This window comes from Pinirhizobacter sp., assembly GCF_036499745.1.
In the GTDB taxonomy this organism is placed as follows: domain Bacteria; phylum Pseudomonadota; class Gammaproteobacteria; order Xanthomonadales; family Rhodanobacteraceae; genus Pinirhizobacter.
Map to the genome: position 1 here is coordinate 1 of NZ_DASYDG010000019.1, position 55556 is coordinate 55556.

60 protein-coding genes and 1 other RNA gene (1 of these 61 running past the window's edge) are annotated in these 55556 nt (G+C 64.4%); 35 read left to right on the forward strand and 26 right to left on the reverse strand.

The annotated features are described in order from the left end of the window. The 3 genes from VGM61_RS06800 to VGM61_RS06810 all read left to right on the forward strand — a co-directional run. Positions 1–224, forward strand: a 224-nt coding sequence (locus tag VGM61_RS06800; RefSeq protein ID WP_331521996.1) for a hypothetical protein, incomplete at its 5' end; no start/stop codon positions are given. Between the two features lie 185 nt (positions 225–409). Next, positions 410–1723, forward strand: coding sequence for an ABC transporter permease (locus tag VGM61_RS06805; RefSeq protein ID WP_331521997.1), 1314 nt, complete (start codon positions 410–412; stop codon positions 1721–1723). 8 nt (positions 1724–1731) lie between these two features. After that, complete coding sequence (locus VGM61_RS06810) at positions 1732–2973, forward strand: ABC transporter permease (RefSeq protein WP_331521998.1); 1242 nt, start codon at positions 1732–1734, stop codon at positions 2971–2973. A 1-nt stretch (position 2974) separates the two neighbouring features. On the opposite strand, the gene VGM61_RS06815 is transcribed toward VGM61_RS06810, so the two are convergent. Then, complete coding sequence (locus VGM61_RS06815; RefSeq protein ID WP_331521999.1) at positions 2975–3724, reverse strand: 3-oxoacyl-ACP reductase family protein; 750 nt, start codon at positions 3722–3724, stop codon at positions 2975–2977. A gap of 116 nt (positions 3725–3840) precedes the next feature. On the opposite strand from VGM61_RS06815, the gene VGM61_RS06820 reads away from it, so the two are divergent. The 7 genes from VGM61_RS06820 to VGM61_RS06850 all read left to right on the forward strand — a co-directional run bounded on the left by VGM61_RS06820 (position 3841) and on the right by VGM61_RS06850 (position 10557). Continuing rightward, a complete protein-coding gene (locus tag VGM61_RS06820) occupies positions 3841–4779 on the forward strand; it encodes a LysR family transcriptional regulator (RefSeq protein ID WP_331522000.1) in 939 nt (312 codons plus the stop codon). Positions 4780–4829: 50 nt separating this feature from the next. Then, positions 4830–5099 (forward strand): BrnT family toxin, encoded by a 270-nt coding sequence (locus VGM61_RS06825; protein WP_331522001.1) that lies wholly within the window; start codon positions 4830–4832, stop codon positions 5097–5099. Further along, a complete protein-coding gene (locus VGM61_RS06830) occupies positions 5092–5340 on the forward strand; it encodes a BrnA antitoxin family protein (protein ID WP_331522002.1) in 249 nt (82 codons plus the stop codon). The genes VGM61_RS06825 and VGM61_RS06830 overlap by 8 nt, the downstream gene beginning before the upstream one ends. 89 nt (positions 5341–5429) lie before the next feature. Next, positions 5430–6164: a hypothetical protein gene (locus VGM61_RS06835; protein ID WP_331522003.1), complete on the forward strand. Its 735-nt coding sequence runs from the start codon at positions 5430–5432 to the stop codon at positions 6162–6164. 153 nt (positions 6165–6317) lie between these two features. Continuing rightward, positions 6318–6818: a nuclear transport factor 2 family protein gene (locus VGM61_RS06840; RefSeq protein WP_331522004.1), complete on the forward strand. Its 501-nt coding sequence runs from the start codon at positions 6318–6320 to the stop codon at positions 6816–6818. Further along, entirely contained in the window at positions 6815–8356 is a 1542-nt protein-coding gene (locus VGM61_RS06845) for a hypothetical protein (protein WP_331522005.1), read from the forward strand. The genes VGM61_RS06840 and VGM61_RS06845 overlap by 4 nt, the downstream gene beginning before the upstream one ends. A 119-nt stretch (positions 8357–8475) precedes the next feature. Further along, positions 8476–10557, forward strand: coding sequence for a TonB-dependent siderophore receptor (locus tag VGM61_RS06850; RefSeq protein ID WP_331522007.1), 2082 nt, complete (start codon positions 8476–8478; stop codon positions 10555–10557). Positions 10558–10585: 28 nt separating this feature from the next. Here the strand turns inward: VGM61_RS06850 and rpiA are convergent, their stop codons facing one another. The 6 genes from rpiA to VGM61_RS06880 form a co-directional block, all read right to left on the reverse strand. Then, positions 10586–11227: a ribose-5-phosphate isomerase RpiA gene (gene rpiA / locus VGM61_RS06855; RefSeq protein WP_331522008.1), complete on the reverse strand. Its 642-nt coding sequence runs from the start codon at positions 11225–11227 to the stop codon at positions 10586–10588. A gap of 5 nt (positions 11228–11232) precedes the next feature. After that, positions 11233–11685, reverse strand: coding sequence for an EVE domain-containing protein (locus VGM61_RS06860; protein ID WP_331522010.1), 453 nt, complete (start codon positions 11683–11685; stop codon positions 11233–11235). After that, positions 11682–12284, reverse strand: coding sequence for a 5-formyltetrahydrofolate cyclo-ligase (locus VGM61_RS06865; RefSeq protein ID WP_331522011.1), 603 nt, complete (start codon positions 12282–12284; stop codon positions 11682–11684). The genes VGM61_RS06860 and VGM61_RS06865 overlap by 4 nt, the downstream gene beginning before the upstream one ends. A 34-nt stretch (positions 12285–12318) precedes the next feature. Then, positions 12319–12505, reverse strand: a non-coding RNA gene (ssrS, locus tag VGM61_RS06870) — 6S RNA. 6 nt (positions 12506–12511) lie between these two features. Beyond that, positions 12512–12814 (reverse strand): cell division protein ZapA, encoded by a 303-nt coding sequence (locus VGM61_RS06875; RefSeq protein WP_331522012.1) that lies wholly within the window; start codon positions 12812–12814, stop codon positions 12512–12514. A 14-nt stretch (positions 12815–12828) separates the two neighbouring features. After that, the gene (locus tag VGM61_RS06880; protein ID WP_250624847.1) at positions 12829–13053 is read right to left on the reverse strand and encodes a TIGR02449 family protein; all 225 of its coding nucleotides are present in this window, start codon (positions 13051–13053) and stop codon (positions 12829–12831) included. 76 nt (positions 13054–13129) lie between these two features. Between VGM61_RS06880 and VGM61_RS06885 the strand changes: the two genes are divergently transcribed. From VGM61_RS06885 to pepQ, 4 genes are all read left to right on the forward strand, one after another. Then, entirely contained in the window at positions 13130–13690 is a 561-nt protein-coding gene (locus VGM61_RS06885; RefSeq protein ID WP_331522013.1) for a UPF0149 family protein, read from the forward strand. Then, positions 13687–15000, forward strand: coding sequence for an aminopeptidase P N-terminal domain-containing protein (locus tag VGM61_RS06890; protein ID WP_331522014.1), 1314 nt, complete (start codon positions 13687–13689; stop codon positions 14998–15000). The genes VGM61_RS06885 and VGM61_RS06890 overlap by 4 nt, the downstream gene beginning before the upstream one ends. Next, on the forward strand, positions 14997–15656 hold the full coding sequence (locus tag VGM61_RS06895; RefSeq protein ID WP_331522015.1) for a hypothetical protein: 660 nt from the start codon (positions 14997–14999) through the stop codon (positions 15654–15656). The genes VGM61_RS06890 and VGM61_RS06895 overlap by 4 nt, the downstream gene beginning before the upstream one ends. A 78-nt stretch (positions 15657–15734) precedes the next feature. Beyond that, positions 15735–17060, forward strand: a complete 1326-nt coding sequence (gene pepQ, locus VGM61_RS06900; RefSeq protein WP_331522016.1) for a Xaa-Pro dipeptidase — start codon at positions 15735–15737, stop codon at positions 17058–17060. Here the strand turns inward: pepQ and VGM61_RS06905 are convergent. The 5 genes from VGM61_RS06905 to rph all read right to left on the reverse strand — a co-directional run bounded on the left by VGM61_RS06905 (position 17057) and on the right by rph (position 22183). Further along, the gene (locus VGM61_RS06905) at positions 17057–17404 is read right to left on the reverse strand and encodes a PilZ domain-containing protein (protein ID WP_331522017.1); all 348 of its coding nucleotides are present in this window, start codon (positions 17402–17404) and stop codon (positions 17057–17059) included. The genes pepQ and VGM61_RS06905 overlap by 4 nt on opposite strands. A gap of 1 nt (position 17405) precedes the next feature. Continuing rightward, positions 17406–19598: a DUF1631 family protein gene (locus VGM61_RS06910; protein WP_331522018.1), complete on the reverse strand. Its 2193-nt coding sequence runs from the start codon at positions 19596–19598 to the stop codon at positions 17406–17408. Between the two features lie 94 nt (positions 19599–19692). Beyond that, positions 19693–20847 (reverse strand): radical SAM family heme chaperone HemW, encoded by a 1155-nt coding sequence (gene hemW, locus VGM61_RS06915; protein ID WP_331522019.1) that lies wholly within the window; start codon positions 20845–20847, stop codon positions 19693–19695. Further along, positions 20847–21449, reverse strand: coding sequence for an RdgB/HAM1 family non-canonical purine NTP pyrophosphatase (gene rdgB / locus VGM61_RS06920; protein ID WP_331522020.1), 603 nt, complete (start codon positions 21447–21449; stop codon positions 20847–20849). Before rdgB ends, hemW begins: the two co-directional genes overlap by 1 nt. A 2-nt stretch (positions 21450–21451) precedes the next feature. After that, positions 21452–22183 carry a ribonuclease PH gene (gene rph, locus VGM61_RS06925; RefSeq protein ID WP_331522021.1) on the reverse strand — a complete coding sequence of 244 codons (732 nt, stop codon included), beginning with the start codon at positions 22181–22183 and terminating at the stop codon, positions 21452–21454. A 71-nt stretch (positions 22184–22254) separates the two neighbouring features. On the opposite strand from rph, the gene VGM61_RS06930 reads away from it, so the two are divergent. The 7 genes from VGM61_RS06930 to VGM61_RS06960 all read left to right on the forward strand — a co-directional run bounded on the left by VGM61_RS06930 (position 22255) and on the right by VGM61_RS06960 (position 27395). Next, the gene (locus tag VGM61_RS06930; protein ID WP_331522022.1) at positions 22255–23121 is read left to right on the forward strand and encodes a YicC/YloC family endoribonuclease; all 867 of its coding nucleotides are present in this window, start codon (positions 22255–22257) and stop codon (positions 23119–23121) included. Beyond that, positions 23118–23759 carry a guanylate kinase gene (gene gmk, locus VGM61_RS06935; RefSeq protein WP_331522023.1) on the forward strand — a complete coding sequence of 214 codons (642 nt, stop codon included), beginning with the start codon at positions 23118–23120 and terminating at the stop codon, positions 23757–23759. Before VGM61_RS06930 ends, gmk begins: the two co-directional genes overlap by 4 nt. 82 nt (positions 23760–23841) lie before the next feature. Continuing rightward, positions 23842–24675, forward strand: a complete 834-nt coding sequence (locus VGM61_RS06940; RefSeq protein ID WP_331522024.1) for an ABC transporter ATP-binding protein — start codon at positions 23842–23844, stop codon at positions 24673–24675. Beyond that, positions 24672–25445 (forward strand): lipid asymmetry maintenance ABC transporter permease subunit MlaE, encoded by a 774-nt coding sequence (gene mlaE, locus VGM61_RS06945; RefSeq protein WP_331522025.1) that lies wholly within the window; start codon positions 24672–24674, stop codon positions 25443–25445. The genes VGM61_RS06940 and mlaE overlap by 4 nt, the downstream gene beginning before the upstream one ends. A gap of 43 nt (positions 25446–25488) precedes the next feature. Next, positions 25489–26388 (forward strand): outer membrane lipid asymmetry maintenance protein MlaD, encoded by a 900-nt coding sequence (mlaD, locus tag VGM61_RS06950; protein ID WP_331522026.1) that lies wholly within the window; start codon positions 25489–25491, stop codon positions 26386–26388. Between the two features lie 37 nt (positions 26389–26425). Then, positions 26426–27094, forward strand: coding sequence for an ABC transporter substrate-binding protein (locus VGM61_RS06955; protein WP_331522027.1), 669 nt, complete (start codon positions 26426–26428; stop codon positions 27092–27094). Then, positions 27084–27395: an STAS domain-containing protein gene (locus VGM61_RS06960; RefSeq protein ID WP_331522028.1), complete on the forward strand. Its 312-nt coding sequence runs from the start codon at positions 27084–27086 to the stop codon at positions 27393–27395. The genes VGM61_RS06955 and VGM61_RS06960 overlap by 11 nt, the downstream gene beginning before the upstream one ends. 619 nt (positions 27396–28014) lie before the next feature. On the opposite strand, the gene VGM61_RS06965 is transcribed toward VGM61_RS06960, so the two are convergent. Further along, positions 28015–28830 carry a VacJ family lipoprotein gene (locus VGM61_RS06965; RefSeq protein WP_331522029.1) on the reverse strand — a complete coding sequence of 272 codons (816 nt, stop codon included), beginning with the start codon at positions 28828–28830 and terminating at the stop codon, positions 28015–28017. Between the two features lie 184 nt (positions 28831–29014). Here VGM61_RS06965 and rpoZ point away from each other — a divergent pair, with 184 nt between their 5' ends. The 7 genes from rpoZ to VGM61_RS07000 all read left to right on the forward strand — a co-directional run bounded on the left by rpoZ (position 29015) and on the right by VGM61_RS07000 (position 37019). Next, positions 29015–29305, forward strand: coding sequence for a DNA-directed RNA polymerase subunit omega (gene rpoZ / locus VGM61_RS06970; RefSeq protein WP_331522030.1), 291 nt, complete (start codon positions 29015–29017; stop codon positions 29303–29305). Positions 29306–29417: 112 nt separating this feature from the next. Next, a complete protein-coding gene (locus VGM61_RS06975; protein ID WP_331522032.1) occupies positions 29418–31586 on the forward strand; it encodes a bifunctional (p)ppGpp synthetase/guanosine-3',5'-bis(diphosphate) 3'-pyrophosphohydrolase in 2169 nt (722 codons plus the stop codon). Between the two features lie 67 nt (positions 31587–31653). Further along, on the forward strand, positions 31654–32037 hold the full coding sequence (locus VGM61_RS06980; RefSeq protein WP_331522033.1) for a RidA family protein: 384 nt from the start codon (positions 31654–31656) through the stop codon (positions 32035–32037). 3 nt (positions 32038–32040) lie between these two features. Then, a complete protein-coding gene (gene recG / locus VGM61_RS06985) occupies positions 32041–34140 on the forward strand; it encodes an ATP-dependent DNA helicase RecG (RefSeq protein ID WP_414694813.1) in 2100 nt (699 codons plus the stop codon). 84 nt (positions 34141–34224) lie between these two features. Continuing rightward, positions 34225–35154: a nucleoside hydrolase gene (locus VGM61_RS06990; RefSeq protein WP_331522035.1), complete on the forward strand. Its 930-nt coding sequence runs from the start codon at positions 34225–34227 to the stop codon at positions 35152–35154. Positions 35155–35220: 66 nt separating this feature from the next. Then, on the forward strand, positions 35221–35478 hold the full coding sequence (locus VGM61_RS06995) for a type B 50S ribosomal protein L31 (protein WP_331522036.1): 258 nt from the start codon (positions 35221–35223) through the stop codon (positions 35476–35478). 248 nt (positions 35479–35726) lie between these two features. Beyond that, the gene (locus VGM61_RS07000; protein WP_331522037.1) at positions 35727–37019 is read left to right on the forward strand and encodes a citrate synthase; all 1293 of its coding nucleotides are present in this window, start codon (positions 35727–35729) and stop codon (positions 37017–37019) included. A gap of 58 nt (positions 37020–37077) precedes the next feature. Here the strand turns inward: VGM61_RS07000 and VGM61_RS07005 are convergent, their stop codons facing one another. From VGM61_RS07005 to VGM61_RS07030, 6 genes are all read right to left on the reverse strand, one after another. Beyond that, positions 37078–38889, reverse strand: a complete 1812-nt coding sequence (locus VGM61_RS07005; protein ID WP_331522038.1) for a DUF3300 domain-containing protein — start codon at positions 38887–38889, stop codon at positions 37078–37080. Positions 38890–39012: 123 nt separating this feature from the next. After that, on the reverse strand, positions 39013–39675 hold the full coding sequence (alkB, locus tag VGM61_RS07010) for a DNA oxidative demethylase AlkB (RefSeq protein ID WP_331522039.1): 663 nt from the start codon (positions 39673–39675) through the stop codon (positions 39013–39015). Continuing rightward, positions 39672–40733 carry a bifunctional DNA-binding transcriptional regulator/O6-methylguanine-DNA methyltransferase Ada gene (gene ada, locus VGM61_RS07015; RefSeq protein WP_331522040.1) on the reverse strand — a complete coding sequence of 354 codons (1062 nt, stop codon included), beginning with the start codon at positions 40731–40733 and terminating at the stop codon, positions 39672–39674. The genes alkB and ada overlap by 4 nt, the downstream gene beginning before the upstream one ends. Positions 40734–40826: 93 nt before the next feature. After that, positions 40827–42056: an ABC transporter permease gene (locus tag VGM61_RS07020; RefSeq protein WP_331522041.1), complete on the reverse strand. Its 1230-nt coding sequence runs from the start codon at positions 42054–42056 to the stop codon at positions 40827–40829. Positions 42057–42066: 10 nt separating this feature from the next. After that, the gene (locus VGM61_RS07025; protein ID WP_331522042.1) at positions 42067–43374 is read right to left on the reverse strand and encodes an ABC transporter permease; all 1308 of its coding nucleotides are present in this window, start codon (positions 43372–43374) and stop codon (positions 42067–42069) included. 132 nt (positions 43375–43506) lie between these two features. After that, a complete protein-coding gene (locus tag VGM61_RS07030) occupies positions 43507–44397 on the reverse strand; it encodes a LysR substrate-binding domain-containing protein (RefSeq protein ID WP_331522043.1) in 891 nt (296 codons plus the stop codon). Between the two features lie 103 nt (positions 44398–44500). On the opposite strand from VGM61_RS07030, the gene VGM61_RS07035 reads away from it, so the two are divergent. The 4 genes from VGM61_RS07035 to VGM61_RS07050 all read left to right on the forward strand — a co-directional run bounded on the left by VGM61_RS07035 (position 44501) and on the right by VGM61_RS07050 (position 46935). Further along, a complete protein-coding gene (locus VGM61_RS07035) occupies positions 44501–44734 on the forward strand; it encodes a hypothetical protein (RefSeq protein WP_331522044.1) in 234 nt (77 codons plus the stop codon). Between the two features lie 116 nt (positions 44735–44850). Next, a complete protein-coding gene (locus tag VGM61_RS07040) occupies positions 44851–44991 on the forward strand; it encodes a hypothetical protein (protein WP_331522045.1) in 141 nt (46 codons plus the stop codon). Between the two features lie 75 nt (positions 44992–45066). Further along, a complete protein-coding gene (locus VGM61_RS07045; protein WP_331522046.1) occupies positions 45067–46239 on the forward strand; it encodes a serine hydrolase in 1173 nt (390 codons plus the stop codon). 9 nt (positions 46240–46248) lie between these two features. Continuing rightward, positions 46249–46935, forward strand: coding sequence for an HAD family hydrolase (locus tag VGM61_RS07050; RefSeq protein ID WP_331522047.1), 687 nt, complete (start codon positions 46249–46251; stop codon positions 46933–46935). On the opposite strand, the gene VGM61_RS07055 is transcribed toward VGM61_RS07050, so the two are convergent. Together VGM61_RS07055 and VGM61_RS07060 are read right to left on the reverse strand one after the other, a co-directional pair. Beyond that, positions 46928–47530 carry a TetR/AcrR family transcriptional regulator gene (locus tag VGM61_RS07055; protein WP_331522048.1) on the reverse strand — a complete coding sequence of 201 codons (603 nt, stop codon included), beginning with the start codon at positions 47528–47530 and terminating at the stop codon, positions 46928–46930. The two genes, VGM61_RS07050 and VGM61_RS07055, sit on opposite strands and share 8 nt — an antisense overlap. A 182-nt stretch (positions 47531–47712) precedes the next feature. After that, positions 47713–48609 (reverse strand): LytTR family DNA-binding domain-containing protein, encoded by an 897-nt coding sequence (locus VGM61_RS07060; protein ID WP_331522049.1) that lies wholly within the window; start codon positions 48607–48609, stop codon positions 47713–47715. A 145-nt stretch (positions 48610–48754) separates the two neighbouring features. Here VGM61_RS07060 and VGM61_RS07065 point away from each other — a divergent pair, with 145 nt between their 5' ends. Together VGM61_RS07065 and VGM61_RS07070 are read left to right on the forward strand one after the other, a co-directional pair. Continuing rightward, a complete protein-coding gene (locus VGM61_RS07065) occupies positions 48755–50815 on the forward strand; it encodes a pyrroloquinoline quinone-dependent dehydrogenase (RefSeq protein ID WP_331522050.1) in 2061 nt (686 codons plus the stop codon). A gap of 14 nt (positions 50816–50829) precedes the next feature. Next, positions 50830–51081, forward strand: a complete 252-nt coding sequence (locus VGM61_RS07070) for a GIY-YIG nuclease family protein (protein WP_331522051.1) — start codon at positions 50830–50832, stop codon at positions 51079–51081. 9 nt (positions 51082–51090) lie between these two features. Here VGM61_RS07070 and VGM61_RS07075 read toward each other — a convergent pair whose 3' ends face one another. Both VGM61_RS07075 and VGM61_RS07080 read right to left on the reverse strand, forming a co-directional pair. Further along, positions 51091–51846, reverse strand: a complete 756-nt coding sequence (locus tag VGM61_RS07075) for a molybdopterin-binding protein (protein ID WP_331522052.1) — start codon at positions 51844–51846, stop codon at positions 51091–51093. Further along, entirely contained in the window at positions 51843–52685 is an 843-nt protein-coding gene (locus VGM61_RS07080; RefSeq protein ID WP_331522137.1) for a cytochrome b/b6 domain-containing protein, read from the reverse strand. Before VGM61_RS07080 ends, VGM61_RS07075 begins: the two co-directional genes overlap by 4 nt. 504 nt (positions 52686–53189) lie before the next feature. Here VGM61_RS07080 and VGM61_RS07085 point away from each other — a divergent pair. Beyond that, a complete protein-coding gene (locus tag VGM61_RS07085; RefSeq protein WP_331522053.1) occupies positions 53190–53726 on the forward strand; it encodes a hypothetical protein in 537 nt (178 codons plus the stop codon). A 9-nt stretch (positions 53727–53735) separates the two neighbouring features. Here VGM61_RS07085 and VGM61_RS07090 read toward each other — a convergent pair whose 3' ends face one another. The 3 genes from VGM61_RS07090 to VGM61_RS07100 form a co-directional block, all read right to left on the reverse strand. Continuing rightward, positions 53736–54242 carry a hypothetical protein gene (locus VGM61_RS07090; RefSeq protein ID WP_331522054.1) on the reverse strand — a complete coding sequence of 169 codons (507 nt, stop codon included), beginning with the start codon at positions 54240–54242 and terminating at the stop codon, positions 53736–53738. Between the two features lie 53 nt (positions 54243–54295). Next, a complete protein-coding gene (locus VGM61_RS07095) occupies positions 54296–55060 on the reverse strand; it encodes a YdcF family protein (protein ID WP_331522055.1) in 765 nt (254 codons plus the stop codon). A gap of 65 nt (positions 55061–55125) precedes the next feature. After that, on the reverse strand, positions 55126–55556 hold the 3' portion of the coding sequence (locus tag VGM61_RS07100; RefSeq protein ID WP_331522056.1) for a response regulator transcription factor. Its footprint extends 247 nt past the window's final position; the window shows 431 of its 678 coding nt (coding positions 248–678); the start codon falls outside the window, past its right edge; it ends in the stop codon at positions 55126–55128.

Genomic DNA, 55556 nt, shown 5'->3' on the forward strand with positions numbered 1-55556 from the left:
CGAGTCGTTCGATAGCCACCAAGCCGATCCTGATCGCCGCTTGGCGCGGTGCCGACTGGGCGGTTGCATTCTATGAGCGGCATGGCTTTGAGAAGGTTCCTCCTTTGCTCAAGGCTGCACTGCACGCGAAGTACTGGAACATGTCCAGTGTCGCCACCGAGGCTTCGGTGATCCTGGCGCCTGCCACTATGGACGAGGCAGCCCTGCGAGCATTGATCGAGTAATCCCCGGTCTATTGACGGCCCAGTCTGTCAAGGAGCTTGTCCTCACTGTCCGTCGTTTGTCCGCGGACAGTGGCAAGCTTCCGACTGTCGTTGCAAATGTTTGAAGTGTTTGCGGTTTCTTAATTGGCGTGGCTGTTGCTTACTTCGTTCCAAGGCATAGATGTCAGTGGAACGGAGGAAGGCCCTTGTTCGCGTATTACTTCAAACTCGGTTTACGCAGTTTGTCGCGTCACCGGGTGCTTACGGCTTTGATGGTGCTGACCATCGGCTTTGGCGTGGCGTCGTCCATGGTGACCTATGCGGTGTACCGCGCTACCGCGCGTAATCCCATACCGTGGAAGTCGTCGCAACTGTTCGTGGCTCAGGTGGACAACTGGGGGCCGAACAACAACGAGAGCCCTCCAGGTGAGCCTCCCGAGCAGCTCAGTTACATCGATGCCATGGCCCTGCAACGTGCGCATTGGGCACCCAGGCAGACGGCGCTTTATCCGTTGGGCATCTCCGTGATTCCCGACGAGGCCAATCGCCAGCCTGAAGGTGTCAATTCGTATGCCGTTTACGCCGACGCCTTTGCCATGTTCGACATCCCCTTCCTCTATGGAAGCGCATGGACGGCAAATGATGATGAAGGCCGCGCGGCTGTCGTCGTCATCAGCCGGGACTTGAACGACCGGCTGTTCCACGGTGAAAACAGCGTTGGACGGGAAGTCAACCTGGAAGGCCATCTCTATCGGGTGGTCGGCGTGATCGATACCTGGGATCCGCAGCCCCTGTTCTTCGACGTCGTCAATACCAAGGGCTTCACCGAGCCGGTCGAAGTGTTCATCCCGTTCACTCATGCCATCGATGAACGTTTCGTCACCTCTGGCGACACCAACTGCGTGAAGGACCCCGGTGTGGGCTGGGAACCCTGGCTCCGTTCGGAGTGCGTCTGGATCACCTTCTGGGCGGAATTGCCCACATCCAAAGCAGTGGCCACCTATCGTGATCGCCTGCGCGGCTACGCTGCCGAGCAGCAGCGTGCCGGACGCTTCCGCTGGGCGCCCAACGTGCGCCTGCACGATGTCCCCGACTGGCTCGATTACCGGAAGGTGGTGCCGCAAGGTGCCAAGGTGTCACTGGTGGTGTCGGTGAGTTTCCTCGGCGTATGCCTGGTCAACACCATCGGGCTCTTGCTGGCCAAGTTCATGCGCCGTGCGCGGGAGATCGGCGTGCGTCGGGCCCTGGGCGCGTCGCGACGGGAAATCTACGCGCAATTCCTGATCGAGGCGGCAACCGTGGGCCTTACCGGCGGTGTGCTTGGCTTGTTGCTGACGGCCATCGGCATGCATGGCATCGGCATGGTCTTCAGTGCCCAGATTGCCCGGCTTGCCTATCTGGATCCCTCCCTGATGGGCCTGACGCTTGCCGTTTCAGTGGTCGCGGCCTTGCTGGCCTCGTTGTATCCGACGTGGCGTGCCGCGCAGGTGCAGCCAGCCTGGCAGCTGAAGTCGAACTAGGAGCAGTCATGGATATCCAGCCCATTATCAGCGCACTGCGGCGGCACAAAGCCGGCACGATTCTGATCGTGCTTCAGATCGCACTTACCCTCGCCATCGTCTGCAACGCATTGTCGATCATACGGTCCAACATGGAGCGCATGGCGCGCCCCACGGGCATCGTGGAAGAGAACCTGCTCACCGTGATGAACAGTTGGGTGGGAAGCACCGATGGCAACGTGCTCGCACCCTTGATCCGCACCGACCTTGAAACCCTGCGCTCCCTTCCCGGGGTGGAAGACGCCGCCGTCATGAATTCGTTTCCGTTGCGCGGCGGCGGCTGGTCCACCGGTGTTCGCCTGGATAACACCAAGGACCACTGGTTGTTCGTGGCTGGCATGTATGCCAGCGACGACCACGCCCTGGCCACGCTAGGCGTGCATCTGGTGGCGGGGCGCAACTTCCGGCCCGAGGAAATCGTCGATGGCAGTGATTTCAATAGCCTGGTGATGCCGCCGGTAGCGATCATCACCAAAGCCATGGCCGACCGCCTGTTTCCAGACGTGTCGGCGCTGGGCAAGACGGTGTATCTGAACACGGGCAAGAATGCGCCACCCACCACCATCATCGGCATCATCGATCACTTGCAGGTGCCATGGTCTTCGTCATTTGCCGACACGTGGGCGCAGGACGTCGCCATCGTTCCTGCCCGGTTGACCAATCGCTACAGCGACTATCTCATCCGCACCCGACCCGGCATGCTCGACCGCATAGTGAGGGAGGCGCCCGCGGCCCTGGTCAAGGCACATCGCGAACGCGTCTTTCCACCGCACACCGGCGTGCGCACTTTCGACCAGGTGCGGCAGGATGCCTACCGGACCGATCGCGGCATGGCGGTCATCATGGGCGTGGTAAGCGTGGCTCTGTTGCTGATCACCGGAGCAGGCATCGTAGGCCTCACCAGTTTCTGGGTAGGCCAGCGTCGCGCGCAGATCGGCGTACGTCGCGCGCTCGGTGCCACCCGGCGCGACATCCTGCTGTATTTCCTTACCGAGAATTTCCTCATCACGCTGGCCGGCGTGGCGATCGGTATCGCGCTATGCGGCATGCTCAATATCTGGATGGCGGTGAACTTCGAGGTCAGTCACGTGCCGCTGGCATACATGGGTGTCGGCATTGTGCTGCTACTGGCACTCGGGCAGGCGGCCACGCTTAACCCGGCGATGCGCGCTACGCGCGTTTCGCCGGTGGAGGCGACCCGCCCGGGCTGACCTAGGCTGCGAAGCCGCCATCGATCATCAGGTTGGCTCCAGTGATGTAAGCGGCCTCCGGGCCGGCAAGGTACGCCACGAAGCTGGCGATCTCGTCCGGGCGGCCATACCTGCCCGAGGCAAGCATCGGCACCAGGTTGGCGGCCATCGGGCCGTCGGCTGGGTTCATGTCGGTGTCCACCGGGCCTGGTTGCACCGTGTTCACGGTGATGCCGCGCGGGCCCAAGTCGCGTGCCAGGCCCTGGGTCAAGCCCTGCAGCGCCGACTTGCTCATCGCATATACCGCGCCACCGGCGAAGGGCATGCGATTGGCGTTGGTACTACCGATGTGGATGATACGGCCTCCCGTGCCCATCGCCCTCGCCGCTGCGCGGCTGGCGATCACGGCTGAGCGCACGTTGATGGCGATGGTGCGGTCGATCTCCTCGGTAGTGAATTCCTCGATGGGAGCGATGGCCAGCACGCCGGCGCTGTTGACGAGGATGTCGAAGTTGCCGAAGGTCGCCTTGGTCTTCTCCACCGCCGCTTCGATCGCACTGTCGCTGGCGCTGTCGGCCTGGATGGCGATGGCCTTGCCGCCGGCCTTGTTGATCTCTTCGACCAGTGCCTGGGCGGGGGCGGCGCCCTGTACGTAGGTGACGGCCACCGATGCGCCGCCGGCCGCGAGGCGCCGGGCAATGGCGGCACCGATGCCGCGCGAACCGCCGAGGACCAGGGCGCTCTTGCCCTGGATGGAATTGAGGTTGTCCATGATGGATCTCCGCTGGAAGGGGTTTGGGTCAACCAACAATGTACGGCGTAGCTTTCCCAACCAGTAGAGCCATTTGGGTATTTTTATTCGATCCTATCGGTTTAGAATCGAAGCCCATGGATACCCTCAACGGTATTGTTTGCTTTCTGCGCAGTGCGGAGTCCGGGAGCTTCGCTCATGCGGCACGGCGTTTAGGCCTTACACCTGCCGCCGTCGGGAAGAATGTCGCGCGGCTTGAGGCAGAACTGGGTGTGCGTCTGTTCCAGCGCAGCACGCGCCGGTTGTCCCTGACCGAAGCTGGCGAAGCTTTCCGCCAGGAAGTGGAAGGCGGCCTGGAACACTTGCAGGGTGCGCTGGCCAATGCGCGGGCGCGTACAGCCGGCCCGGCGGGCGTATTGCGCATCAGCCTGCCCAATGCCTTCGGTCGTGACTACATCGTGCCGATGCTTGGCGATTTCCTTCGTGCCTATCCTGGGGTGCGGCCGGACTGGCACTTCGACAACCGGGCAGGCGACCTGATTGCCGACGGTTTCGACGTGGCGCTCGGCGGTGGTTTTGACCTTCGCCCCGGTGTCGTCGCACGCGCCCTGGCGCCGGCGCACCGTATCCTGGTGGCGTCGCCTGCTTATCTGGCTTCCATGCAGGCACCTCAGACACCTGCCGATCTCGCCGGTCGGGATGGCATCCTGATCCGCTCGCCGCAGACAGGGCGCATCCGCGACTGGTTGCTGACCCATCGCAAGGGCGCCCAGGTGTCGATCGAACTAGGCCCGCGCATCGTCTTCGACGATCCAGATGCGACCTGCCAGGCCGCGGCGATGGGCATGGGCATCGCACTGCTCGCCGTGCAGTCGGCACTTCCGTGGATCGAGCGCGGCGCATTGCAACGCGTACTTCCCGACTGGTGGGTGGACGGCGGCAACCTGTCCATCTACTACTCCGCGCAAAAAATGCTGCCGCAGAAAACGCGCGTATTCATCGACCACGTCGTGGAAACATTCAAGCGCCAGGACCTCGCGGCTCGCTTCTCAGCGATGCACCCGAAAGTTATCTGAGAAATAGCGCCATACTTGCAGTATGCATATAAAGTATGCATACTGCAAGTATGGACGATGTGGAGTTCGACCGGGCGAAGGATCGCCTGAACAAGTTGCGCCATGGCGTCGAATTCGCCGATGCAGAACAGGTATTGCGTGATCCTTATGCCCTCACGATCGAGGATCCGGACGCAGTCGAAGAAGTTCGTTGCGTCACGCTTGGGATGGACTCGCGATGCCGTTTGCTCGTGGTCGTGCATACATCCCGCGGGAAACGGTCCCGCATTATTTCGGCCCGCAAGGCCAGTCGCGGAGAATCAAGGACCTACCATGCGTAATGAGTACGATTTCAGTAAAGCCAAGCGCGGTGCGGTGATCCAGTCGCATGGAAAGACACGAATCACGATCATGCTGGATGCACACGTCATCGAGGAATTTCGCAAGCGTGCCGGCGCTAGTGGAACCGGCTACCAGACAGAGATCAATCGTGCATTGCGCGACTACCTTGCGCATGGCGATCAGCCCTTTACCCTGGAAGCGCTACGTCAGGTCATTCGTGAAGAGCTGCACGCTGCATGATGTGCTGACGATCGCACGTGACTTCCAGCTCATGCCCCGGGCGTGGGCGAGCGGTTTCAATGATTGAAACAACCATCGGAGGGCAGGGCATGAAGTCAAGTTTTGGACAGCGATTCCTCGTGGTCTATTCAGGCGTGCTTACCGCGGTCTTCGCAGTAACGGTGCTTTCCGGCTTCGTCGGCACGACCACGAAGAAAACAACGCTCGACGAGCTCACCGTGCAGCGCATCAACGTGGTGGAGCCCGATGGTACCTTGCGCATGGTGATCTCGAACAAGGCGACGGAGCCGGGCCTCATCATCAAGTCCAAGGAGCACCCCCATCCCACGCGATCGAGCGCCGGCATCCTCTTCTACAACGACGAGGGCACGGAGAACGGCGGCCTTATGTTCGACGGGAAAGTGGGCAAGGATGGCCAGGGTGAATCCTCAGGGCACCTGAGTTTCGATGAGTACGAACAGGACCAGGCATTCGTTGCCGAGTACGGCCAGAAGGGGGGCAAGCGGTACGCCAGGCTGGTCTTTGCCGACAATCCCGACATGCCGATGTCGAAAGTGGTCGACTTCACCAATTCCATCAGCCAGCTGCCGGCGGATGAGCAAAGCAAACGCAAGGCAGAGTTCATGGCCCGCAACCACTACAAGGTGAAGCCGAGGATGGTCATCAGCCGTCTGCCGGACGAGTCGGTCATGCTTGGCCTGAACGATACCGAAGGAAGGCCGCGGATCCGCATGCAGGTGGCTCCGGACGGTACGCCGTCGCTGCAGATGCTTGATGACAAGGGCAAGGTCATCAGCCAGATGCCGACGTCCAGCGCGAGATAGGCCCCGGCGCACACCAGGCCGCTCGTCCGCTGGACGGGCGGTTTTCTCCGCCCGACCCTTCGGCGGACCCGCTCGTCCCATCGTCGATGCGGCCGGTTGTCTATCGCCCTAACGTCCCTCCACCCTGGCCAAGCCACGATGGAGTGAATGCACATGTCGGTCTTCAGTACAAAGCCCACGTTCATTCTTCGAACGATAATCGCCCTGGCGCCTGTGGCCGCCTTCCCCGCCCACGCATGGGATCTTGCACCGCCCGGTGCCAACGAGCACGAACAGAGCGAAGCCGGCGTCCGCGCCACGGAAGACCACTGGAGCCTGGCTGAGGTAACCGGCCAGACCGAATGGCTCGAGTCGATGCTGATGCCCGGCTATCGCTCTGTCGGCACCGACGGCGTGGCGCATTCGAAGGAACGCATCGTCGCCGGTGCGGCGAAGAACAAGGGTTCGACGGACGGCAAGGCGAAACTCGATGCGTACCTGAAGGAACACCCCTCGGGAACCTCGGTGGTGGTCCACGGCACGATCGCGGTGGTGTCGTTCTACGACCTCAGCCTTGGGCCTGACAACGGCGTGAAGTCGTCGGATATCTTCGTGTATGAGGGTGGTGCCTGGCACGCGGCGTATTCGCAGCATGGCAAGGTGGGCAAGGCATGAGGCTGGCATGGGCGGCAGCCGGAGCGTGTGCGCTGATCGCCATGGGCGTCCCGGCGCCTGGTCGTGCGGAAGATGCCCACGCGCTCGTAGCCAAGGCGCTTTCTGCCATGGGGCAGGGGCGTGACCTGCACACTGTGGCGCAACTTAAGCGCACGACGACCAGCGTGAACTTTGACATCGTCGAGTTCGACCACGCCGACGCGCCTTACGTATTCTCCGGCGCAAGGCGCCAGACCATCGTCGATGACCTGCATGGACAACGGCGCATGAGCGATGAGGCCCAGCTCGCGGCCAGTGCCGGGCCGCCGCCGTACGTCATGCGCACCCTTGAAGGGAAAGATGGCGAAGTGGGTGAAATGGTCGTGGCTGACAAGGCCGCCCGTTCCTGGCACATGGAAGCCCCCATGGCGTGGCAGACGGACGAGCCCATCGCAGCGCTGTTGCTTGCCGAGCAAGCCGGTGACCTGAAACAGGAAAGCGATTCACCACTTCATGGCATCGCCCAGCATGTCGTCTCCTTCCACCAGGAAAAGAGTCCCGTGCGGATCTACCTTGACGCGCATACGAACCTGCCTTCCGCCATCGAAACCACGCGTAGCTGGCACCGTGCCACCAGCGGCGACCTGGCCTGGAATGCCTGGGGCGATATCACCGACCGCGTGGAACTGATGAACTACGCGCTGGGCGAGGGCGTGCGCTACCCGGGGCAGTCGGACACATTCCGCAACGGCGTACACCTGCGCGCCGCCGTGATCGATGAAGTACATTTCGACAACGCGGTGGATGACAAGGCATTCGCGATGAAATCCACACCGCCGCCGATGTCCGCGCACAACGTGGACGACCTGGCACTGGGCGAGGCGATTGGCATGGCGCCGGATCCGAAGCGGCCGATCAGGGAGATCGCCCCTGGCGTAGTGCAGATTCCGGGCTCGTGGTACAGCACCATCGTGCGTCAGGACGATGGCCTGGTGATCATCGATGCACCGATTTCCGCCGGCTATTCGCGCCGCGTGCTGGACGAGGCGGCGCGCCGCTTTCCTGGAATGAAGGTCAAGGCGCTGATCACGTCCACGGCGTTCTACTGGCATATTGCCGGTGTGCGCGAATACGTGGCACGGGGCATTCCCATCTATGTCCGTGATCGTAATGTGGCGGTCATCCGCGCGCTGGCCGCGGCGCCGCATAGCCTGCTTCCGGATGCACTCGCACGTGCGCCGCGAACGCCGGACATCCGCCCGGTGTCAGGTCCCGTGACCCTGGGCAAGGGCGTCAACGCCATCACCGTGATGCCCGTGCCCGATGGCGAGCAGCCCATGTTGATGTCGTCGATCCCGGGTGCACACTTGCTGCATACCGGTGAAATGGTCCAGCCGTTGGGACCGGGCGGCTCGTTGCTCTATCCTGAGTCCCTGCTGGAGCTGACGCACTCCGTCCAGGCAGCGGGCATCGACACGCATGGCTTGTCCATGATCGGCATGCATATGAGCCCGACCCCCTGGACCACCCTGGAATCGACGCTCCAGTCGTCGCGCTAAGGGCGATCGGAGCGAGTTCTGGCTGTCATTGCTCTTCCAGACTGTAATAAGAACCGTTATCATTCGTGATAATCCGGCCGCAGCACCCCGCGCGGCCGACTTATCCGGATGGAAACCCCGTGTCCAAGCCCCTTTCCCGGCCGGCGTTGTTCGCTGCCGTTGCCCTCGCCCTGGCAGCGCAGGCCGCTGCCGCCCAGGACACCACATCCAGCGCCCCGGTCGATGCAAAGACCATGGAGGCGGTGAACGTGGTTTATTCCACCACCAAGACCGAAACGCCGGTGGTGAAGATCCCGCAATCGGTGTCGGTGATAACGCCTGATCGCATGCAGGCCTACGGCGTGCAGGGGCTGGATGAGTCGGTGCGTTACCTGGCCGGCGTGGTCGGAGGCAGCTACGGCATGGATCCGCGCAGCGACTGGATCCTCGTCCGCGGCTACGATCCGGCGCGCTTCCTCGACGGTCTGGCGCTGCCCACCGGGTCCTGGACGTCTGATTCGCGCATCGAGCCGTATGGCCTTGAGCGCGTGGAGGTGAACAAGGGGCCATCGTCCGCGGTGTACGGCCAGTTGCCGCCGGGCGGCATGATCAGCATGACCAGCAAGCGTCCAAGCCTGGAGGCGCCGCGCGAAGTGGAAGCCACGGTGGGCAGCTTCGGCGAGAAACAACTTGCCGGCGATGTCGGCGGGCAGATCGATAACGACGGCCACTGGCTTTATCGCTTGGTGGCGCTGGCGCGCCAGGGCGATTCGCCGTTGAAGCATTCACAGGACGACCGCTACTACTTCGCGCCAAGCCTCACCTGGAAGCCCGACGACGATACGTCATTCACCTTGCTGGCCCGCTACCAGCGCGCGCTTTCCAATGGCGTGGGTGGTTTCCTGCCCGAGCAGGGCACGTTGCTTCCCAATCCCAACGGACGTATTCCCCGCGACGTGAATCCCGGCGAGCCAGGTTACGATTTCTACCACAAGACCGACAAGTCGATCGGCTGGGACTTCAGTCATAAATTCAACGACACGTGGTCGGTTAGGCAGGACCTGCGCGTGGAAGATGCGATGGTGGACCACCGGTCCATCGGCAGCCTTGGCCTGCAGGAGGACCTCCGCACGCTCAACCGCTACAATTTCCCCGTATACGACCGCACGCACCTGTTCGCGGTGGATAACCAGGCCCAGGCGAAGTTCACCACCGGCAGCGTCGAGCACACCTTGCTCATGGGCGTGGATTATCTGCGTAATAGCGACGACAGCCGTTCGGCCTTCGGTAGCGCACCGACGATTGATATCTACAATCCGGTGTATGGCGCGCCGATAGAGCGCATCCCCTACACCTCGCGTACCGAATCCGTCCTGCGACAGACCGGTGCCTACGCGCAGGACCAGGTCAACTGGGGCAAGTTCGGCATCGTCGCCAGCGGCCGCAACGACTGGGTCACCAACGATGTGGACGACATCATCGCCGGCACCCATCGCAAGCAGACGGACAACGCGTTCTCCGGTCGCTTGGGCGTGAACTACCATTTCGATTCTGGCGTGGTGCCGTACGTCGCTTATTCCCATTCCTTCAAGACCACGGTGGGCACGACCTTCGCCGGGCAGTCCTTCAAGCCGATCACCGGCGACCAGTACGAGGGTGGCGTGAAGTACGCCTCGCCCGATGGCCGCACGCTGCTTACGGCGGCGGTATACCAGCTGACGCAGAAGAACGCGCTGACGGTGGATCCGGACCACATCCTGTTCTCGATCCAGCAAGGCCGTACTCGCACGCGTGGCGCGGAGCTCGAAGCGAATGTCGCGATCACCGAAGACCTCAGCATGACCGCGGCCTGGGCCCGGACGGATGCCCGCGTCACCGAGGCCACCGATGCCACCCTCGGCAAGCGCGTGGCGCTGGTGCCCAACCGGCAGGGTTCGGTGTCGGCGGATTATTCCCTTCGCGAAGGTGCATTGGCCGGGCTGGGCTTTGGCGGCGGCGTGCGCTACATCGGACGCCACTACGGTGATGCCAACAACGACTTCCCGACCGGCGGTTATGCCCTGTTCGACGCCAACGTGCATTACGACTTCAACCAGTGGCGCGTGCAGCTGGCGGGATCGAACCTCACCGACCGCAACTACATCACAGCCTGCAACAGTGCGATCTGGTGCTACTACGGCTATCCGCGCACGGTGACCGCGTCGGTGCGCTACCGCTGGTAAGCGGCAGCAGGGAAGGCCCGGGTGCCAGCTAGCCGAGCACCCTGTCGCCGACCAGTACGACATCGGCCGGCCGCGAGGCGAACAGGCCGCAGGTGACCACGCCGACGATCTGGTTGAGCTTGTTTTCCATGCCGACGGGATCGACGATGCGCCAGCCGTGGACGTCGAGGATCCAGTTGCCGTTATCGGTAACCACGCCATCACGCCACACCGGGTTGCCGCCCATGGCGGAAATCTCCCGGGCCACGTGGCTGCGAGCCATGGGGATCACTTCCACCGGCAATGGGAATGCGCCGAGTATGTCCACCTGTTTGGACGAATCCATGATGCAGACGAAGGTCTTCGATGCCGAGGCGATGATCTTTTCACGGGTGAGTGCCGCGCCACCGCCCTTGATCAGCCGCTTGTGCGGATCGCACTCGTCGGCTCCGTCGATGTAGACGTCCAGAGGCCCCACGGCGTTGAGGTCGAGCACGTCGATGCCGTGCGACTTCAGTTGCCGGGTGGACTGCTCGGAACTGGATACAGCGCCTTTGATGTCGTTCTTCATCGAAGCCAGTGCGTCGATGAAGAAGGCCACCGTGGAGCCGGTACCGACGCCAATCACGGCGCCCCGCTCGACATAGCGAAGGGCGGCTTCGCCGGCGAGGCGCTTTTCGTTCTGGCTCATGGCCATCACTCCAGGGTAAGGATGTAGTCCCAATGCGGCTTGGAAACCGGCATCACCGAAAGCCGGTTACCCTTGCGCACGAGCGCCATGTCGGTGAGTTCCTCGATGCCCTTGAGTTCGTCCAGCGAGATGTTGCGCTTGAGCTTGCGGACGAATTTAACGTCCACCAGCATCCAGCGTGGATCCTCGCGTTTCGCGCCGGCATCGAAGTAATCGCTCTTCGGGTCGAACTGGGAAGGATCGGGGTAGGCGGCGGTGGCGACCGCGGCGATGCCGACGATGCCGGGCACGGCACAGTTGGAATGGTAGAAGAACACCTTGTCGCCCACCCGCATGCCATCGCGCATGTAGTTGCGCGCCTGGTAGTTGCGGACGCCATCCCAGGCCTCCTTGCCCTTGCGCTTGAGGTCGTCGATCGAAAACGTGTCCGGCTCGGACTTCATCAGCCAGTAGTTCATTTCCCGCCCGTGCAGTCGATGAGCTCTTTTTCCGTAGCGATGTAGTCGAGCGGGATGTCCCAGTGGGCCGTTTCGATCGACTTCACTTCCTGGAAGGAATAACCCACGCCCACCAGCAGCGGCTGCGCGGGCCGCTCGGCGCCATTCAAGAAGTCGAAGCTGCGGTCGTAGTAGCCACCGCCGAAGCCAAGGCGGTTGCCCTTCCGGTCGAACCCGAGCAGCGGCACCAGCACGAGGTCCATCTGGTTGGGCGCGGTGATGTGGTCCTGTTTGACGGGCTCGGGGATACCGAGTCGGTTCGGAGCCACTTCATCGCCGGTACGCCATGGCACGAAGCAAAGGCGCCGGTTGCTGTCGATCACCGGCAGGTAGAAATGCTGGCCGCGCTCGGCGAAGCCGGCGATGGCGAGGTTCAGTGGCAGCTCGCCGCCGGTGGCCCAGTAGCCGGCCACTTTCGCATCGGTGAGGAATTCAGGAAGCGACTCAAGGCTATGGCGCAGGCCCTGGGCCGCGCCGATGCGTTCGGCGGGCCCGAGCTCGCGACGTCGCTGGGCGAGGTCGCCACGCAGTTCGCGTCGCTGGCTGGGACTTGTTGGCATAAGACTGACAGGCCCAGTCAAAGGAGAATAAGTGGCGTTAACCGCGATGCCGTTGCACACCGAACGACCTTGATCCACGAGGATCAGGTGGGAGGACCATCACGGCTCTAAGGCTTTCCGCACGCGGCGGACATGCACACAATCCGTGAACTGGCCGACCCGGGGCCGTTTATAGGAACAAGGCAAATGTAAGGATGCGCTATCGAACACCGCAGAAAACGCCGTGCCTATTTTATGTGGCCGTCGAGCACACCTTCAAGCTTCTTGCGCAAATTGCCCAAACCTTCGGTCAGCGCCAGTTCCTGAGCCGCGTGCTCCACCTTCAGTCCCAGGAGCTCGTGGGCGATCGAGACCGCCGCCAATACAGCCACCCGGTCGAAGCCGGGCGCGCGCGTATTTGCCTTTAGTTCCCGCATCTTGCCGTCGAGGTACTGCGCCGCGGCCACCAGGCCGGCGCGCTCTTCCGGGGCGCAGGCGATGTGGAACTCGCGGTCCAGCAGTCGCAGGGCGACCGGTTCGGCGGTGGACATGGCGGGATAGGTCCTTAAGGGGTGCTTTCCAGCGCCTTGAGACGCTGGATCATCGCCTCGACCCGCTGGCGCGCCTGTTCATTGCGCGCTACCAGGCCTGCGCGCTCACTGGCCAGTTGTTCCTGGCTGTGGCGCAGGCTGCGGTTTTCCTCGGTCAGCCGCCGGACCGTCTCGGCGAGCTGGTCCAGGCTGTGCCCCAGGGCGTCGATTTCGGCGGAAACATCAGAGGGTGTCGGCATGGGCGGACTATAGCAAACCGCCACCGGATGACAGCAAGAGCTGCGTTAGACTTAGGCTCTTTGCAGGAGGCGAACCATGGGCACCGGCCAGAGTGTCACCTTCGACGACCTCGACCAGCTCGTCGTACGCCTGGAACTGGGCACCGAGGCCAGCGAGTTGCATGGCTCGCTGTGCGGTTTCCTCAGTGGTGGCGGCCACTTCGGTGGACAGGGCGTATTGCAGGCATTGCACCTGGAGGAAGGGAAGTCTCCCACGGGCCCGGACCTCTCCGTGCTGTCGCGGTTGCGCCAGGAAAGTGCAGAAGCCCTGTCCGATCCAGAGTTTGCCTTCCAGTTATTGCTGCCCGACGACGACACACCCGTGGGTGATCGCGCCGACGCCCTGGTGGAATGGTGCCGGGGCTTCCTGGGCGGCCTGGGGCTGGCCGGTTCCCGTGGCCATGGCGATCTTTCCGAGGAAGCGCGCGAAGTGTTGCGCGACCTGGGTGTGATCGCCTCGTCCGACCTTGATCGCGGCGACGAAGAGGAAGACGAAGCTTCCTATACGGAGCTGGAGGAATTTGTCCGCGTGGGCGTGTTGCTGTTGCATGCGGAACTGGCGGCCGGCGAACCACCGGCTGGCGATACCCTGCATTGATCGCGGCAACCGAGTACGCGCGCCGCCGACGCCAGCTGATGCGGATGGCCGGCGAGGACGCTGCCATCATCGTCGCCGCAGCACCCGAGCGCATGCGCAACGCCGATGCACCCTGGCCCTATCGCCAGCATTCGGATTTCCATTATTTATCGGGTTTTGGCGAGCCGGACAGCATCCTGGCCCTGCTGCCCGGCCGCAGCCACGGCGAGGCGCTGCTGTTCTGCCGCGAGCGCGACGCTGAGCGCGAGCGCTGGGACGGCGAGCGGCTTGGCACCGAGCGCGCCGCCGAACAGCTGAAACTGGACGACGCCTTTCCGATCGAGGATATCGACGACATCCTGCCGGGCATGATCGAGGGCAGGGCGCGGCTGTACTGTCATTTTGGCGCCGAACCTGAATTCGATGCGCGCCTGCTCAGCTGGATGCGCCGCCTGCGCTCGGCGCGGGGCGGCGGCGTGGTACCCAAGGAATTCGTGGCCCTGGGCCATTTGTTACACGACCTGCGGTTATACAAGTCGAAGGCGGAACTGGCGCTGATGAAACAATCAGCCACCATTGCCGCAAAGGCCCACCTGGCCGCGATGCAGGTGGCGCGGCCGGGCGTTGCGGAATACGAGGTGGAAGGCGAGCTGTTGCGCGTGATGCGCGGCAGCGGGGCGGTACCGGCGTTTCCTCCCACCGTCGCCGGTGGGGCGAATGCCTGCGTCATGCACTACCAGGCCAACCGTGCGCGCCTGCGCGATGGCGACCTGCTGCTGGTGGACGCCGGTGCGGAAGTGGACTGCTACGCCTCGGACATCACCCGCACGTATCCGGTGGGCGGGAAATTTTCGCCCGAGCAACGGGCGCTCTATGACATCGTGTTGAACGCGCAAGCCGTTGCCATCGACGAAGTGCGCCCGGGCCAGGTATTCAGCGCCGCACACGACGCCGCGGTCGAAGTGATCACCGAAGGCCTGTGCGCCCTGGGCCTGCTCAAGGGCAGCCCGGCGAAAGCCATCGCCTCGGGTGCCTACAGGAAGTTCTTCCCCAGCAAGACCGGGCACTGGCTGGGGCTGGACGTGCACGATGTCGGCGACTATCGCGTGGATGGCGAACCAAGGCTGCTGGAACCGGGGATGGTGGTGACGGTGGAGCCAGGCGTGTACATCGATCCGGATGAGCGTTCCGTGCCTGAGCGATGGCGCGGGATCGGCATTCGCATCGAGGACGACGTGGCGGTGGGCCGCGATGGTCCCCAGGTGCTCACCAGCGACGTGCCCAAAGGCATCGAGGAACTGGAATACCTGCTGGGGAGTCGCGCGTCGTGACGGTCCTTTCGCCGATGCTCATGCCCTGGACAGCGCTGGTTGACTATCGCCTCCCCGCCATCGGGGCGGTGGCGACTGCCACGGCCCTGCACCGACGGCTGGTTTCACTGGCGGCCATTGACCGTGCCCCGGGCTTGTGGAGCCAGGATGGCGGTTCGAGCCTGCTAAGGGCGGCTCTGTTCGCCGTGCGCGGCGATCATGCGTCGCTTCCGCTCGACCGGCGCATCGTCGCCATCGGCATCCACGTGCGCGCCCATCGCTGGCTCGCCGATGTGCATGACGGCGCGCATCTTGTCGAAGGTGGCAGTGAGATGGGCCTGTTCGCTGCCGATGAAGTGGATCTGGCCTGCCCCGAATGCGGGCACCTGGTGGCGATGGGCGGCGAGGAGGGCGCATCTGTCGAGGAGGCGCTGAGCGTCTGGACCGAAGGCTCGGAGATGGCGCCCCTGGTGTGCCCGGCCTGCGGTGGCTGGACGCCGCTGCCGCACTGGCGCTCGGCTGGGCATGGCTTTGCCTGCGGCGAATTGGCCGTGACGCTCTGGGGCGCGCACCTGCGCGAACTCATCGATCCGGCGCCCGATACCCCGGCGCGCCTGCTGCGCACGGCCCTGGGCGACGCGCAGGGCCGCTTCGCGGCGGTGTTCGGGCGCGGTTAGCCCTCACGCCCATACTTGGCTCGCCGGGCGGCAAGGCGCACCATGGGTGTTTGCCCCCATCAGGATCGGAGCCCAAAGATGTCCAGCGCCCTAGCCGCCCTCTATCCCCAGCATCTGGCCACGGTGCGCGAACGCACCGACAAGGCGTTGGCGCTGGGCGGTTTCGACCACCTGGTGGTGGCCGCCGGGCGGCCGATCGTCCGTTTCCTCGACGACAACTACTACCCCTTTGTGGTGAGCCCGCATTTCAAACACTGGTTGCCGCTCACAGACGCGCCGGGCAGCTGGATCGTCTATACCCCGGGCAAGAAGCCGAAGCTGGTTTTCCTTCAGCCGCGCGATTACTGGCACGTGGTGCCTGAGGCGCCGTCGGGCTATTGGGTGGAGCACTTCGATATCGTGGTGATCCGCGAGCCGGCCGAGGCCGCCACGCACCTGCCCTCTGCCGCGCGCTGCGCGATCATCGCCGACGACAACGTGCGCCTGGACGGCTTTGCCCCCAGCGCCACGGCCTCGGTCATGGATTACCTGCACTTCCACCGCGCCTTCAAGACACCCTACGAACTGGCGCTGATGCGCATCGCCAGCGAGCGTGGCGCGCGCGGCCACCGTGCCGCGGAAGCTGCCTTCCGCGCCGGCAAGAGCGAATTCGGCATCCACATGGATTACCTCGCCGCCGTCGGCCAGATCGACGCTGAGTTGCCCTATGCGTCCATCGTGGGCCTGAACCAGCATGGCTCGGTGCTGCACTACACCAACTTCGACCGCGAGGCGCCCAAGCCCAGCCTTTCGTTTCTGATCGATGCCGGCGCTAGCGCGTCGGGCTATGCCAGTGACATCACGCGCACCTATGCCTCGCCCCAGGCGTCTGAATTCCAGGCCCTGATCGATTCGGTCGAGACGGCGCAGCAGTCGTTTTGTTCACAGGTGAAAGCGGGCCTGGACTACGCCAGGCTTCACGTCCACGCGCACCACGTATTGGCTGACGTGCTGCGCGAACATGGCTTCATCCGCATGAGCGCCGAAAGCGCCGTGGCTTCGGGTGTGTCGGCGGTGTTCTTCCCGCATGGCCTGGGCCATGGCATCGGCATGCAGGTGCATGAAGTGGCTGGGTTCCAGGAAGGCGAGACAGGCGGTTTCATCAAGCGCCCCGATGGCCATCCCTACCTGCGCCTGACGCGCACCCTGGCGCCGGGCATGGTGGTGACCATCGAGCCGGGCCTCTACTTCATCGACATGCTGCTGGCGGAACTGAAAGAAAAACCCGAGGCAAAGGATATCGACTGGGCGCGCGTGGATGCCTTCCGCAAGTACGGCGGCATCCGCATCGAGGACGACGTGGTTTGCACGGCGGCCGAGCCTGAAAACCTCACCCGCGATGCCTTCGGCCAGGTGGCGGCCTAATACTCGCTGGTCGCGGCGTGCTCCAGCCAGCGGTCAAGCTGCGCCGCGTCGCGGTCGTTGATGGCCACGATGCGGTAGCCCGACCATGTCTGGCCGAGTGTCGTTGCCGGTTCGTTCCATTGCTCCTGGATGCCCACCAGCACCATCGCGCCGTCGGCACCGGGTAGCGCCACGGACACCTGGTACACCGCCGCGCTGTTGGGCGCGCGGCTGCCGATCAGCATCATGCCGGTGGCCGACAGATTGCCCAGCTGGCCCAGGATCTGGTCGGTCATGGTGTCGATGACCGGGATCGGAAGGCGGGTTCGGCGGCGTGGGGCGCCACGCTGTTCGATCGTGCCCATGTCAGCTGGCCCTCGCGGCGGACAGGCGCAGGCTACCGGCGATGGCATGCCATGCGCGGTCGAGCAGGGATGACGGCGGCGGCACGTATTCACGCGCGCTGCCTTCGATCAAAGCGGTGGCCAGCTGTGGCAGGGTGAGGTCCTCGGCGCGGATGCCATTGGCATTTACCAGCAGGCAACGGCCGGACGACGCACTGAACCATGCAAGCTTGCGGCGGGCCAGCGTACCGTCAGCCTGCATGAATTCGTACCAGGAACCGGCCTCGCGATGGCGCAGCACTTCAAGCTCGGCGCGGATGCGCGGGGTGAGGCGGTTTTCATCATCGGGCGGCGGGGCAGGTTCGCTGGCGGCCAGCACGTCCTCGCCGAAGCGCGGACGCTGCCTCAGGCGCATGGCCATGTCGGTATTGGTGGGAGCGGTGTCGTCTTCCTGTTGCTGGCGAAGCAGGCGGCGAGCCACTTCGGCGGCCTCGTCGGCGTGCATGCCTACATGCTGCAGGCGCGTTTCCACTTCGGCCTGCAAGTGCGCCACGTTGGTGACGGGCGTGCGGCCCAGCAACTGGTCGGTGATGTCCAGGCTTGCCTGGAAAGCAGGGCTTTTCTCGTCGTTGCGCAAGAGGTTCAACGCCAGCACGTCGGACCATGTGCGCTCAAGCAGGATGCGCAGCACGCCGCGGGGCGAGCGCTCGTTCATGCGCGCGGCCATCAGCTCAGCGGCGCGCTTGCGCGCTGTCGCCAGGCGTTCGCGGCCTTCCATCGCCTCGGCCAGGCGGCGCTCGGCCACCTGCGCCTTGCGGCTGAGGGTGGCGACGTGGTTTTCGATATCGCTGACCCAACGTGGATCGATCGTGGAGGCCACGGCCACTTCACCCACCACGCGCTCGAGCTTCTCGGCGAGCGCTGGATCGGCATCGGCGTGATCGAGCCAGTCGTTGGCGGCCTCGGCCACCGTGTTGACCAGCTTGCGTGCTGGATGGTCGCGCTGTTCGAAGAAGCTTTTGTCGGTCACGGCCGTGCGCAGTACTGGCCACTGAAGGCCACCGAGCAGCGAACGGGCGGCACCCTGCTTGGTGAGCTCCTGCGCCAGGGTCTCGAACAGCATGGCGGTGAGTTCCACCGTGTCGCTGTGTTCGGGGCTCAGCGATACCGGTGGCGAGCCTGGCGGGCGGTTGATCGACAGTTGGGCCACCAGTTCGTCGCGCAGCCGCTGGGCGCTGCGGATTTCGCGCGAGGCGTGGTCGGCCACTTCAGAAAGGTGTCCCTGCAGCGCGGTCAGGGCGATCTGCAGTTCGTCGGCGCTGGCCAGGCGTGCTGCGCCGTGGGCCACGGCCGGCTCCCGGGTGCGCCGGGAAAGAAGGTCACGCAGGCTTTCCAGCACCGTGATGCTTTCGCTGCGCGCCGCTTCATTGGCAGGTGTAGGCACCACGGCCGGTTCACGCACGGGTGCTTCGGCGCGGGCATTGACGGCGGCCCGCGTGGACGCGGTGGTGCGGGCGTACGACACCACGCGCAACTGCGGCAGGATACCGTTGTCGCGCAGGTGGTCGTTGAGCGAGGCGTACAGTGATTCCACGCTGGCCATCAGGCGCGCGTCGAAACACTGGAACATCAGCAGGCGATGGGCCAGGGAAAGCGGCATGGGCGCTGCGGCTTCGCGCAACACCTGCGCCAGTGCACGCGGGCCGGCTGGCTGGCCGTCCCCATCGAGCGGCGCGCTGGCCGCAAGCACCGCCAACCGGAAGCCCAGCTCATGCAGCACGCCGGCATGCCGCGCCTCGGCGCGCGATGAGAGCACCGCAAGCGCGTCGTTCTCTTCCTGTTCGGTGGTATCGACCAGACTCAGTTCGAGTCGTTCCGGTTGCAGGCGTTTTTGTTCACCGGCGTCACCCAGGCGGATGAACCGCTCGCGCAGGCCGTTGGCGAAACGCTCGCGGAAGGCGGCCGTCCCTCGTTCGAGCGCGTGGCGGCTTTCGAAGCACGCCTGCTGCTCGACATGGTTGCGCGCGCGGTCGGCCATCTGGAATAGGCGCTGGTCGAATTCCGAGAGCGATGCCTGCAGGGGTGCCTCGAGCCAGGCCATGCAAGTGGCCAGGCTGTGGGCAACATGTTGTCGTGCACGCGGCGACAGCTCCGCGCGCCAGGCGGCGGCAGACGCCTCAGACGTATGCGTTCGTGAGGGTGAATCGAGCGACATGTTACGAGTGCCTCCCCTGCCTCGTGAGGGCTAGTGTAGGGAAGGCCCTGGCTGGACGCCACCGGCCGAAAGCACTGTGCCCGCACCCGCTGGGTCAGGTCATGAAGCTTTCGATCACGTCGTTGAGGAAGCGCTGGCCCAGGGGGGTGGTATGCAGGCGCCCGGGCTCATCGCGCAACCAGCCCCGCCGAATGCCATTGGCCAGGGGTGCGGCGATGGCCTGCAAGGGCAGCCCCGTGGTCTGGGCAAAGCCGGCAAGGTCCACGCCGTCCACCAGGCGCAGCGCATTGAGCATGTATTCGAAGGGAAGATCGGCCGCGGCCACGACGGTGTCGCCACCGATCCGCGCCGGCGTTCCGGCAGCCGTCAAATAAGCGGCAGGAAGACGGGTCTTCCAGCGGCGGCGGACATCCTGGCCGCTGACCTTGCCGTGGGCGCCTGCGCCGATCCCAAGGTAATCGCCGAAGCGCCAGTAATTGAGGTTGTGCCGGCACGGCTCGCCAGGCCGGGCGTAGGCGGAAATTTCGTACTGGACAAATCCCGCGGCAGCCAGATGCTCCTCGCAGGCCTCCTGCATCGCCCAGGCGTCGTCGTCGGCGGGCAGTGGGGGAGGATTCGCGGCAAAGGCGGTATTCGGTTCCAGGGTGAGCTGGTAGTGCGAGACATGACTCGGCGCCAGGGCGACGGCCCGGTCGATGTCGGCGATGGCACCGGCCAGGTCCTGGCCGGGCAGGGCGTACATCAGATCAAGGTTGATGCGTTCGACGCCGGCGTCCTGCGCCAGCTTCACTGCATCGGATGCTTCGTTGGCTGAGTGGATGCGACCCAGGCGCCGCAGCTTGTCGTCATCGAAGCTCTGGATGCCGAAGGAGAGCCGGTTGACCCCCGCGGCCAGGTAGCCATCGAAGCGACCGTGCTCGACGGTGCCGGGGTTGGTCTCCAGCGTGACCTCCGCATTTTCGGCAAAATCGATGCGCGCGCGGGCGCCGTCAAGGAAGCGCGCTACCTGGGGGGCTGAAAACAGGCTGGGCGTACCGCCGCCGAAAAATACCGTTTCAATGCGTCGCCCGGCGATCGTCTCGCCGAAGTCGAGAAGGTCTGCATCGAGGTCTGCCAGCAGCGCGTCGATATAAGCCTCGTAAGGCGGCTCGCCGCGCAGGCCATGCGAATTGAAATCGCAATATGGACACTTCTTCACGCACCAGGGCATATGTACGTAGAGCGACAGGGGCGGTGACAGCGTGGACATCAGCGGGCGGCCAGTCGATCCCGCAGTGCAGTCACGGCCTGGCCGCGGTGGCTAAGGCGGTTCTTCAGTGCCGGATCAAGTTCGGCGGCACTTTGTTCGAAGCCTTCGGGCAGGAACAACGGGTCGTAGCCGAAGCCGCCGTTGCCGCGCTCGGTGGTGAGAATGCGTCCGGACCAGCGGCCTTCGACGATGATCGGGGCAGGGTCGTCGGCATGGCGGAGCAGCACGATCACGGCGATGAAATACGCGCTGCGTTCGTTCGCAGGCTTGCCGTCGAGTTCGCGCAGGAGCTTTGCACGATTAGCCGCGGCGTCGCCGTGCACGCCGGCGTAGCGCGCCGCATACAACCCGGGAGCGCCATCGAGCGCGTCAACGCAGATGCCCGAATCGTCGGCCAGCGCCGGCAGGCCGGTGACCGTGCTGGCGTGGCGGGCCTTGATCAGCGCGTTCTCGACGAAGCTGAGGCCGGTCTCGTCGGCATCGTCCACGCCAAGGCTGGCTTGCGAGATGAACTCGATGCCCAGGCCCGCCAGCAGCTGGTTGAACTCCGCCAGCTTCCCCGCGTTGGACGACGCCAGCACCACGCGCGCGACGTCGGCCATGGTCAGCCCGCCGCCAGCGCAGCGCGCTGAGCGGCGACGAGTTCGGCGATGCCCTTGCCGGCAAGGCCGAGCAGGGCATCGAGTTCGTCGCGACGGAAGGCGTGGCCTTCGGCCGTGCCCTGCACTTCGATGAAACCGCCGCCGTCGTTCATCACCACGTTCATGTCGGTGTCGCAGGCGGAGTCCTCGGCGTAGTCGAGATCGAGAACGGGCACGCCGTTGACGATGCCCACCGAAACCGCTGCCACCGCACCGACGACCGGGTTGCGCTTGAGCGCGGTACGCTTCATCAATACCGTCACGGCATCGACCAGCGCCACATAAGCACCGGTGATAGCCGCCGTGCGGGTACCGCCATCGGCCTGGATCACATCGCAATCGAGGGTGATCACCCGCTCGCCCAGGGCCGCGCGGTCGACGCAGGCGCGCAGGGAGCGACCGATCAGGCGTTGGATTTCCATCGTGCGGCCGCCCTGGCCGCCGCGGGCGGCTTCGCGCTGCATGCGTTCATTGGTGGCGCGCGGCAACATGCCGTATTCGGCGGTGATCCAGCCTTCACCCTTGCCGCGAAGCCAGGCCGGGGTGCGTTCCTCGATGCTGGCGTTGCATAGCACCCGGGTGTCGCCAAAACTCACCAGCACCGAGCCTTCGGCGTGGCGGGTGTAGTGGCGTTCGATGCTGACGGTGCGCAGCTGGTCAGCGAGTCGGCCGCTGGGTCGGGAAAAGGCTGTCATGGGGACTTTGGCGTTGGCGGGCGGGAAAGTTTACCATTGCCGGCCCCCAAGGCTCGCCCGCAGGACGTCCCATGATTCGCAGTATGACCGCCTACGCGTCGGCCGAGACGTTAAGTCCCGCGGGCAACCTCGCCTGCGAACTGCGCACGGTGAACCACCGTTACCTGGAAATCTCCCCACGCATGCCCGATGAACTCCGGGCCCACGAGGGCATCCTGCGCGAGAGGGTCGCCGCGCGGCTATCGCGTGGAAAGGTCGATGCCACCGTGCGCCTGCGCAGCGAGGCGCGCCTGGCAGGCGACGGCTTGCAGCTGGACAACACCCTGCTGGCGCAACTGGAAGAACTTGCCGGTAGCCTGGGCAGCCGCTTTCCCGGCATGACCATCCAGTTCACCGAGCTGCTTCGCTTCCCCGGCGTGCTGCAGCAGGCCGATGTCGATCCCGAAGCCATGCAGGCCTCGCTGATGCAGGTGCTCGACGATGCGCTACAAGGCCTCACCGCCACCCGCGAACGCGAGGGCGAGAAGCTCGGGCAGATCATCGCCAGCCGGCTTGATGCCATCGACACCATCGTCGCCGACGTCCGCCAGTGGGTGCCGGAGATCCGTGCCGCCCTGCGCGCCCGCCTGGAGGGCCGTTTGGCCGATATGCGCCAACCGATGGAGCCGGGACGGCTCGAGCAGGAACTGGTACTGCAGGTGACCCGCATCGACGTCGACGAAGAACTCGACCGCCTGGCCACCCATGTGGCCGAGGCGCGCCGCGTGCTGAAGCTTGCCGAACCGGTGGGCCGCCGGCTGGATTTCCTCATGCAGGAATTCAACCGCGAAGCCAATACACTGGGCTCGAAGTCCGTCGATGCACGGACCACCAACGCCGCCGTGGAGTTGAAGGTGCTGATCGAGCAGATGCGCGAACAGGTGCAGAACATCGAATGAGCGACCCGCGCGCCCCGGCCACGGTACCCGGCACGCTCTTCGTGGTGGCCGCGCCTTCCGGCGCGGGCAAGTCCACGCTGGTCAATGCGCTGCTCGAGCGTGAACCCACGATATCCCTTTCCATTTCGCACACCACGCGGCCGCCGCGGCTGGGCGAGGAATACGGCCGGCACTACTACTTCGTCGAGCGTGGGGATTTCGCCCGCGAGATCGAACAGGGCATCTTCCTCGAGCACGCCGAGGTCCATGGGAATTTCTATGGCACCTCGCGCCGCACGGTAGAGGAGAAACTTGGGCAGGGTAGCGACGTACTGCTGGAAATCGACTGGCAGGGCGCACGCCAGGTGCGACAGGGCATGGGCGACTGCGTCAGCGTGTTTATCCTGCCGCCGTCCCGGATCGAGCTCGAACGCCGCCTGCGCGGCCGCGGCTCCGACGCCCCGGACGTGATCGAGCGCCGCCTGTTCAATTCGCGCGAAGAAATTGCCCACGCCCACGAATTCGACTACATCATCGTCAATGATCGTTTCGAAGATGCCCTGGGCGACCTGGCAGCCATCGTGCGGGCGGTGCGCCAGCGCAGCGGTATCGCGCGCAAGCGCCACGAAAGCCTGATCGCGGAATTATTGGCGGTCTGAGCGTTCCAAATCGCTTGTGGTTCCGGCGACCGGCCCCTATTTCCGGTAACTTGTCCCTCTTTCCAAGCCCCGGCGTGTCCTGATGACCGAAATCCCGTCCGCGCCACCTCAGTCCGAACCCATGGTCAAGGTGCGCGGCCTCACCACGGTTTTGAATGGCAAGAAGATCTTCGATTCACTGGACCTGGATATCCCGCGTGGCAAGGTCACCGCCATCATGGGCCCCAGCGGCACCGGCAAGACCACCCTGCTCAAGCACATCACCGGGCAGATGCGCGGCGATGCCGGCCAGGTGATCGTGGATGGCGAAGACGTTCGAAGCCTAAGCCGCGAGCGTCTTTTTGAGCTGCGCGAGCGCATCGGTTATCTGTTCCAGAATTCAGCCCTTCTCACGGACTTCGATGTCTTCGAGAACGTGGCCTTCCCGCTGCGCCAGCACACTACGTTGCCTGAAGTGCTGGTGCGCAACATTGTGCTGACCAAGCTGCAAGCGGTGGGTTTGCGTGGTGCAGCGGCGCTCACGCCGGCGGAGCTTTCCGGCGGTATGGCGCGGCGCGTGGCGCTGGCCCGGGCGATCGTCTTCGATCCGATGTTGATCCTCTACGACGAACCCTTCGTGGGCCTGGATCCCATTTCACTGAACCAGGTGTTGAAGCTGATCCGTACCCTCAATGAAACCTTAGGGATTACCAGCGTGCTGGTGGCGCACGAACTGGCCGCCGTGCAGCAGGTGGCCGACCACGTGTATCTGATCGCCAACGGCAAGGTAGTAGCCCAGGGAGCGCCGTCGACGCTCGCCAACGATGGCTCGCCATGGACGAAGCAGTTCTTCGGCGGTTCGGCCGACGGCCCGGTGCCCTTCCAGTATCCCGCCGGCGACTACGCCACGGCACTGGGCCTGCGGAGGAATGCATGAACGCGCGCATCGAACGCAACGGCGTGGTGTCCAATGCGCTGGCACAGATCGGCGCCTGCGCCCTGTTCGGACTTACCCTGCTCGGCGCCGTGCCGGGCTCGTTCCGGCACTTCCGCGAAACACTTCGCCAGGTGTGGTTCGTCGGCGCGATGAGCCTCACCATCATCATGACCTGCGGTCTGTTCGTAGGCATGGTGCTGGCGCTGCAGCTCTACGACGTGCTGTCGATTTTCGGCGGCACGTCGGCCACGGGTACGGTGGTGGCCATCGCCATCTACCGCGAGCTTGGCCCGGTGGTCACCGCGTTGCTGTTCGCTGGCCGTGCTGGCACTTCCATCACGGCGGAGATCGGCCTGATGCGTGCCACCGACCAGATCGATGCCATGGAAATGATGGCAGTCGATCCCCTGGCCTATGTCGCAGCGCCACGTTTCCTTGCCGGTATCGTTGCCGTGCCACTGCTCACCGTGATGTTCTGCACCATGGGCGTGCTTGGCGGGCACCTGGTGGGCGTGTCGTGGCTGGGCATCGACAACGGTACGTTCTGGTCGAACATGACGGCCACCGTTGATGTCTGGAAGGACATCGTGCATGGCGTCATCGTCAAGAGCTTCGTCTTCGGCATTGTTGTCACCCTGATCGCCGTGTTCCAGGGTTACACCACGCCACCCACCAGCGAAGGTGTGGCCTATGCCACCACCCGCACGGTGGTCGCCTCATCCATCGCCATCCTGGCGCTCGACTTCGTACTGACGGCCTTCCTGGTATGACCGCGCGCAACTTTTCCCTTTCTTTCTTCCTGAGGACCGCCCCGTGACCCAGAGACGTTCCTATGCCGTGGGCACTGGCCTGTTCATCGTGCTCGGCTTTGCTGCCCTGGTATACCTGGCCACGCAAACGACATCGGTAGCCAATACCGGGCAGGGTGCCAGCTATACCGTCGATGCCCAGTTCGCCAATGTCGGCCAGTTGAAGCCGCGTGCCCCGGTGAAGGTGGCCGGCGTGCGCATCGGCCAGGTCAAATCCATCGAACTCACCCCCGGTCACGAAGAAGCCACGGTGAAGCTCGCCATCGACGAGAAATACAAGGGCATTCCGGACGACTCGGTAGCCACCATTTTCACCAGCGGCCTGCTGGGTGACCAGTACGTGGGGTTGTCGTTCGGCAGCTCGAAGAAGTCCCTGGATGAAGGCGGCCACATCGCCCTCACCAAGCCCGCGCAGCAGCTCGAAGACATGCTCGGCCGCTTCTTCGGTGGCGGTTCGGCGCCTGACCGCATCGGCGGTACGTACCATGTGACGGGCCACTTCACGAACATTGGCTCGCTAACCCCCGGCGCCACGGTGAAGCTTGCCGGCGTGCCCATCGGCAGCGTCGGAAAGGTGATGCTCACCAACGACAAGCTCGACGCCGTGGTCACGCTCGATATCGACAAGCGCTACGACCAGATCCCGGACGATTCCGCCGCGGCCGTGTTCACCAGCGGTTTGATCGGTAGCCAGTATGTTGCGATCCAGCCCGGCGGCAGCCCGGATATGCTCAAGGACGGCGACCAGGTCGTCCTGACGCAATCGGCGCTGCAGCTGGAAGACCTTATCGGCAAGTTCCTGGTCAATGGTTCGCCCAGCGACAACAAGAACAACGCCGGCAATGGGCAGCAGTCGCCGTCCAACCCGCAGCAGTCGAACCCACCGGCCCCGGGCAAGAAATAAGCCCGCGGCCGGACCCACACCCCCCAAGGAGATTCCCATGTTGCGTTCCCTGGCTTTTGCCGTCGCCATCGGGCTTGCAGGCGTCGCCGCGCCCGCCGTGGCGCAGGACGCCCCCGCCGCTGCCGGCGCCCAGCAGCAGTCCCCGCAGGCCGTGGTGCAGACCATCGCCGACCAGCTTGGCCAGGCCATCGACGGCCACCAGGCGGAACTGCAGAAAGACCACGAAAAACTCATCGCCGTGATCGACGATGTGTTCCTGCCGCATTTCGACATCGATTACGCGTCGATCCTGGTATTGGGCCAGCACGCCCGCGAAGCCACACCCGAGCAGCGCGAGCGCTTCGCCAAGGCGTTCTACAACTCCATTACCCACCGCTACGCGGAAGGGTTGTTGAACTACACCCGTGGCAAGGTCAAGGTGCTGCCGTTCACCGGCGACCTGGACAACAAGCGCAGCGTGGTGCGCACCCAGGTGGTGCTGGACGATGGCAAGACATTGAGCGTCGACTACGCCTTCCGCAAGTCGAAGACAGGCGACTGGAAAGCCTATGACGTGATCATCGAAGGCATTTCCTACGTCACCAATTACCGCAACCAGGTGGACGCGGAGATCCGCAAGGACGGCGTCGACAAGCTCATCACAAGCCTGGAAACGCAGGGCGACAAGGCCCTGGACACCATGAAGCAGGATGCCGGTGGCAAGTAAGGTCGCTCCCTCGGCAAACGTCGCAGTCACCCGCGACACGCCCGACACCATCTCGGTGTCGGGCGAGCTGACCTTCGCCACGGCACAAAAAGCCCTGGCGGATGTCCGCGCTGCCATTGGCCAGGCGAACGCCACCACCCTGGACCTGGGCGGCGTCAGCCGTGCCGACAGCGCCGGCCTCGCCTGCGTACTGGCCATCCTGGCCGAAACTCCCGACCTTGCCGTCGCCCGAATGCCGGACGGCATGCGCGCCCTGGCACGCGTAAGCGACGTGGAGCCGATGCTGGCGGGTAGTCGCTAGTTCTTTCGGGCGTGGCCGGCAGTGGGGGCGGGGCGCCGGCGGGTGGCGGCGCTCCGGGCTGCAGCGACCCTCGGGAAGGGGAGGCCGCTACGCGGCTGTATTTGATGGCTGCGCCCCCATCGGGATGGGCTTCGCACGGAGCGCCGCCACCCGCCGGCGCCCCGCCCCCACTGCCCGTCACGCCCGAGCGGTGAGGTCCACAGGGGAAAGCATTGAGGCCCAGTGCGTATTGGAATTGGAGGGCTTGCTCGCTGCGATCGGCCAGAGTCGTTCTGCATGTGGCACCTTTCCAGCACCAGCGCCCACCGATGTTCTTGCCGCACGTCGCTCGGGCGTGTCCATCGGAGCCGGGGGCGATCAGCCTCGTCGGCGACTTGTGGAACCGAGCGCAGTGGGCGGAAAAGGCCCGAAGGGGGCCGGCATAAGCCGGCCGTTTTCGCGAAGGCCGCAGGCCGCCTCGAAAACCCCCGCCCGCGGCGCGGGCGCGCCGGGGCGCAGCCATAAGAAAAAGCCGCACAGCGGCCTCTTCTCCCAAGCGCCGGTGTAACCGGAGCGATGAGGCTGATCGCCCCCGGCTCCTGCGACCACGCCCGAGCGCCGCGCAACCCTAAGCAAAACCTTACTGGTTGTCAGGCTTCTTCTGCTGGTTTTCCCACTTGTGCTGTTCGTCCAGGAGTTCGTCCGGGTCGAAACCCTTTTCGTTCAGGCCCTGCATCTGCTGGATGATCTCTGCTGGCGGGTTGCCGTCGTAAAGGGTGTACAGGCGCTGCTGGCGGTAGGCATCGCGGATGAACACGTAGGGGTCGTAGGCCGACTGCAGGAAGCTCTCCGCATCGATGCCACGCGAGCGCAGGGTTACCAGGTACATCACCTGAGGCAGGTAGTACTGGCCGTCCTTGAAGTCGTGGTTGCGCGAGTAGATGCTCAGCGGATCAAAGAAATAGCTGTCCACCGGCAGGCGCCAGACGTCGCGGGCAGTCGTGGGGCCGACCAGCGGGATCACCAGGTACGGGCCTTCCGGCACGCCCCAGCGGGCCAGGGTGATGCCGAAATCGGTTTCGTCCAGCGGGAGGCCCAGCTGGCTGGCCGGGTCGAAGAAGCCGCCCACGCCCAGGGTGAGATTGACCAGGAAGCGGCCGGTACCTTCCGCGGCAGCCTTCGGCTTGGCCTGCAGCAGGTCGTTGGCGACCGTGATGGGCATGCGGATATTGGTGAAGAAGTCACTGAACGCGCGGCGCACCGGCGGGTTGGTGACCTTCCGGTAGCCTACGGCCACCGGACGGATGAATGTCTTGTCCAGGGCGTCGTTCACCGCGTAGCTTTTGCGGTTGAAGCTCTCGTAGGGGTCGTCGGTGCGGGGCGGCGCGATCTTGCAGCCGGCAAGCAGTGCCAAAGCTAAAACCGGCAAGGCACGGCGAAGGAATCGGGCGTTCAAGGAGGGGGCCTTGGGTGAGGGCAACGGGGAAATCCTTGTTTAGTGTACCGCGTAGTTTGCTAATCTGCCAACACCCGCCCCCACGGGACCGGGCATCATACCCCCGGCCATCATTGCCAGCCAAGCGTCTCGGCCAGTACACTGCTTCGTCAGAAGTGTCTTTAATGTCAAGGACTTTGAGAAAATGGCCCGTATCACCGTCGAAGACTGCCTCGAGGTAGTCGACAACCGCTTTGAGCTCGTGCTCATGGCGACCAAGCGCGCACGTCAGCTGGAAAAGGGTGCCGAGCCCACCATCGACGCCCATAACGACAAGCCGACCGTGCTCGCCCTGCGTGAAATCGCCGGCAATCGCGTCAACATGACGATGATCGACGAAATCGACCGCGTCGAGAAAGAACGCGCTGAGCGCGAAGCCCTGGAGTGGGCCGCCACGGAAGTGGACGATGACCTCTCCAAGGGTGGGGATGACTGATGGACCCGGGCTGTAGCCAGCCCACCCCTGAAACACGCGTGGCAGGCGCGAGAGTCGATCCTGCACGCCAACTGCACGGAGACGGTCGTCCGACGAGGCGACCGTAGCGAACATGGAAGTCGCTCCGCTTACACCTCTGGGCGCCGTCGCCGACGTGCCGCCTTACGTCCTTGCCCTCGAAGACAAGGTATCCACCTACCTGCCGGCCGAGCAGGTGGCAAGGATTCGCCGTGCCTTCATCGTCGGCGCCGAGGCGCACGAAGGGCAGACGCGTAAATCCGGCGAGCCGTATATCACCCACCCGGTGGCCGTGGCTACCATCCTGGCGGACCTGGGCCTGGATGCCGAAACCATCATCGCGGCCATCCTGCACGACACGCTCGAAGACACCCGGCTGGCGCGCGCGGAGCTTGAAGCCGAATTCGGCGCTACCGTGGCTGAACTCGTCGATGGCGTCACCAAGCTCGACAAGATGCGCTTCACCAGCCGCGCCGAAGCCGATGCGGAAAGCTTTCGCAAGATGCTGCTGGCGATGGCACGCGACCTGCGCGTGATCCTGATCAAGCTGTCCGACCGCCTGCACAACATGCGCACGCTCGGCGCGAAGGACGCCGAATCCCGCCGGCGCATCGCCCGCGAAACGCTGGAGATCTACGCGCCCATCGCCCAGCGCCTGGGCATGAACAAGTTCAAGGCTGAACTGCAGGACCTGGGTTTCCGTGCAATGTATCCAGATCGCCACCGGGTGATCTCCGAGCGCATCCGCGCCGCGCTGGGTAACCGGCGTGAGGCCATGGCGCGCATCGAAACGGCCCTCGAAGGACGCCTGGCCGCTGACCACATACCCGGCCGCGCCATCAGTCGCATCAAGTCGCCGTGGAGCATCTATTCGAAGATGCGCAACGAGCACAAATCGTTCGCGCAGTTGATGGACGTTTACGGTTTCCGGGTGGTAACGGACTCCGCGATGCACTGCTACCAGGCGTTGGGTGCCGTGCACGGCCTGTACAAGCCGGTCGACAGCCGATTCAAGGATTTCATTGCCATTCCGAAGGCGAACGGTTACCAGTCGCTGCACACGGTGTTGCTCGGGCCCTTCGGCGCACCCATCGAGATCCAGATTCGTACCGCGGAAATGGATTCCGTCGCCGAACGCGGCGTGGCCGCCCACTGGGCGTACAAGACGGGGTCGTCCTCGTCCAACAGTGCGCAGGCGCGTGCTCGTGAGTGGCTCTCTGCGCTGGCCGACAGCCAGGCCAATACGCCATCGGCCGCGGAGTTCCTCGAGAACGTCAAGATCGACCTCTTCCCCGACGAGGTTTATCTGTTCACTCCGCGCGGGGAGATATTCTCCCTGCCGCGGCACGCCACCGCGCTCGACTTCGCCTATGCCGTGCATACGGATGTCGGCGATCACGCCGTGGCGGCGCGCGTGGATAAAAAACTGGTGCCGCTGCGCACGCGGCTGGTGTCCGGCCAACAGGTGGAGATCATCACCGCACCGTCGGCGGTGCCCAACCCTGCCTGGCTGGAATCGGTGGTCACCGGCAAGGCGCGAACGGCTATCCGCCAGTACCTCAAGCACTTGCAGCACGAGGATGCCGTCGACTTCGGCCACCGCATGCTCGACCGCGCGCTCGACGCGCGCGGCACCAGCCTGGACGCCGTTCCAGCCGCGACACTGCAGCGTTACCTGGACGACGCCAAGCTCAAGCGGCTGGAAGAACTTCTGGCCGACATCGCCCTGGGTAATCGCATGCCCGACCAGGTGGCGACCCAACTGGTCGCCGCACTGGGCGGGCGCGGGGCAGCGGTGGTTGCCGATGCCGGTCCCGCCGAGAAGATACGCATCACCGGCGCCGAGCGCGGCGTACTCACCTTTGGCAACTGCTGCCATCCGCTACCGGGTGATGACATCGTCGGCTACCTCTCGTCGGGCAAGGGCATCGTGGTGCACCGGGTGGAATGCCCGAACATGGTGGAGTTCCGGAAATCTCCCGAGCGTTGCGTCGCCATCGAATGGGATCGCGATGTCAGTGGCGATTACCGTGCACAGTTGCGCATCGAGGTATTGAACCGCCCAGGTGTGCTGGCCACGGTGGCAGCCGCTATCGCCGCGGCCGAATCGAACATCGAGAACGTCGAGTACATCGAGCGCGACACCAGCGCCGCCACCTTGCTGTTCGCCATTGAGGTACGCAGCCGCACCCATCTTGCCGAGGTCATGCGCCGGGTGCGTCGCACCGGCGTGGTCAGCGGCGTGTATCGGCATCCGCTGTAGGGGCACCGACTCGCTTGCCGGGCGTGGCCATGCGATCCTTGGTGTTCCCCCAAGGCAGGTTTTTCCCATGGCCAAAGAAATTATCGCCACCACCGACGCGCCGGGCGCCATCGGTCCTTATTCGCAGGCCGTGAAGGCCGGTAACACGGTGTACTTCTCCGGACAGATTCCACTTGACCCTGCCACCGGCGATCTGGTCACCGGTGACATCACCGCGCAGACGCGTCGCGTCTTCGACAACCTCGCCGCGGTGGCGAAGGCTGCCGGCGGCTCGCTGGCCGATATCGTGCGTGTGGGCATCTACGTCACGGACCTCGGCAACTTCGCGGCAGTGAACGCCGTGATGGCCCAGTACATGGCGCAGCCGTACCCGGCCCGGTCAACCATCGAGGTCTCGGGCCTGCCCAAAGGCGCCCAGGTCGAGGTGGATGCGGTGATGGTGTTGTCCTGACCCTTGCGTGTGACGGCGACCCCTGCCACGGATTCCGCGCAGCTGCCGGTGACGGCACTGCCGGGTGTCGGGCCGGCGCTCGCCGACACCCTGGGGCGCATCGGCCTCAATACCGTGCAGGACCTCTGGTTCCACCTGCCGCTGCGTTACGAAGATCGCACCACCATCGCCGCCATCGGCGACCTGCGCCACGGTGAGCAGGCACAGTTCGAAGGCACGGTGACCAACGTCGAGCGCGGCTTCCGCTTCAGGCCCCAACTGAAGGTGATGGTGGCCGACGACAACGGTGATGCCATCGTGCTGCGCTTCTTCCACTTTCATCGCAGCCAGGTAGAACAGCTTAAAGTGGGTACGCGCCTGCTTTGCTTTGGCGAGGTGCGTCAGGTGGGTTTTGGCCTGGAGGTGATCCATCCTCAATACACGCGGGTGGAGGCCGATGTCGAACTGGCGGTAGAAGAACGGCTGACGCCGGTCTATCCCACCGGCGAAGGGCTTGGCCCCAAACGCCTGGCCAGCGTGATCGGCAAGGCGCTGGCATTGTTGCCCGACGACGACAGCATTGAACTGTTGCCGCGCGTCTTGCTCGAGCCCTTGCACATGGCTCCCTTGCGCGATGCACTGATGTACGTGCACCGTCCGCCGCCGGATACGGATTTGCTCCGGCTCGAACAGGGTCGCCACCCGATGCAGCGCCGCCTGGCCTTCGAGGAATTGCTCACCCAGCACCTCACCCTGCGCCGTATGCGTGCGCAGGTGAAGGCACGCCGTGCGCCGAAGCTGGGGCGCGGTCACGTGCTGGCCGATCGTTTGCTCGCTTCATTGCCCTTCAGCCTGACCGGCGCCCAGCAGCGCGTGGCTGGCGAGATCGCCGACGACCTCAAGCGCGGCCATCCCATGCTGCGCCTGGTGCAGGGTGATGTGGGCAGCGGCAAGACGATCGTGGCGGCGCTTGCTGCGCTCGCCGCGGTGGAGAGTGGTTATCAGGTGGCGCTGATGGCGCCCACCGAGCTTCTGGCCGAGCAACACCTGCGCAACTTCCGCGCCTGGCTGGAGCCCCTGGGCCTGGAAGTGCAATGGCTTGCCGGCAAGGTGCAGGGCAGGGCGCGCAAGGCGGCGCTCGAGCGCACTGCCGGCGGTGCGCACGTGGTGGTGGGCACGCATGCGCTGATGCAGGAGGGCGTGGTGTTCGACAAGCTTGGCCTGGTGATCGTGGACGAACAACACCGCTTCGGCGTTCACCAGCGCCTGGCCCTGCGCGACAAGGGCGCCGAAGGCGACATGGTGCCTCACCAACTGGTGCTCACCGCTACGCCGATCCCGCGTACCCTGGCCATGAGCGCCTATGCAGACCTCGACGTTTCTTCCATCGATGAATTGCCGCCGGGCCGCACGCCGGTGGTGACGGTAGCGGTGTCCAGTGCACGCCGCGAAGAAGTGGTGGAACGCATCCGGGTGGCCTGCGCGGAAGGGCGGCAGGTGTATTGGGTGTGCACCCTGATCGAAGAATCCGAACAGCTCGATGCGCAAGCCGCCGAAGTGGCGCACGCGGAACTGAGTGCGGCCCTGGTGGGCGTGCCGGTCGCGCTGATCCACGGACGCATGAAGCCGAAGGACAAGCTGGCCACGATGGACGCTTTCAAGGCCGGCGGCATCGCCGTGCTGGTGGCCACCACGGTGATCGAGGTAGGCGTGGATGTGCCCAATGCCAGCCTGATGGTGATCGAGAACGCCGAGCGCCTGGGTCTGGCCCAGTTGCACCAGCTGCGCGGCCGCGTCGGCCGTGGCAGCGTGGTGTCCAATTGCGTGCTGTTGTACCGCACGCCGTTGTCGCTGTTGGCCAAGGAACGGCTGCAGGTGATGCGTCAGACCAACGACGGCTTTCGCATTGCCGAAAAAGACCTGGAACTGCGCGGTCCCGGCGAGGTGCTCGGGACGCGGCAGACCGGCCAATTGCAGTTTCGCATCGCCGACCTTGCGCGCGATGCCGACATGCTGCCCGCCGTGCACGAGGTGGGTGAGCAACTACTCGAAGGCTATCCTGCGCTGGCTGCGCGCCTGGTCGCCCGTTGGGTCGGCGAAGCCGCGCGCTATGTCCATGCGTGAATTCGGCCGGCCGGGAATGGCCGTTCAATGCCGACCCGGCGCGCGGTATCCTGCGAGGTCATTTCGCCGCCACCGGAAGTCCCGATGACCCAGCCGCAGCTCCTGATCGACACCGACCCCGGTGTCGATGATGCCCTGGCGATCCTCATGGCCCATGCACACGCCGATGTGGCCGCGCTCACCGTCGCCGCGGGTAATGTCGGCCTGGAGCACACGGTGCGCAACGCCTGCCGGCTGGTGGACGTGCTCAGGTCGGACACACCGGTGTTCCCCGGATGCGCTACGCCATTGGTGCGCATGCCCGACGAAGACGCCGCCTTCGTCCATGGCAAGGATGGTTTCGGCGATGTCGGATACCCGGAGCCCGCTACGCGGGCAAAAGACGAACATGCGGCGCTGGCCCTGTTGCGGCTGACCCGCGAACGCCCCGGTCAACTCACGCTGGTGGCCCTTGGCCCGCTCACCAACCTCGCCCTGGCCGTGCGGCTGGATCCGACTCTGCCTGAAAGGGTCAAGCGCCTTGTGATCATGGGGGGCGCCGTTACCGGCCAGGGCAATACCGGTCGTGTGCCGGCAGAGTTCAACATCGGTTTCGACCCCGAGGCTGCCCACGTGGTGTTCGAAGCCTTCGGCATGTTCGACCTGGTCGATTGGGAAGCCACTGTGCGGCACGCCTTCGACGACCACCTGCTCGAGGCCTGGCTCGCTGCCGGTGATGCCCGGGCAGAGCTATTTGGCAAGATCTTCCAGGTGGCCAGGGCATACAACTCGCGCCACGAGCGCCGCGGCTTCATCGCCGCCGACGCGCTGGCCATGGCCGTGGCGCTGGACCCGGCCATCATTACCCGGGCGGAAACCCGTCATGTCGCCATCGAACTGGATGGGCGCCTTACCCGGGGCGCGACCGTGGTCGATTGGCACCGCCGGCTTGGCCATGCCCCGAATGCGCGGATCGTGCTGGACGTGGACCAGGACCGATTCGGGGCCATGATCGCCCGGGCGCTGGGGGCCTGAAAGTTGCGGCACCAGGGGCAGGGCGGTACAATGCCGCTCTTTTCGCCCCGCATTCGAGTCAATATCATGAAACAAGACGCCCATCCCAAGTACCACCCGGTGGTTTTCCAGGATCTTTCCTCGGAATTCTCCTTCCTTACCCGTTCCACGATGTCCTCCAAGGAAACCGTGAAGTGGGAAGACGGTAACGAATACCCGCTGATCAAGGTCGATATCTCCAGCCATTCGCACCCGTTCTACACGGGCAAGCAGAAGACGCTCGACGTCGGCGGTCGTGTGGATAAGTTCCGTCAGCGCCTGGCTGCGGCCGGCAAGAAAAGCTAAGACACCACGCGCCGCCTGCGGGGCGGCGGACATGGTGTACCAACGCGGGGCGGGCCATGGGCCTGCCCCGTGTTTTTTTGCGCCTGGCTGCGACCATGCGCCAACGCATGTTCCCTGGGTCGATATGCGATAATGCCTCGATGCATTGCCCCCGGGCATGCGCGGCCGCCCCTCCCCAGGCGGCTTCCCACATACCAACACCGGTAGCGGGGCCTTGCCTTCGTTCCCGGCGAACCAAGGAGCACGCCGTGTCCGACGCCAAGATCGTGAACCTCGTCGACGAGTCCAACAAGCGCTCAAGCCAGCTGCCGCTGGTGGGCGGTACGCTCGGGCCCGAGTGCATCGACATCGCCACGCTGTACAAGGACACCGGCCACTTCACCTACGACCCGGGTTACGGCAGCACCGCCAGCACCAAGAGCGCCATTACCTACATTGATGGCGACGCCGGCATCCTGCTCTACCGCGGTTACCCGATCGAGCAGCTGGCTGAGAAGTCCACCTTCCTGGAAACGTCCTATCTACTGCTCAACGGCGAATTGCCGAACAAGGAGCAGTTCTCCAGCTTCGAGCACGACATCACGCATCACACGATGATGCACGAGTCCCTGAAGGACTTCTTCAAGGGCTTCCACCACGACGCGCACCCGATGGCCATCCTGGCCGCTTCCGTCGCTTCGCTGTCGGCCTTCTATCACGACGACCTCAACGTTGACGATCCGGCCGATCGCAAGCTCGCCGCCGTGCGTCTGATCGCCAAGATGCCGACCATCGCAGCGGCGTGCTTCCGGTATTCGGTGGGTTGGCCACTGCGTTATCCGCGCAACAACCTCGAGTACGTCGAGCGCTTCCTGCACATGATGTTCGAAGTTCCCAGCGAGCCGCTGGAGCTGAACCCGGTGGCCGCCAAGGCGCTGGATCTGCTGTTCATCCTGCACGCCGACCACGAGCAGAATGCCTCCACCTCCACGGTGCGCCTGGTGGGCTCCACCGGTGCCAATCCCTACGCGTCGATCGCCGCCGGCATCACCGCGCTGTGGGGTCCGGCCCATGGCGGTGCCAACGAGGCGGTGCTCAAGCAGCTCAACGAGATTGGCTCGCCCGATAACGTCGAGACGGCCGTCAAGCGTGCCAAGGACAAGAACGACAGCTTCCGCCTGATGGGCTTCGGTCACCGCGTATACAAGAATTTCGACCCGCGCGCCAAGATCATCCGCGAGATGTGCCACAAGGTGCTCAATGAGCTCGGTGTCAACGATCCGCTGCTCGATGTTGCCCTGAAGCTCGAAGAAGCCGCGCTCAAGGACGACTACTTCGTTGAGCGCAAGCTGTACCCGAACGTCGATTTCTATTCCGGCCTGATCTACAAGGCGCTGGGCATTCCCACCGAGATGTTCACCGTGATGTTCGCCATCGCGCGCACGTCCGGCTGGATCGCCCACTGGATCGAGCAGCACGAAACCCCCGGGTCGCGCATCGGCCGTCCGCGTCAGATCTACATCGGCGCCGATACACGCGATTACCCGGCGGGCAAGCGCTAAGTTTCGCCGCCAGGCACTGTAAAAAAGAAACCCGCCTCAAGGCGGGTTTCTTTTTGCGTCAGTGATTATCTTTTTTCTTGTCGTTGTGGGGCGGCGGATGGCCGCCATTGCTTCGCGGGGCCTCGTGGCGCTGCTGCTGTGGTCGCGGTGCTGCGTGCTGTTCCACGCGCGGTTGCTGGACGTTGGCGCGGGGTGCCTGGTGTTGTTCGAAGGACGTCCGTGACGGAGCGGCGATATTCGGTCGTGCCGCTTGGTGCCTTGCCGGTTCCGCGCGTGGCTGGAGGCCCTGGCTGCCGGGCTGCGCATGTGGCGTCGGATCCACGTGCCGGGGCTGGGGCTGCGGCCGGTCGGTGAAACGCTGCTGTGGCGACGCATGGGGCGTCGGCGCGATGCCGTTGCCCGGCGTATGTGGTTGTTGGCCGGCCACGTTGGCCGGCTGGCCGAAGCTGCGATCGCGATGCGAATCCTGCATCGTGTTGTGAATGGGATTCGCCGGGCCGATCGGTGGCGGTGCATGTCCCTGGGCGACGTTCGGCCGGCCCGGACGTCCCGCAGCCGGCGCCGTGCCCGGTCGTCCACGGTCGGCCGGCTGGGCGTGCTGTTGGATCATCTGCGACGTGAAATTTGGCCGCTGCATGTGGGCGAAGTCGGGATGGCCGTTGGGAGCACCCGGGCGATGGCCTGTAGCGGGTACGACATGCGGATTATTCGCGCCGGCATTCGGCAAGCCCGGCCGTGCGCCCGCTTGCGGCGCAAACCGGTTGGCCTGGCCGTTATGATCCTGGCGGCCGCGATTGTCGATGGTGTTGTTGCTATTGCGGTTGATGGTGACGTTGTTGACGTGATTGTTGATCACCGTACGGCGGGTGACATAGGTATGGTTGTTGTAGACCACCGCCGGACGCGGTCCACGGTAACCACCGCCCGGGCCGGGGCCGCCGTGACGGGCGCCCCAGTTCACGTTCCAGGCGTGCCAGCCGTAATCGCGGCGATCATGGTGATGATCAAAGGCACTGGCGATCAGCACGCCGGCCGTGAAGGCGATGGCGCCGGTGGCAATGATCTCGCCAGTAGTGAAGCGCGGCGCCGGACGCCAGGCATAACCGGGGTAAACGTAGTCGGTTTCGCCGTACACCACGGCAGGATCGTAGCTGGGCACGTACACCACGTCTTCTTCCGCCGGCTCGATCACGATGGTCTGCGGTGGCGGCCCGATGATGGTGGTGCTGCTTTCCTCATAGACCGTGCCATCGTCGGCGTACTGCGGCGGCTGGTAGCTGGAACTGTCTACCACTTCCACCTTCTGTTGCGGCGTGGACTTCAGGTTTCCCTTCGCCTGGGCGCGCTGGCGCATCACCTGGATCGCGTTGAGCACGTCGTTGGGATCGTTTGCATAGGCCTGGCCCAGCGACGTGGTCCAGTCGATGTTGCGCGCCAGCTGGTCGAGCACGGCGGGGAAAGCGGTCAATGACTTGACGCTCGGGTCCCAGGGCTGCTGGCTGGCTTCATCCTGCAGGGCATCGGGTTTCTCGCCGTTGTGTTCGGCCATCCAGGAATTGGCGGAACTTACCTGGTCGGGGTACGTGGATGCGGCCAGCGTCTGCGCTACGAGTTTGTCGGGGAACAATGCGATGGGTGACACCAGCTGGTAGAGCTCATCGGCAGTGGGTTGTCCACCCTGGTCCTGATTCTGCGGGGCATTGTCCTGGGCCGGTGGCGGCTGCACCACGGGCGTCGACGCCGCGGTGCCGGCCTGCGGATCCGTGGCGGCCATGGCGCTGTCGCCATCGGAATGACACGCCGTAACGGCGGCGATGGCCACGTAAAGCGTGGTCCAGCGAAGGAAACCCAGCCGACTTGCCTTGCCCATCGAAGTCACTCCCTTTATTCCCCTGGGGGAAAACACCATCACGGTTTGGATGCGTGCCCAAGCTTGATAGCAAGAAAGTGACTGCACGCTTGCTCGGACCGCGGCCGCCAAGCCGGCGTTTGGTCAGCCTTCAGCCTTCCAGCGTGCCGCACGGAAGGTAATGTTGAAGCGATAATTCCCGGTAAGGGGATGTAATGCTTCCTTCAAGGGTCCGACGCCGTGGTACGCCAGGCGCGAAGGACCGCCCCAGACCACCACGTCGCCGTGCAACAGCGGCACCCGTTGCTTCGGCCCCGCGCGTTCGTTGCCGCCGAACTGGAAAGTGGCCGGCACGCCAAGGGAAACCGACACGATGGGCTGGCTACTGTCGCGTTCGTCGCGGTCCTGGTGCAGGGTCAAGCGGCTGCCCGGTGTGTAGCGGTTGACCAGGCAAGCGTCCGGGTCGAAGTCGGCATAGCCGGCATGGGCCGCGGCATCGGCAGCCAACCGGGCGAAACGTTCGGGCATCGCCGGCCATGGCTTGCCGGTGATGGGGTCGATCCGGTCATAGCGGTAGCCACGACGATCACTGCACCAGCCTAGCCGTCCGCAATTGGTCATCGCCACCGACATGGTGAACCCGCCAGGCGTGACAAGGTGGCGGAATGGCGCGCTCTCGGCCACCGCATGGATGTCCTGCACGAGTGCCTGGCCAATCTCCAAGGCGAAACCGCGCAGCACCCATGCGCCATCGGCCAGGGGTTCGTCCCGCCGCTCCACGAAACCTGCGAACAAGTCGGAATTCACCCGCGGCCTTCGCGTTCGAGCAGCGCACGCTTTCGCTCCACGCCCCAGCGATAGCCCGACAGGGCACCATCGTTGCGTACCACGCGATGGCAGGGAACGGCCACGGCGAGATGATTCGCCGCACAGGCGCCTGCCACCGCCCGCACCGACGCGGGCGCGCCGATCCTGTGGGCGATGTCCGTATAGCTGGCCGTCTCGCCGGCGGGAATATCACGCAGGGCTTGCCAAACGCGGCGCTGGAAGGCCGTGCCACGGATGTCGAGTGGCAGGTCCAGGCCCTTGCTGGGAGCCTCGACAAAGCCAACTACCTGCGCCACGACACGGTCGAAGTCGCGGTCGTCGCCGACGAGTTCGGCGTTGGGGAAACGGTCCTGCAACTGGCGGACCAGCACGTCGGGATCATCGCCAAGGGTAATGGCGCAGATGCCCTGGTCGCTGCGTGCCACCAGGATGGCGCCCAACGAACATTGCCCCACGGCAAAACGGATATGGGTTTCTTCGCCACCGCGGCGGAAGCGGCTGGCGGTCATGCCCAGCTCGTCGGTGGCCGTTTCGTAGAAGCGGCTGCTCGAGCCATAACCAGCCTCGTAGATGGCGTCGGTGACACGCGCGGCATGGCCAAGCTCCTGGCGCATGCGCTGGCCTCGATGGGCCGCGCCGTACTGTCGCGGCGTCACACCGGCCACGGCCTTGAACATGCGCTGGAAGTGGAACGGGCTAAGTCCAGCCTGCCTTGCCAGTACTTCAAGCGTGGGCATGCTTTCGGCAGCCTCGATAGTTCGGCAGGCCGCCGCCACTAGCGTGGCCTGGCGCTCGGCCTGCGATGGGCCGTCGGGCTTGCAGCGCTTGCATGGACGGAATCCGGCATGCTCGGCCTCTTCCCGAGTGGCGTGGAAGGCGACGTTTTCGCGCAGCGGAGCACGTGAACCGCACGAAGGCCTGCAATACACACCGGTCGTTCGCACCGAATACCAGAATGTGCCGTCCGCTGAGGCATCGCGCGACTGCACGGCGGTCCAGCGCGGGTCGTTGGGCGTGGTAGCGGGTTGCGTCTTCATGGCGACCTCATCGGTTGAATATGATGGCGCCATCTTCCCCGGGCAAGGCACCCGGGCCACTCCGGGCCTTGCGGTCGAATTCCCTGCCGAGGGTCAGGCCGAACGGATGGCGGCCACCGGCGTGATGGTCGAGGCCCGCCGCGCGGCGCCATAGACCGCCATCTGCCCCACCACGAGTAGGGTGGCCATTCCTAGGCCCAGATAGCCCAGCGGCAGCCGAGGCAGTTCGTAGCGCTGCATCAGCCATAGGTTCAGGCCCAGGGCCATTAAGGTACCGGCGGCGCAACCCGCGGCCACGATGATGCCGTTCTCCAGGTGGAAGTGCCGACGGATCTGCCCACGCGTGGCACCGATGGCGCGCCGGATGCCAATTTGCCGGATACGCTGCTGCACCCAGAAACTCGCCAGTCCTGCCACGCCCAGGCCGGTCACGAAGAGAAGCCCTAGAGCAGAAGCGATCAGCAACCCGACCATGGTGCGGTCGCGGCGAAAATATTCCCCACGCATGCCTTCGTAGGTATCCGCGTTGCGCACGATGCGCTCGGGATCGGAGGCATTGAGTGCGTCCACGGCGTCCTTAAGCACGCGTCCGCGCAGTTCCGGCGCGGTGTTGAGCACGAACATCGTCCAGTTTCCCCCCGGCTGGATCGGCAGCAGCATGCTGAGGTTCTCGTCCGCTTCGGCGCCCGGCTCAGGTACGAGCAAGCGGTCGATCACACCGACGACCTCCACGGGATGCCCATCGCGGTACAGCTTCCTGCCGACGATGGATTGCACCGGCGTGGTGTCACCCCACAAGCGATGCGCCAGTGCCCGGGTGACAACGACGGCATGCAGTTTCAGGAAGTCGCTCTCGCCGGCTGATGCCGAAGCCGGTACGAAGTCGGTGGCGTTGAAGGTGCGTCCGGCCACCAGATCAAGGCCAAGTGTCCGCAAGGTGCCAGCGGATCCGGCATACACGCTGGCCACCACTTCCGCGCCCGCATCCGGGCCTGGCGGCGTCGACCGGATACCCATGCCGAATGACGAATGCGAAAGGGGAAGGCTTTCCATCGCAGTGGCGGCGACCACGCCGGGTATCGTGCGCAACCGCGCAAGGTCGTCTTGGTGGCGGGCGACGAGATGGTCCACGTGCGTGGCAACGTCGGGAATGACGACCAGCCGATCTTCAGCCAGGCCGGTCACCGGGGACATGATTGCCAGGCGGTCGACCAGCATGGCCGTGGCGTTGCAGACCACCGCGCAGGTCAGTGCTACCTGCAGGGCCAGCAGCGTCGTGGTGGCGCGGTGGCGGCTGAGGCTGGCAAGGATGGGCGCGATCATGTCCGTGTTCCTACAGGCTCTTCAACTGCAATGCAGGGGCCACGCGGCAGGCGCGCCACGCGGGCAGCAGTCCGGCCAGCACGGTGGCGCCCATGGCAAGGGTCACGGTGTAAAACAGCGTGGTCAGGTCCATGTGTGCCAGGCGGGCGTAATCATCGGGACGTTGCCGCACCGTCCACAGTCCCGCGCCCGCCACGAGAACGCCGAGCAGCGCACCGCCGATGCCCACTAGCCACGCCTCCATGGCGAACTGCGCGAAGATGGCGCGGCGCGTCGCACCCAGCGCGCGGCGTACGCTGATCTCCGCACTGCGGCGCAGGAACTTGGCCATCAGCAGCGCCACAATGTTCACCAGGCACACCACCAGGAAGCCGATCGAAAGCCACAGCTGCAATTGCACGTCGCCGGGAGCCAGCTTGGCGCGTGCGAGCCATTGGCGCAGATCGAAGAGCTCGGGAGGTACATGGCGCGTGAAGCGACCGCGCGCCCGTTCGTGTTGCCAGTAGTTGTCCAGGAACTGACGATAGCGCGCGACGGCGCCGGCATCGGCTAGTTCCACCCATAGCTGTAGCCAGGAACAGTCAGGACTGGTCAGTGTGTCGGCGGCATCGGGAACCTTGGCCCAGCACGCGGTGTGCCCGGCATTGAGGTGGTTTGCCATGGCCGTGGAAAGCGGAAGGAAGATCACCTCCGGCTCGCCAAAGCCGTGCCCAGCGCCGAGATCCTTGTAGAACATGGGCTGCGGATTCCACGCATCGTTGATGCCGATGACGGTGTAGTTCGCCTCGCCTATGCGCAGCGCACGGCCTACACCCTGAGACGTACCGAACAGGCGCTGGCTCAATGTGGCGTCGATCACCGCCACCTGCGCCCGTGCGCTTTCCTCCGCCTCGTCGAAGCCCCGGCCCTGGACCAGGGGCACGCCAAACAGCTGGAAGAATCCCGGCGTGGTGTAGCGCGCGGATTCATAGGAAGCGTGCGCGGCGGGTTCTGACGGGCTATTGCGCACCATCACCAGTCCATCGCTCATCATCGCCTGCAGGCTGGCGCCGCCGCCGCGCATCAGTGCCTGCGCGTCGGGCCAGCTCAAGTCGTCAGTGGGAAGGTTGTCCGAGGCGTCTTTCGGTCGCGGATCCAGGTGCGGGATGTACAAATGAGCGCTGCGGGCGGGCAGGGGGTCGCCCGAGATCACGTGGACCACGGTGATCATCGTCATGCTGGCGCCGATGCCAATGCCCACCGCCACGACCATCAGCGTGGTGAGGCCCGCATTCCGTGCCAGGCTGCGGGCGGCCAGCCCGAGGTAATGCGCGAACATGCCGTGCTCCCTTTCTTCAACGTGGGATCTGCACGGTGCGTGCCAGTGCGTGGCCAAGTCCGGCTGCGATGTTCAGTCACGGAGATGATGTCCGCGGACACTAATCCGCTCGGACACGGACAACGCGAGTGCCTAGCGAGCCAGTTCCGCATCGGCGCGGTACGCCTGCGCCTGTTCGAACAGCCAGGCGCGGAATGTGGTGAAACCGGCATGATCGACGGCGCGAGGGGATCTCGCCAGGAAATACGATTCCGCAGTCACCATGTGTCGGCCGCCGATCTGGCGCAACGTGCCCGAGGCGATCAGCGGGCGCGCCATCACCATGCGTCCGAGGGCCACGCCCACGCCTTCCATGGCTGCGCGCTGCAGGGCTTCGGAGGTGTCGAAGCGGGCGACGTAGCGAACCGGTGGCGAGCCGCCGTGCGTGGCGAACCAGCGCGTCCAGCGATCCGATGGATCGCCCAGTAGGGGCCAGCTGGCCATGTCGTCCGGGTCCAGGCCACTGAAGCGGTCGATCAGCCCTGGCGTCGCCACCGGTACCATCCACTCGCCGAACAGGCGTTCAACGTGGACACCGGGCCACTGCCCCATGCCGTAGCGGATACCGGCGTCCACGACATCGCGTTCGAAATCGACCATGTCGTTGCTCGACTGCAGGTTCAGTTCGAGCTCTGGATGGCGCGCGACGAGGTCGGGCAACCGGGGCAGCAGCCAACCTGTCACCACACCAGGTACCGCGGAGATGGTGACTACTTCCGCCCGCCGCTTACGGTAGCCGGCGATGGCGCGCTCGATGCCATCGAAGTGGCCGCCCACCGATTCGAGCAGGGCCCGGCCTTCCTCGGTAAGGACGACCCCGCGTGGTCCACGTGAGAACAGCGGGCGATCAAGCCGTTCCTCCAGCTGGCGAATCTGGTGGCTCAAGGCGCTTACCGTCAGGTTCGACTGTTCGGCGGCACGGGTGAGATTGCCCAGCCGGGCCGCCGTGACGAAGCGGTGCAGTTGCATCAGCGGGATCGACATCTTGAATATTCCTCAAGGCGGTACGGCGAATATATCGCTTCCGGCCCGGTGGAGTGCGGCCTATCGTGAGCGCCAAGAACTTACCCCTTGAAGGAGATTGGACATGGCATCGATCTTCACGAACCTTGCCTTTATGCACGGGCATATCACCGACGTGGCCTTGGCCAGGCGACTGGCGGATCTACCCGAGACAATCGTGCAACCGACGAAACCGTCCAGGCCAGCCAAGCGGGAAAAGGTTGGGGCGCCCCGGGAGGCTGCGAAAAAGGTCACTGGCATCACCGCCCTGCGTCCTTCCGGTGCCCCGTCGCACTGGATGATCCTGGGGCTGCGCTGACGGCGGATCCTGGGTGGCGGGACGGTAGGCAGCCGCACTATGACTCCGACCCTTATGGGTCTGCGCAACGGCAATGTTTCATGGCGTACCGACACGGGCTGGCGGATAGTTGGGGTATGAACAACCATCGCAGGGCGGCGCTCATCGTGTTTATCGTAGCGCTGTTGCTGATCATCGGCACCGGTCTTTACAAGAGCCTCACCCATCAGGAAACGCGCCCGCCGGGTGCGGATACGCCACCGGTGACACGACCGTAAAAACCACCTTGCCGTTGCGTTCGGCGTGGGCCACTTGCCTTTAAGATGGCGCGTTCCCGTTTGGCCGACACGCCCATGAAGATGATTGGTTACCTGTTCGCCGCACTGGTTTTGGCTAGCCCGGTCGGCGTTCACGCACAGGACAAGGCGCGCCGTACCGACGTACTGTTCTGGTCGCAGGCCGAGTGCGAGGCCCATTTCCGCGACATGCCCGCGATCTTCGCGGGCAACACGGTGGTGCACGGAAACCATGTGCATGCCTTGCCCAGGGGTAAGCCGCTTCAGCCACGCTGGCCCGATGGCCAATCGCTCGACGCGTATATGGGGGCGCACAAGATAGCCGCGATCATGGTGTTGCAACATGGCCGCGTGCGCATCGAACGATACGGCTTGGGATTCGACGCCAAGGGGCGCTGGACATCATTCTCCGTAGCCAAGTCGTTCACCTCGACCCTGGTGGGCGCGGCACTCGCTGACGGTTCAATCCATTCGCTCGACGATCCGGTGGTTCGCTACATCCCGGCGCTGAAGGGGAGCGCCTACGAAGGCGTGAACATCCGCCAGTTGCTCTCGATGACCTCCGGTGTGCGCTGGAACGAGGACTACAGCGATCCGAAGTCCGACGTGGCGCGCATGTATTCCGCGCCGCGGGTGCCGGGCGAGCCAGCCCTCGTGACCTATATGAAGACCCTGGGTCGCGAAGCTCCCCCTGGCAGCAAGTGGGTGTACAAAACCGGCGAGACCGACCTCATCGGCATCCTTGTTACCCAGGCCACGGGCAAGACGCTTGCGCAGTACCTCGGCGAAAAAATCTGGCGCCCCTACGGCATGACCAGTGACGCGGTTTGGCTGAAGGACGAAACCGATGGCACCGAGACGGGTGGTTGCTGCATCTCGGCTACGGCGGCCGACTACGCGCGCATGGGGCAATTTATCCTTGACGGCGGCCGGATCAATGGCAAAAGCGTGCTTGCTCCAGGCTACCTGGCTGATGCCACGCGCAAGCATGCATCCACGGATACCCCGGGCATCGGCTATGGCTACCAGTGGTGGACCTACGACGATGGCCGTTTCACCGGCATCGGCATCTTTGGCCAGGTGATGCACATCGACCCGAAACGCGGCCTGGTGATCGTGCAATTGGCGGCATGGCCTTCGGCCGTCGGTCCCGATGAGATCGCCGCCCGCCGCGCTTTTGTGGCGGCGGTCACCGCCGGGGTGGACGCGGAAACCCGATCCACGAAGTAGACTCGTTCCATGACCGACCCATCCATTGTTTTCTTGCTCGATGTCGACGATACCCTGCTCGACAACGATCGCTACAGCGCCGACCTGGCGCAAGCGATCGTCGAACGGTTTGGCGTTGCGGAACAACAGCGCTGGGCCGACATCGACAAGGGACTTCGCGCCCAATACGGCTTCGCCGACTACCTGGGCATCCTGCAGCGCTTCCGGTTGGGTCTCGAAGACCACCCGCGGATTCTCGAGATGTCCGATTGGCTGCTGTCATATCCCTTCGACGAGCGCGTCTATCCCGACACCCTGACGGCCCTGGCCCACCTGAAGTCGCTGGGCACGCCGGTGGTTCTTTCTGATGGTGACGCGGTGTTCCAGCCGCGCAAACTCAAACGCGCGGGCCTTTGGGACGTGCTGCAGGGTCGCGTGTTGATCTACGTGCACAAGGAAGCCAAGCTGGCCCAGATGCAGGCGCGCTACCCTGCCGACCACTACGTGATGGTCGACGACAAGCTGCGCCTGCTGGTGGCCATGAAGGCTGAACTCGGAACCCGGCTTACCACCGTATTCGTGCGCCAGGGACATTACGCGGCAGACTCGGACGCCCTCCTGGCCACCAACCCGCCGGACATCGTTATCCAGGACATCGGTGGCCTTGCCGCCATCGACCGCGGGCGATTCCTGTCCGGGCGCCTTTCGGTTACTTGAAGATCCCGCGCTCGAACAGGCCGACATTGGCGCGCAAGCGTTGTTCCACGGCCTTCTCACCGAATAGCTGCGGCATGCGCGACTGCAGGGCCGGTTCAAAGATGGTCGGCCCGAACACCACCAGCAACACCTGCATGGCGCGCCAGGTGGTGTCCTCAGCCTGGCGCAGCATGCCTGCCGACTGCATCCGGTCGAGCGTGCGGGCGACCATTTCCAGCAAGGCATCGAGCAGGTTCGACCGCCCCGACAGTGCATCGTCGAGGAACGAGCGGCGGATGTAGCTACGTACATCCTGATCGTGGATCACCACCTTGTTGATGGCATGGCCAAAGCGCGTGGCGATCTCGGTGGAAGGGCCTTTGACCTCCACCCCCTCGAATTCCGCGCCGAAAGCATGCAATACAGCCTGGTCGACGGCCGTCCGCAGGCCGTCCTTGCTGCCGTAGTGGTGCGCGATCAGGGCGGGCGACACGCCGGCCTTCTGCGCCACCATGCGCATCGAGGTGGCGGCGAAACCTTTCTTGGCGAACAAGCCAAGCGCCACATGGCGAATTTTCGCCTTCGCGGTGAGGTCAGCCATCGCGACCGGACTCATGGGGTTGTCTTCGTGAAGCTGCCGTGCATAGGCATCTGCGTCATCCGTTCGCGCCCGGCACTTCTGGGGAAAGCGTGGGGCTCTGCATGTGGGTATCGCCTACACGATACCTGCCACGTTCTAATGGATCAGGTTCCCTGAACAGAACCGTATTTCCGTTTAGCCCGCTGACCACATGCAGTCTAGGTGTGAATTACCTCACTGACTGCACTTTTTCTTAGTGCTGGCAAATACCTCCGGCTGCAGCCGACACGTTCACCGTCGCTCATTCGCAGGCGGGCCTCGCCGCCATCGAGCGGTTCGATTTCCGCCACGTGGTCGAGGTTGACGATGCTGCTGCGGTGCACGCGACGGAACCGGGAGGGATCCAGCCGCGTTTCCAGGCCGCCGATGGTGCTGCGCAGGGGATAGTCGCGGCCGCGCACGCGAAGGTTGACGTAATTGCCCGAGGCCTGTGCCCGCTCGATGTCGGCGGCAGCCACGAGGAATTCCTTGCCGAGTTTGCGCACCAGGAAGCGCGTGGGTCGCTCGACCGGTTCGAGCGCCGGGCCCTCGTCCGGCGCGTCCAGCAGGCTGGCTTCGCCTTGCGCCCGCAACACCAGCTGGTGGTACATGTGCACCACCACCAGGATCAGCAAGTAGGAGCGGGCGTCCTTGATCAGCTCATAGAGGAAGCGCGACAGCGGATCGCCAAAATCGTAATGGCGGCCATACAGGGCGTAGACAACGTGGCGCACGGCCACCATGCCCACCACGTGCACCAGGCTGAAGACCACGCTGCCAGCGACATGCGCGGCAATGCTCCATCGCAGGCGGCCCCATGCCAGGGGCAGGTGCCGGTCCAGCCAGGCTATGCCCGGCAATAGGCAAAACATCACCATGGAGCTGGACCACTCCCACGAAGCCACTTCCCAATCGGCAATGGGCAAATGCACGCGGGCGATGTCCAACTGGGTGGTTACCGTGTTGCCCCAGGCGTTCGTCGCGAAAATGAAAAACCAGAATACGGCGGCGGTAGCGGACCGGTAACGCAGGAAGTGGTCAAGCAGGGTGGACGAAGCAGGGCTTGGAGTGTTCATGGACGAAAGTATAGGCGGCGGCAGGGGCCGGTTCCTCCCATAGGAGCTGCCACTTATCCCTGATAGCGGGAATTTCATCACTTGGGGCCTGGCGCCGGCGCGACGGCGCGGCATATTTCGTCCCATGTCCCCATGGAAGCTGACGATGAGCCTGCGAACCACCCTTGCCGTGATGTTGTTGATGCCGATGATCGCAGCCGCCGCCGACCAGCCCTGGGCTGCCTACGGTGGCGCTCCCGGCGGCGGCCAGTATTCCCCGTTGAAGGAGATCGATCGGACCAACGTGGGTCGGTTGCACATTGCCTGGGTATTCCGCACGGGCGAATTTGGCCAGGCCATGTACCAGCAGAAGAAGCTGACCTTCGAGGCCAACCCGCTGGTTGTCGATGGCCGCATGGTGGTCCCCACGGCCACCGGCAAAGTATTCGCCCTGGACCCGGCTACCGGCAAACCGTTGTGGACCTACGACGCGCACATCATGAAGCACGCCTGGTATGGGGACCTCGCCTCGCGTGGGGTCAGCACCTGGGTCGATGGCCAGGCCTCCGAAGGCGCGGCCTGCCGGCGCCGCATTGTCTTCACCACCCCGGATGCCCGATTGATCTCGCTCGACGCTACCGATGGCAAGCCCTGCGCGGGATTCGGCCAGGGCGGCGAAGTCGACTTGCGCGAGGGCATCCGCTTCCGCCACAAGGGTGGTTACGCCCAGACCTCGCCGCCGGCGATCATCGGCGACATCACCGTGGTCGGCTCGTCCATCGGCGACAACAATGCCGTGCAGCAGGAACAGGGCGTGGTGCGCGGCTATGACCTGCGCACCGGCAAGCCGCTTTGGGGCTGGGATCCCGTACCACGCGACGCAGCCCGCGCCGTGGCCAACGGCTGGGATCCCGCCCAGGCCGCGGCGACCGGCGCCGGCAATGCCTGGCCACCGCTGTCGGTGGATCCGGCCCTCGGCCTGGTGTTCGTGCCGACAGGCTCGTCGAGCCCGGACTTTTCCGGCGCCATGCGCTCGGGCGATAACCGTGACGCCGATTCCCTGGTGGCACTGCATGCCGCCACGGGCGAGGTGGCCTGGCGTCGCCAACTGGTGCATCACGATCTGTGGGACTACGACCAGGCATCGCAGCCGGTGCTGACCGACATCGACACGGCATCCGGACGTCGGCCCGTGGTGATCCAGGGCACCAAGACCGGTTTCCTCTTCGTTTTCGACCGCCGCAATGGCGAGCCCATCTTTCCGATCACCGAGACGCCGGTGCCTGCATCGGACGTACCCGGTGAACTTGCTTCGCCCACCCAGCCCATGCCGATCCCGGCCCTGCGCCTGGCCAAAACGGCCCGTGTGACTGGCCGCGATGCCTGGGGCATTACCCCATGGGAGCGGGATGCCTGTGCGCGGCAGCTCGATGGTCTGCGTTCGGAGGGCATCTTTACGCCGCCCAGCCTGGGCGGCACGTTGGTGTCACCCGGCTGGGCCGGCGGCATCAACTGGGGCGGGGTGTCGGTGGATCCGGTCCGGCAGGTGGCGGTGGCCTTCGTCATGGACCTGCCGATGCAGGTGGCGTTGATTCCGCGCCAGGCCTATGACAACCGCGATGAAGATGCAGACGAAGCGAAATACCCGCACCAGGAGTTCAATGACATGGAAGGCGCGCCGTATGCGTTGCGCCGCGGGGTTGTCCTGTCGCCGCTTGGTGTGCCGTGCACTGCGCCGCCGTGGGGCAAGATGGTGGCGGTGGACCTCCGCCAGGGCAAGGTGTTGTGGCAGCGCCCGCTGGGTACGCTGGAAACCAAGACAGGCCTGCCGATGGAAGTGGGTGCACCAGGCATCGGCGGCGCGGTGACCACGGCCGGTGGCCTTACCTTCATTGCCGCTACCATCGATGAGCGCTTCCGCGCCATCGACACCGATACCGGCCGCACCCTGTGGGAAGAGAAACTCCCCGCGGCGGGTAATGCCACGCCCTCGGTGTACAGCGTCGGTGGGAAGGAATACGTGGTGATAGCCGCGGGCGGGCATGGCAGCATTGGTACCAAGCCGGGTGACTACATCATTGCGTACACGCTCGATGGCCAGGGGCCTTCGCTGGTGTTCCAGCATCGCTTTGCGGCCAATGTGGTCGTGGCGATCGGGCTGATCGTGGTGTTGGTCGCGCTCATCGTGGCCTGGCGCAGGCGTCGTCGCAGGCGCGCACGGGCTTAAGTAAGCTATGGGCCATGCCAGCCTGGTCGCTCTACCTGATCGAATGCCGCAACGGCGCGTACTACGCCGGCATCAGCAATAACGTGCCGGCAAGGTATGCGGCGCATGCGGCAGGAAAGGGAGCCCGCTATACGCGGGCCAATCCGCCGCTGCGCTTGCTCGGTAGCCGTGAGTTCGCAGATCGCGCGGCCGCTTCGCGCGCGGAGTGGCAGATCAAGCGCCTGCCGCGGGAGGCGAAACTGGCATGGCTGCTGCAGGGCGGGTGACTCGCGGCTTTAGATCCCCGCGTACCACTCGTAGCCGTTGTCTTCCCAATAACCACCCTTGCCGTCGCCGATATCCTCGAAGCTCGACACCACTTCAATGCTGCGCAGGTACTTGGCGTGCTTATAGCCAAGCTGGCGCTCCACCCGCAGTCGAAGGGGCGCGCCATTGGCCACGGGTAGCGGCGCACCGTTCAGGCTATGCGCCAGCAGCGTTTGCGGATGGCGTGCCTCGGTGATGTCGATGCTTTCGTAGTAAGGCGTGTCTGCGCCCCATTCGTCGAAGCAATGGAACATCACATAGCGGGCGCTGTCCTTCACGCCCACGTGGGCGAGTAAGGCGCCCAGCGGCGTGCCTTGCCACTTGCCGATGGCGCTCCAGCCTTCCACGCAGTCGTGGCGGGTGATCTGCGTGCGTTCGCCCAGGGCGCGCAATTGATCGATGGAGAATTCACCGGGCCGGTCGACCAATCCCTCCACGCCCAGGCGGTAGTCCCGGAACTGGTTTTTCATCAATGACTGGTAAAGCGCCGTCTGCGGCATGATGCTGCCGTTGGGCCTGAATACCGGTGAGATATCGGCCTCGGTAAATTCCCGGGCCAGGGCGGTGGACGGGGACAGAATCCGCTGCACGCGCTGGGTGAGCCACTCGGCGCTTTCGAGCACGCGCGAGCCCGACTCACTTTGCGAGATACGGTTGCAGCCGGCGAGGAACGCACCGCTGGCGGCAAGGCCGAGGTTTCGCAGGAAGCGCCGGCGGTCGGTCATGGTTTGTCGTCCTCGTCGATGCGGAACCATCCGGTGATCATGCCGCGCAGTTGGTTGAACACGCCGGTGACGATCACCTCGAACACATGGATCAGCACGAACACCACGAAACCGCAGGCAATCAGGAAATGCCACGACCGCGCCGACTGCCGGCCGCCAACCAGATCCACCATCCAGCCCAGCACGGCATCCATGCGCGGCGACATGGCCAGGCCCATCAACACGATGCCCCCACCCAGCACGAAGACGACCCCAAGATAGGCCAGTTTCTGCAGGATGTTGTAGCGCAGCGCGGCCTGCCCTTTCGGATGACGGAACTTCAGATGGTCCAGGATGGAACGCCCGAACCCCCGCCAGTCATCGCCGGTGGGTGCAAGGTCACGCTGGAGGTGCCGCGTAGCCAACGACCAGCCCACATAGGCCAGGCCGTTGATCACGAACAACCAGGCAAAGAAAAAATGCCAGCGCCGGCCCATGGACAGCCATTGTGGGCCGGGCAGGGTGGCCCAGGCCGGGAAACCCCGCACCGTCTGCCGGCCGTTGACAGTCGACGTGCCCAGCAGGCCGTCGGTATCGATCATGTGTCCGAATATCCGCGTCACGCCATGCGGCACACCCTGGGCGTCCGTTCGTGCCCCCATGGCGAGCCAGGCGGTGTTGTCGTTGTTGGCCTGGCCCAGGCTTAGGGATGGATGTGCATTGAATATCTGCAGGCCGCTCATCAGCAGAATGGTCAGGCACAGCACATTGATCCAGTGCATCACGCGCAGCGGCCAACGATGGCGATACACCAGGCGCGTTGTACGTGCGGGGGAGGTGTTTTCGCGAGTGGTTTCCATCACGGTCAAGGCAGACTCCACGCAGGTCCCATCAGATGACCCGGGACCGGCCCGAGCCATTTCATGGACGGTGCCATCCTACGATGGAAAGGACAATCAAGGCGATGGCCACCAATGCCAAGGCCAGGGCCACGTAGCGCCCACCGGACATCCCCCCGTCGTAGGACGCATCATCGAAATCACCGGCGGCGTCACGAGGCCGGCGTGTGAACGGCAACCGAGGCGTCCGCCGCCAGGCCTGGCGCCATCGCCCCTTCATCCGTCGAAACACGCTTGGGTCCACTTCACGATCTTGCGGCCACGGCCTTCGATGAGGGTCAGCCACTCTATCGCGTTTAACGGGGAGTCAGCTATTTTCGACTGGGCGAAATGCCCGGGCAGCAAAGATGGGCTCATGGGAAGCATGCTTGCGTCTGAGGCCCCAGGGAGGTTTACGCCATACTAACCCCCGATTGGCGACCCTTCGTCGGCAAATCCCACCCCTTTTCACTGACGGAGCCCTTCATGACCTCGATTCACAAAGCGTCCAGTGTTGCCCTGCTGGTGCTGATGACGAGCCTTGCCGCCATGCCCGCCGCCTTTGCGCAGGCATCGGCGCCGCAGCCGGCGCCGCAGGCCGCCCCCGCCCAGCCAGCTCATACCCTGCCTGAGGCTGATCGCCAGGCAATCATCCAGTACAACCTCACCGACGACAATTTCAATCGCCTGGTGGCCGCCACCAAGGAGGCGCGGGCGCAGAACATCAAGCCCAGCGAGAGCGCGGTTGACCCTTCCAAGGTGCACAGCCTGGACGACCTCGCCGGTCAGGTCACCGCGTCGGATCCGCGTATTGGCCCGCTGATCAAGAAGAACGGCTTCACTCCGCGCGAATTCCTCCTGGTGAACCTGGCCATCTCAAACGCCGCCATGGCTATCCAGGCCCGCTCCAATCCAGAGCAGGCCAAGTACATCGACCAAAGCAAGGTCAACGCGGCTAACGTGGCCTTCGTCGAATCCCATCGCCAGCAGATTGCCGACCTGATGAAGCAGGCGCAGCAGTAAGGCTTTGTATCAGCCGCTGGGGCCTCTTACCGGACACTCCGGCGCAACGGGGTAACGTGCAGCCGGCGGCGTGGGCCCGCCGGCCTCCCTGTTCAGGGGTAAGTTATTAAGTGCCTCTTGCAACATGTCGCGCGCCGCAACGGGGTGCCCACTCGTCATGTAGGCGCAAGCGCGGTCAATGGCGTCGAGTGCGTACTGCATGTCGGCCTCGCCGACGGCGCCGATGATCCGCAACGCTAGGAACTTGGGCTTCAAACGCGGCGCCATGTCTATCGGGACACTGTCGATGGCGCGCGAGATCCGTATTTCACGTAAGCGGCGCGCTTCATCTACAGGAGTATTTCGGGTGTCGGTACCTGCCGGATGATCCGCGGTTCCGACCTGCGTCACGCTTGTGAGTCGGCGGACTACATCTTTCTTGCCGGCGGCGGACTCATCTGTCCGCCTGTTTGCTGAGCCGAACACTCCGAGCCATCCGTTGGCAGAAGACGTGCGATGCGTGATTGGAGTCGTCATAGTTCCTCCCGTGAATGACGTATTGGGTCAGGACTGACAGCGGCGCGCTTATATTAATGCGTCATGCCGCGATCATCATATTTTGTGGGCTTGCCATTCCAGCCCATGGCTTCGTAGAGTCGATAGCGGAGTACGCCGACATACTCATGCAAAAGTACGTCAGTGAGTGTGAGGTTTCCCGATGTCGGGATAATAGAGAAGTCAGTCGATGTGTAATCGGCCCTGATCGGCAAAACCGGGATGCCAAAATGTTCGAAGTACAAGGTGGCGCGCGGCAGGTGCATCGCCGATGTCACCAGAACGATGGTGTCGGGCCGCGCTTGTTCGAGTACCGGCACACTGAGCTGCGCATTCTGGAAGGTGTTGAGGCTGTGGCGTTCAAGAAGCAGGGATTCGTTCGGCACGCCCAGCCCAACCACAATGTCCCGATAGATGTCAGCCTCCGGCCGGCCGGCCTTCTCGGCGTCGCCGCCGCTGATTTCCAGCAGGCAGGTTCGCTGTTGATGTCGACAATCCTGTAATAGCGTTACCGCGCGAACGATTCGCGGCATGGCCTGGATCGTCGCCTCGACACCCCCGAAAGGCTTGCGCGCCGAGCCCGCGCCCAGCAGGACAATGACATTCTTCTGGCCCCAGGTACTCACCGTAGTCGGTGGGTTGCCCTGCAATCGGATCGCCAGCCACTGCGGAAGCAAACCGCATCCGGCTGCCAGCAAAGCCACCAGGCTGGCAGAGCCCAGCCATGCGGCAAGGCGCCGGCGCCGACCGATGACAGCGACCGCAGCGGCGAACGCCAGGACAATAATCAATACGAACATGCCGCGACACCCCTGGAGCCAAGCCTCCTATTTGACAGGATTCCCGTACAGGATCAAGCGGCGCGTCAGGGAGTGGCGAAACCCCAGGCCCGTGCGTAGTCGATGAGTTCGGTATCAGACTTCAGTTGTAGCTTACGCATCGCGTCGCGTTTCTGACGGCTTATCGTTTTTCGACTCCTGTGCAGAAGTACAGCGATTTCTGCAAGTGACGTACCGGCGGCGAAGCGACGAATCACCTCAACTTCGTGCGCCGAGAGCAGGTCGTCCGCTCGTGGTGTTCGACACGCGGTGGGGTCAAGCTGGTAAGCATATGCATGGCTGAGGAAGACACGGCCGACCATCGCGCGATCGATCGCATCGGAGATGTCCCGGAGGGGGCCATGCTTGTCAACGAGGCCGATGACGCCGATGCGCAGCATGGCCTTCAGCGTGGCCGTGTGCCGGACCATGCTCAGAACGATCACGCGCAAACTGCGGAATTGCCGAAGAATACGGC

Coding starts and splice junctions, on each gene's coding strand:
- VGM61_RS06810 (WP_331521998.1), top strand. CDS start 1,732: ATGGATATCCAGCCCATTATCAGCGCACTGCGGCGGCACAAAGCCGGC.
- VGM61_RS06815 (WP_331521999.1), bottom strand. CDS start 3,724: ATGGACAACCTCAATTCCATCCAGGGCAAGAGCGCCCTGGTCCTCGGC.
- VGM61_RS06820 (WP_331522000.1), top strand. CDS start 3,841: ATGGATACCCTCAACGGTATTGTTTGCTTTCTGCGCAGTGCGGAGTCC.
- VGM61_RS06825 (WP_331522001.1), top strand. CDS start 4,830: ATGGACGATGTGGAGTTCGACCGGGCGAAGGATCGCCTGAACAAGTTG.
- VGM61_RS06830 (WP_331522002.1), top strand. CDS start 5,092: ATGCGTAATGAGTACGATTTCAGTAAAGCCAAGCGCGGTGCGGTGATC.
- VGM61_RS06835 (WP_331522003.1), top strand. CDS start 5,430: ATGAAGTCAAGTTTTGGACAGCGATTCCTCGTGGTCTATTCAGGCGTG.
- VGM61_RS06840 (WP_331522004.1), top strand. CDS start 6,318: ATGTCGGTCTTCAGTACAAAGCCCACGTTCATTCTTCGAACGATAATC.
- VGM61_RS06845 (WP_331522005.1), top strand. CDS start 6,815: ATGAGGCTGGCATGGGCGGCAGCCGGAGCGTGTGCGCTGATCGCCATG.
- rpiA (WP_331522008.1), bottom strand. CDS start 11,227: ATGAGCCAGAACGAAAAGCGCCTCGCCGGCGAAGCCGCCCTTCGCTAT.
- VGM61_RS06860 (WP_331522010.1), bottom strand. CDS start 11,685: ATGAACTACTGGCTGATGAAGTCCGAGCCGGACACGTTTTCGATCGAC.
- VGM61_RS06865 (WP_331522011.1), bottom strand. CDS start 12,284: ATGCCAACAAGTCCCAGCCAGCGACGCGAACTGCGTGGCGACCTCGCC.
- VGM61_RS06875 (WP_331522012.1), bottom strand. CDS start 12,814: ATGTCCACCGCCGAACCGGTCGCCCTGCGACTGCTGGACCGCGAGTTC.
- VGM61_RS06880 (WP_250624847.1), bottom strand. CDS start 13,053: ATGCCGACACCCTCTGATGTTTCCGCCGAAATCGACGCCCTGGGGCAC.
- VGM61_RS06885 (WP_331522013.1), top strand. CDS start 13,130: ATGGGCACCGGCCAGAGTGTCACCTTCGACGACCTCGACCAGCTCGTC.
- pepQ (WP_331522016.1), top strand. CDS start 15,735: ATGTCCAGCGCCCTAGCCGCCCTCTATCCCCAGCATCTGGCCACGGTG.
- VGM61_RS06905 (WP_331522017.1), bottom strand. CDS start 17,404: ATGGGCACGATCGAACAGCGTGGCGCCCCACGCCGCCGAACCCGCCTT.
- VGM61_RS06910 (WP_331522018.1), bottom strand. CDS start 19,598: ATGTCGCTCGATTCACCCTCACGAACGCATACGTCTGAGGCGTCTGCC.
- hemW (WP_331522019.1), bottom strand. CDS start 20,847: ATGTCCACGCTGTCACCGCCCCTGTCGCTCTACGTACATATGCCCTGG.
- rdgB (WP_331522020.1), bottom strand. CDS start 21,449: ATGGCCGACGTCGCGCGCGTGGTGCTGGCGTCGTCCAACGCGGGGAAG.
- rph (WP_331522021.1), bottom strand. CDS start 22,183: ATGACAGCCTTTTCCCGACCCAGCGGCCGACTCGCTGACCAGCTGCGC.
- VGM61_RS06930 (WP_331522022.1), top strand. CDS start 22,255: ATGATTCGCAGTATGACCGCCTACGCGTCGGCCGAGACGTTAAGTCCC.
- gmk (WP_331522023.1), top strand. CDS start 23,118: ATGAGCGACCCGCGCGCCCCGGCCACGGTACCCGGCACGCTCTTCGTG.
- VGM61_RS06940 (WP_331522024.1), top strand. CDS start 23,842: ATGACCGAAATCCCGTCCGCGCCACCTCAGTCCGAACCCATGGTCAAG.
- mlaE (WP_331522025.1), top strand. CDS start 24,672: ATGAACGCGCGCATCGAACGCAACGGCGTGGTGTCCAATGCGCTGGCA.
- VGM61_RS06955 (WP_331522027.1), top strand. CDS start 26,426: ATGTTGCGTTCCCTGGCTTTTGCCGTCGCCATCGGGCTTGCAGGCGTC.
- rpoZ (WP_331522030.1), top strand. CDS start 29,015: ATGGCCCGTATCACCGTCGAAGACTGCCTCGAGGTAGTCGACAACCGC.
- VGM61_RS06975 (WP_331522032.1), top strand. CDS start 29,418: ATGGAAGTCGCTCCGCTTACACCTCTGGGCGCCGTCGCCGACGTGCCG.
- VGM61_RS06980 (WP_331522033.1), top strand. CDS start 31,654: ATGGCCAAAGAAATTATCGCCACCACCGACGCGCCGGGCGCCATCGGT.
- VGM61_RS06990 (WP_331522035.1), top strand. CDS start 34,225: ATGACCCAGCCGCAGCTCCTGATCGACACCGACCCCGGTGTCGATGAT.
- VGM61_RS06995 (WP_331522036.1), top strand. CDS start 35,221: ATGAAACAAGACGCCCATCCCAAGTACCACCCGGTGGTTTTCCAGGAT.
- VGM61_RS07005 (WP_331522038.1), bottom strand. CDS start 38,889: ATGGGCAAGGCAAGTCGGCTGGGTTTCCTTCGCTGGACCACGCTTTAC.
- ada (WP_331522040.1), bottom strand. CDS start 40,733: ATGAAGACGCAACCCGCTACCACGCCCAACGACCCGCGCTGGACCGCC.
- VGM61_RS07020 (WP_331522041.1), bottom strand. CDS start 42,056: ATGATCGCGCCCATCCTTGCCAGCCTCAGCCGCCACCGCGCCACCACG.
- VGM61_RS07025 (WP_331522042.1), bottom strand. CDS start 43,374: ATGTTCGCGCATTACCTCGGGCTGGCCGCCCGCAGCCTGGCACGGAAT.
- VGM61_RS07030 (WP_331522043.1), bottom strand. CDS start 44,397: ATGTCGATCCCGCTGATGCAACTGCACCGCTTCGTCACGGCGGCCCGG.
- VGM61_RS07035 (WP_331522044.1), top strand. CDS start 44,501: ATGGCATCGATCTTCACGAACCTTGCCTTTATGCACGGGCATATCACC.
- VGM61_RS07040 (WP_331522045.1), top strand. CDS start 44,851: ATGAACAACCATCGCAGGGCGGCGCTCATCGTGTTTATCGTAGCGCTG.
- VGM61_RS07045 (WP_331522046.1), top strand. CDS start 45,067: ATGAAGATGATTGGTTACCTGTTCGCCGCACTGGTTTTGGCTAGCCCG.
- VGM61_RS07050 (WP_331522047.1), top strand. CDS start 46,249: ATGACCGACCCATCCATTGTTTTCTTGCTCGATGTCGACGATACCCTG.
- VGM61_RS07055 (WP_331522048.1), bottom strand. CDS start 47,530: ATGAGTCCGGTCGCGATGGCTGACCTCACCGCGAAGGCGAAAATTCGC.
- VGM61_RS07060 (WP_331522049.1), bottom strand. CDS start 48,609: ATGAACACTCCAAGCCCTGCTTCGTCCACCCTGCTTGACCACTTCCTG.
- VGM61_RS07065 (WP_331522050.1), top strand. CDS start 48,755: ATGAGCCTGCGAACCACCCTTGCCGTGATGTTGTTGATGCCGATGATC.
- VGM61_RS07070 (WP_331522051.1), top strand. CDS start 50,830: ATGCCAGCCTGGTCGCTCTACCTGATCGAATGCCGCAACGGCGCGTAC.
- VGM61_RS07075 (WP_331522052.1), bottom strand. CDS start 51,846: ATGACCGACCGCCGGCGCTTCCTGCGAAACCTCGGCCTTGCCGCCAGC.
- VGM61_RS07080 (WP_331522137.1), bottom strand. CDS start 52,685: ATGGAAACCACTCGCGAAAACACCTCCCCCGCACGTACAACGCGCCTG.
- VGM61_RS07085 (WP_331522053.1), top strand. CDS start 53,190: ATGACCTCGATTCACAAAGCGTCCAGTGTTGCCCTGCTGGTGCTGATG.
- VGM61_RS07090 (WP_331522054.1), bottom strand. CDS start 54,242: ATGACGACTCCAATCACGCATCGCACGTCTTCTGCCAACGGATGGCTC.
- VGM61_RS07095 (WP_331522055.1), bottom strand. CDS start 55,060: ATGTTCGTATTGATTATTGTCCTGGCGTTCGCCGCTGCGGTCGCTGTC.